40 protein-coding genes and 5 pseudogenes (1 of these 45 cut by a window edge) are annotated in these 46,684 nt (G+C 70.1%); 19 read left to right on the forward strand and 26 right to left on the reverse strand.

Annotated features, from left to right (window positions below):
• Positions 1-97, reverse strand: a pseudogene (locus QMK24_RS14535) (DUF1707 SHOCT-like domain-containing protein); it reaches 572 nt to the left of the window's first position.
• Positions 98-239: 142 nt separating this feature from the next.
• On the opposite strand from QMK24_RS14535, the gene QMK24_RS14540 reads away from it, so the two are divergent.
• Positions 240-1,907 (forward strand): fumarate hydratase, encoded by a 1,668-nt coding sequence (locus QMK24_RS14540; protein WP_283466228.1) that lies wholly within the window; start codon positions 240-242, stop codon positions 1,905-1,907.
• Positions 1,908-2,053: 146 nt separating this feature from the next.
• On the opposite strand, the gene QMK24_RS14545 is transcribed toward QMK24_RS14540, so the two are convergent.
• The gene (locus QMK24_RS14545) at positions 2,054-3,592 is read right to left on the reverse strand and encodes a ricin-type beta-trefoil lectin domain protein (RefSeq protein ID WP_283466230.1); all 1,539 of its coding nucleotides are present in this window, start codon (positions 3,590-3,592) and stop codon (positions 2,054-2,056) included.
• Between the two features lie 110 nt (positions 3,593-3,702).
• Here QMK24_RS14545 and QMK24_RS14550 point away from each other — a divergent pair, with 110 nt between their 5' ends.
• The 9 genes from QMK24_RS14550 (at position 3,703) to QMK24_RS14590 (ending at position 14,718) form a co-directional block, all read left to right on the forward strand.
• Positions 3,703-5,133 carry a class II fumarate hydratase gene (locus tag QMK24_RS14550; RefSeq protein WP_283466232.1) on the forward strand — a complete coding sequence of 477 codons (1,431 nt, stop codon included), beginning with the start codon at positions 3,703-3,705 and terminating at the stop codon, positions 5,131-5,133.
• Positions 5,134-5,156: 23 nt separating this feature from the next.
• Positions 5,157-5,834 carry a cytidylyl-2-hydroxypropylphosphonate hydrolase gene (fomD, locus tag QMK24_RS14555; RefSeq protein WP_283466234.1) on the forward strand — a complete coding sequence of 226 codons (678 nt, stop codon included), beginning with the start codon at positions 5,157-5,159 and terminating at the stop codon, positions 5,832-5,834.
• Positions 5,835-5,990: 156 nt separating this feature from the next.
• Entirely contained in the window at positions 5,991-6,659 is a 669-nt protein-coding gene (locus QMK24_RS14560) for a class I SAM-dependent DNA methyltransferase (RefSeq protein ID WP_283466235.1), read from the forward strand.
• Positions 6,660-6,774: 115 nt separating this feature from the next.
• Complete coding sequence (locus tag QMK24_RS14565; RefSeq protein WP_283466237.1) at positions 6,775-8,925, forward strand: SpoIIE family protein phosphatase; 2,151 nt, start codon at positions 6,775-6,777, stop codon at positions 8,923-8,925.
• A gap of 114 nt (positions 8,926-9,039) precedes the next feature.
• Positions 9,040-10,488, forward strand: a complete 1,449-nt coding sequence (locus QMK24_RS14570) for a catalase (RefSeq protein ID WP_283466239.1) — start codon at positions 9,040-9,042, stop codon at positions 10,486-10,488.
• Positions 10,489-10,558: 70 nt separating this feature from the next.
• Positions 10,559-10,795 carry a Uma2 family endonuclease gene (locus QMK24_RS14575; protein WP_283466293.1) on the forward strand — a complete coding sequence of 79 codons (237 nt, stop codon included), beginning with the start codon at positions 10,559-10,561 and terminating at the stop codon, positions 10,793-10,795.
• A gap of 253 nt (positions 10,796-11,048) precedes the next feature.
• Entirely contained in the window at positions 11,049-11,573 is a 525-nt protein-coding gene (locus tag QMK24_RS14580) for a PadR family transcriptional regulator (protein ID WP_283466241.1), read from the forward strand.
• A complete protein-coding gene (locus tag QMK24_RS14585; protein WP_283466243.1) occupies positions 11,570-12,271 on the forward strand; it encodes an ABC transporter ATP-binding protein in 702 nt (233 codons plus the stop codon). Before QMK24_RS14580 ends, QMK24_RS14585 begins: the two co-directional genes overlap by 4 nt.
• A complete protein-coding gene (locus QMK24_RS14590) occupies positions 12,268-14,718 on the forward strand; it encodes an FtsX-like permease family protein (protein ID WP_283466246.1) in 2,451 nt (816 codons plus the stop codon). Before QMK24_RS14585 ends, QMK24_RS14590 begins: the two co-directional genes overlap by 4 nt.
• A 43-nt stretch (positions 14,719-14,761) precedes the next feature.
• Here QMK24_RS14590 and QMK24_RS14595 read toward each other — a convergent pair.
• Positions 14,762-15,530: pseudogene (locus QMK24_RS14595) on the reverse strand (hydrogen peroxide-inducible genes activator); the annotation flags it as partial.
• A gap of 1 nt (position 15,531) precedes the next feature.
• Here QMK24_RS14595 and QMK24_RS14600 point away from each other — a divergent pair.
• Together QMK24_RS14600 and QMK24_RS14605 are read left to right on the forward strand one after the other, a co-directional pair.
• Positions 15,532-15,759, forward strand: a pseudogene (locus tag QMK24_RS14600) (peroxiredoxin); the annotation flags it as partial.
• Positions 15,760-15,765: 6 nt separating this feature from the next.
• Positions 15,766-16,161, forward strand: a pseudogene (locus tag QMK24_RS14605) (carboxymuconolactone decarboxylase family protein).
• A gap of 64 nt (positions 16,162-16,225) precedes the next feature.
• Here QMK24_RS14605 and QMK24_RS14610 read toward each other — a convergent pair.
• From QMK24_RS14610 to QMK24_RS14625, 4 genes are all read right to left on the reverse strand, one after another.
• Positions 16,226-17,641, reverse strand: a complete 1,416-nt coding sequence (locus tag QMK24_RS14610) for an AI-2E family transporter (protein WP_283466248.1) — start codon at positions 17,639-17,641, stop codon at positions 16,226-16,228.
• Positions 17,642-17,810: 169 nt separating this feature from the next.
• Positions 17,811-18,500: an aggregation-promoting factor C-terminal-like domain-containing protein gene (locus QMK24_RS14615; protein ID WP_283466250.1), complete on the reverse strand. Its 690-nt coding sequence runs from the start codon at positions 18,498-18,500 to the stop codon at positions 17,811-17,813.
• A gap of 403 nt (positions 18,501-18,903) precedes the next feature.
• Positions 18,904-20,223 carry an RNA 5'-3' helicase PhoH2 gene (gene phoH2 / locus QMK24_RS14620; RefSeq protein ID WP_283466252.1) on the reverse strand — a complete coding sequence of 440 codons (1,320 nt, stop codon included), beginning with the start codon at positions 20,221-20,223 and terminating at the stop codon, positions 18,904-18,906.
• 360 nt (positions 20,224-20,583) lie between these two features.
• On the reverse strand, positions 20,584-21,345 hold the full coding sequence (locus QMK24_RS14625; RefSeq protein WP_283466255.1) for an isoprenyl transferase: 762 nt from the start codon (positions 21,343-21,345) through the stop codon (positions 20,584-20,586).
• Positions 21,346-21,471: 126 nt separating this feature from the next.
• Between QMK24_RS14625 and mgrA the strand changes: the two genes are divergently transcribed.
• Positions 21,472-22,530: an L-glyceraldehyde 3-phosphate reductase gene (gene mgrA, locus QMK24_RS14630; protein ID WP_283466257.1), complete on the forward strand. Its 1,059-nt coding sequence runs from the start codon at positions 21,472-21,474 to the stop codon at positions 22,528-22,530.
• A gap of 78 nt (positions 22,531-22,608) precedes the next feature.
• On the opposite strand, the gene QMK24_RS14635 is transcribed toward mgrA, so the two are convergent.
• Positions 22,609-23,334, reverse strand: coding sequence for a prepilin peptidase (locus QMK24_RS14635; protein WP_283466259.1), 726 nt, complete (start codon positions 23,332-23,334; stop codon positions 22,609-22,611).
• A 110-nt stretch (positions 23,335-23,444) separates the two neighbouring features.
• Between QMK24_RS14635 and QMK24_RS14640 the strand changes: the two genes are divergently transcribed.
• Positions 23,445-23,831 carry a DUF192 domain-containing protein gene (locus QMK24_RS14640; RefSeq protein ID WP_283466260.1) on the forward strand — a complete coding sequence of 129 codons (387 nt, stop codon included), beginning with the start codon at positions 23,445-23,447 and terminating at the stop codon, positions 23,829-23,831.
• A gap of 28 nt (positions 23,832-23,859) precedes the next feature.
• Here the strand turns inward: QMK24_RS14640 and QMK24_RS14645 are convergent, their stop codons facing one another.
• From QMK24_RS14645 to QMK24_RS14700, 12 genes and pseudogenes are all read right to left on the reverse strand, one after another.
• Positions 23,860-24,096 (reverse strand): hypothetical protein, encoded by a 237-nt coding sequence (locus QMK24_RS14645; RefSeq protein WP_283466261.1) that lies wholly within the window; start codon positions 24,094-24,096, stop codon positions 23,860-23,862.
• A 157-nt stretch (positions 24,097-24,253) separates the two neighbouring features.
• A complete protein-coding gene (locus QMK24_RS14650) occupies positions 24,254-24,904 on the reverse strand; it encodes an OmpA family protein (protein WP_283466264.1) in 651 nt (216 codons plus the stop codon).
• A 6-nt stretch (positions 24,905-24,910) separates the two neighbouring features.
• Positions 24,911-25,495 carry a hypothetical protein gene (locus QMK24_RS14655; protein WP_283466266.1) on the reverse strand — a complete coding sequence of 195 codons (585 nt, stop codon included), beginning with the start codon at positions 25,493-25,495 and terminating at the stop codon, positions 24,911-24,913.
• A 32-nt stretch (positions 25,496-25,527) separates the two neighbouring features.
• Positions 25,528-26,079 (reverse strand): annotated as a pseudogene (locus QMK24_RS14660) (pilus assembly protein TadG-related protein); the annotation flags it as partial.
• A gap of 32 nt (positions 26,080-26,111) precedes the next feature.
• A complete protein-coding gene (locus tag QMK24_RS14665; protein WP_283466268.1) occupies positions 26,112-26,330 on the reverse strand; it encodes a hypothetical protein in 219 nt (72 codons plus the stop codon).
• A gap of 284 nt (positions 26,331-26,614) precedes the next feature.
• Entirely contained in the window at positions 26,615-27,508 is an 894-nt protein-coding gene (locus tag QMK24_RS14670; RefSeq protein ID WP_283466294.1) for a DUF5936 domain-containing protein, read from the reverse strand.
• A gap of 34 nt (positions 27,509-27,542) precedes the next feature.
• Complete coding sequence (locus QMK24_RS14675; RefSeq protein ID WP_283466270.1) at positions 27,543-28,481, reverse strand: type II secretion system F family protein; 939 nt, start codon at positions 28,479-28,481, stop codon at positions 27,543-27,545.
• On the reverse strand, positions 28,478-29,815 hold the full coding sequence (locus tag QMK24_RS14680) for a TadA family conjugal transfer-associated ATPase (RefSeq protein ID WP_283466272.1): 1,338 nt from the start codon (positions 29,813-29,815) through the stop codon (positions 28,478-28,480). The genes QMK24_RS14675 and QMK24_RS14680 overlap by 4 nt, the downstream gene beginning before the upstream one ends.
• A 37-nt stretch (positions 29,816-29,852) precedes the next feature.
• Complete coding sequence (locus tag QMK24_RS14685; RefSeq protein WP_283466274.1) at positions 29,853-30,278, reverse strand: TadE family protein; 426 nt, start codon at positions 30,276-30,278, stop codon at positions 29,853-29,855.
• Positions 30,275-31,849: a CpaE/TadZ family protein gene (locus QMK24_RS14690; RefSeq protein ID WP_283466276.1), complete on the reverse strand. Its 1,575-nt coding sequence runs from the start codon at positions 31,847-31,849 to the stop codon at positions 30,275-30,277. Before QMK24_RS14690 ends, QMK24_RS14685 begins: the two co-directional genes overlap by 4 nt.
• 175 nt (positions 31,850-32,024) lie before the next feature.
• Complete coding sequence (gene cpaB / locus QMK24_RS14695; RefSeq protein WP_283466278.1) at positions 32,025-32,741, reverse strand: Flp pilus assembly protein CpaB; 717 nt, start codon at positions 32,739-32,741, stop codon at positions 32,025-32,027.
• A gap of 12 nt (positions 32,742-32,753) precedes the next feature.
• Positions 32,754-33,701, reverse strand: coding sequence for a hypothetical protein (locus QMK24_RS14700; protein ID WP_283466279.1), 948 nt, complete (start codon positions 33,699-33,701; stop codon positions 32,754-32,756).
• A gap of 213 nt (positions 33,702-33,914) precedes the next feature.
• Here QMK24_RS14700 and QMK24_RS14705 point away from each other — a divergent pair, with 213 nt between their 5' ends.
• Entirely contained in the window at positions 33,915-35,489 is a 1,575-nt protein-coding gene (locus tag QMK24_RS14705; RefSeq protein ID WP_502962593.1) for a chitinase, read from the forward strand.
• A 100-nt stretch (positions 35,490-35,589) separates the two neighbouring features.
• Here the strand turns inward: QMK24_RS14705 and QMK24_RS14710 are convergent, their stop codons facing one another.
• Positions 35,590-38,274, reverse strand: coding sequence for a YfhO family protein (locus QMK24_RS14710; protein ID WP_283466280.1), 2,685 nt, complete (start codon positions 38,272-38,274; stop codon positions 35,590-35,592).
• Positions 38,275-38,389: 115 nt separating this feature from the next.
• On the reverse strand, positions 38,390-38,902 hold the full coding sequence (locus tag QMK24_RS14715) for a hypothetical protein (protein ID WP_283466281.1): 513 nt from the start codon (positions 38,900-38,902) through the stop codon (positions 38,390-38,392).
• Positions 38,903-38,991: 89 nt separating this feature from the next.
• On the opposite strand from QMK24_RS14715, the gene QMK24_RS14720 reads away from it, so the two are divergent.
• The 3 genes from QMK24_RS14720 to QMK24_RS14730 are packed head-to-tail and all read left to right on the forward strand — an operon-like array spanning position 38,992 to position 41,357.
• Positions 38,992-39,294 (forward strand): hypothetical protein, encoded by a 303-nt coding sequence (locus tag QMK24_RS14720; protein ID WP_283466282.1) that lies wholly within the window; start codon positions 38,992-38,994, stop codon positions 39,292-39,294.
• Between the two features lie 9 nt (positions 39,295-39,303).
• Positions 39,304-40,710 carry a hypothetical protein gene (locus tag QMK24_RS14725; RefSeq protein WP_283466283.1) on the forward strand — a complete coding sequence of 469 codons (1,407 nt, stop codon included), beginning with the start codon at positions 39,304-39,306 and terminating at the stop codon, positions 40,708-40,710.
• A gap of 5 nt (positions 40,711-40,715) precedes the next feature.
• The gene (locus QMK24_RS14730; RefSeq protein ID WP_283466284.1) at positions 40,716-41,357 is read left to right on the forward strand and encodes a hypothetical protein; all 642 of its coding nucleotides are present in this window, start codon (positions 40,716-40,718) and stop codon (positions 41,355-41,357) included.
• 72 nt (positions 41,358-41,429) lie between these two features.
• On the opposite strand, the gene QMK24_RS14735 is transcribed toward QMK24_RS14730, so the two are convergent.
• From QMK24_RS14735 to QMK24_RS14750, 4 genes are all read right to left on the reverse strand, one after another.
• Entirely contained in the window at positions 41,430-42,914 is a 1,485-nt protein-coding gene (locus QMK24_RS14735) for a GntP family permease (RefSeq protein ID WP_283466285.1), read from the reverse strand.
• 118 nt (positions 42,915-43,032) lie between these two features.
• Positions 43,033-43,458, reverse strand: a complete 426-nt coding sequence (locus QMK24_RS14740) for a RidA family protein (protein ID WP_283466286.1) — start codon at positions 43,456-43,458, stop codon at positions 43,033-43,035.
• Positions 43,455-44,216, reverse strand: coding sequence for an IclR family transcriptional regulator (locus tag QMK24_RS14745; protein WP_283466287.1), 762 nt, complete (start codon positions 44,214-44,216; stop codon positions 43,455-43,457). The genes QMK24_RS14740 and QMK24_RS14745 overlap by 4 nt, the downstream gene beginning before the upstream one ends.
• Positions 44,213-45,223: a sugar kinase gene (locus tag QMK24_RS14750; protein ID WP_283466289.1), complete on the reverse strand. Its 1,011-nt coding sequence runs from the start codon at positions 45,221-45,223 to the stop codon at positions 44,213-44,215. The genes QMK24_RS14745 and QMK24_RS14750 overlap by 4 nt, the downstream gene beginning before the upstream one ends.
• A gap of 180 nt (positions 45,224-45,403) precedes the next feature.
• On the opposite strand from QMK24_RS14750, the gene QMK24_RS14755 reads away from it, so the two are divergent.
• Positions 45,404-46,681, forward strand: a complete 1,278-nt coding sequence (locus tag QMK24_RS14755; protein ID WP_283466291.1) for an alanine racemase — start codon at positions 45,404-45,406, stop codon at positions 46,679-46,681.
• Positions 46,682-46,684 lie beyond the last annotated feature (3 nt).

Raw genomic sequence — 46,684 nt, forward strand, 5'->3', positions numbered from 1 at the left:
CCCGATCGGCGTCGGACGCGCGCAGCTCCGCTTCGGTGGTCGGCTTGTGCGTCGGCACCGGCTGCTGCGACTTCTTCTGGAGCTGCGATTCATCCACCCGCCTACCGTACACAAACGCGATAGATCGCGACTAGTGCGGGTGAGCCGTACCTCACAACAAACAGAGCGCCGTGGCGCTCTACGCTTGTCGGGATTCGTCGACGCAGCCGAATGACGCAGCCGAGTGAGGAAGCCCCCCCATGCCCGAGTTCTCCCATACGGACCTCCTCCCGCTCGGCGAGGACACGACGCCGTACCGGCTGATCACCTCCGAGGGCGTGAGCACCTTCGAGGCCGACGGCCGCACCTTCCTCAAGGTCGAGCCGGAAGCGCTGCGCACGCTCGCCGCCGAGGCGATGCACGACATCTCGCACTATCTGCGTCCGGCCCACCTCACGCAGCTGCGGCGGATCCTCGACGACCCCGAGGCGTCTCCGAACGACCGCTTCGTGGCGCTGGACCTGCTGAAGAACGCGAACATCGCGGCGGCCGGCGTGCTGCCGATGTGCCAGGACACCGGCACCGCCATCGTCATGGGCAAGCGCGGCCAGCACGTGCTCACCTCCGGCGGTGACGAGGAGGCGCTGTCGCACGGCATCTACGACGCCTACACCAAGCTCAACCTGCGCTACTCGCAGATGGCCCCGCTGACCATGTGGGAAGAGAAGAACACCGGCTCGAACCTCCCGGCCCAGATCGAGCTGTACGCGACCGACGGCGGCGCGTACAAGTTCCTGTTCATGGCCAAGGGCGGCGGCAGCGCCAACAAGTCGTTCCTCTACCAGGAGACGAAGGCGGTGCTCAACGAGGCCTCCATGATGACGTTCCTGGAGGAGAAGATCCGCTCGCTGGGCACCGCGGCCTGCCCGCCGTACCACCTGGCGATCGTGGTCGGCGGCACCAGTGCGGAGTTCGCGCTGAAGACCGCCAAGTACGCCTCGGCGCACTACCTCGACGAGCTGCCGGGCGAGGGTTCGCCGTCAGGGCACGGCTTCCGGGACCAGGGCCTGGAGGAGAAGGTCTTCGAACTGACGCAGAAGATCGGCATCGGCGCGCAGTTCGGCGGCAAGTACTTCTGCCACGACGTGCGCGTGGTGCGGCTGCCCCGGCACGGCGCGTCGCTGCCCGTCGCCATCGCGGTGTCCTGCTCGGCCGACCGGCAGGCCGTCGCGAAGATCACCGCCGAGGGCGTCTTCCTGGAGCAGCTGGAGACCGATCCTGCGCGCTTCCTCCCCGAGACCACGGACGAGCACCTGACTGCATCCGATAGCGGCTCCGCCGAGGGCAACGCCGTCCACATCGACCTGAACCGGCCGATGGACGAGATCCGCGCCGAGCTGTCCAAGTACCCGGTCAAGACCCGGCTGTCGCTGTCCGGCACGCTCGTCGTGGCCCGCGACATCGCGCACGCCAAGATCAAGGAGCGGCTGGACGCGGGCGAGTCCATGCCGCAGTACCTGCACGACCACCCCGTTTACTACGCGGGCCCGGCCAAGACCCCCGAGGGCTTCGCCTCCGGCTCGTTCGGCCCCACCACCGCGGGCCGGATGGACGCGTACGTCGAGCAGTTCCAGGCGGCCGGCGGCTCGTTCGTCATGCTCGCCAAGGGCAACCGCTCCAAGCAGGTGACCGACGCGTGCAAGGCGCACGGCGGCTTCTACCTCGGCTCGATCGGCGGCCCGGCCGCGCGGCTCGCCCAGGACTGCATCAAGAAGGTCGACGTCCTGGAGTACGCGGAGCTGGGCATGGAAGCGGTCTGGAAGATCGAGGTCGAGGACTTCCCCGCCTTCATCGTCGTCGACGACAAGGGCAATGACTTCTTCAGCGATCTGTCGGGCCCGGTCCTCTCGATCGGCCGCCGCGGCTGATCCGCCAACCCGGATCCGCGCGCACGGACGGGCCCCGCCGCTCCATCGGCGGGGCCCGTCCGGGTACCACGAGCCGTTACGCGAAACGCTCTGCCCGAAGCGCGTCACGCCGAACGCATCACGCAGCACGCAGCACGCGTCACGTCCTATGCGAAGCGCTGGCTCGCCGAGCCGTCGCAGGCCGCCAGCTTCAGCGGCGAACTCGCGGCGCTCTGGGTCACGCACAGGCCGGTGGCCGCCGCCGGGCGGATCGTGCCCGCCGTCAGGGTGAACCTCTGATTGGCACCACCGTGGCAGTCCCACAGGATGAGGCCGGTTCCGGCGCTGTAGTTCGCGGCCGGTACGTCCATGCACCGGTCCTGGGTGAGCTGGATGTGCAACGACTGATACTGGCTGTCATAGGTGAACGACTGGTTGCGGCCGCCGTGGCAGTCCCAGCCGAGCAGCGATGTGTTGTTGCGCGACGAGCCGCCGTTGGCGTCCAGGCACTGGCCGGTGGCCGCGTTCTTGAGTGGCTTGAACGCGTCGTCCCAGCCGCCCTGTCGGAGCACCGGAGTACCGGTGCTGGCCGGGTCGGCGCAACCGGCTTCCTGCCAGCCCGAGTTGTAGAGTTGGGTGAGGCAGGAGGCGAAGGCTGCGTGGCCGCGGACGTTGGGGTGGAAGGACTGGCGCACGGAGTTGGCGTCGGGCGGGAAGGGGTTGGTGACGTTCACGACCAGCCCGCGCGCCCAGGTGTTCTCAGTGCACGCCTCATGCCCGTGGAAGAGCCGGGAGTTGTCGAGGTAGACGGCGCCGGTGTCCTCGGCCGCCTTGCGCATGCCGAGTTCGAAGGCGGGCACCGCGGAGTTGCGGCCCCAGGCGAGGTCCTCGTCGTAGCCGGTGCAGCCACCCGGGATCTTGCCGGGGAAGTTGGGGTTGTCGTAGATGTCGGGGCTCATCGGGCTGGGGTAGCCCATCACTACGAGCTTGTAGTCGGCGTCGGCGTAGCCGGCGTCGCGCATGACCGTCCGCAGGTCCTGCACGGTCGACTCGACCTTGGGCACCAGCCCGTCGACGCGGGCCTGCCAGCCGGGCGCGTACTTGGACTGGCAGGTGCCCTGCAACAGGAACCAGCGCTCCACGCAGTCGGTGATGACCGGGCCGAACTGCAGGTCGTCATTTGCCCCGGCGACCAGCACCACCATCTTGATCTTCGTGTTGCGGGCCTTGACGGCGAGGCTGTCGCTCTGCACCAGCTCGTCCGGGTACTGCTTGCTGCCGCCGATCCTGATGTTTCCGGTGTAGGCGCCCGAGCAGGCGACGTTGTACGTCTCGTCGGCCGGGATGCCGGTGCGGTGGATGGCGGAGTCCGGGGAGCGGTGGCACCAGTTGTTCGGGCCGTCGGTACCCGCCTCGTAGGTGCCGACACCCTCGCCGGAGATCTCGCTGTCGCCGAGCGAGATCAGCCCGGTCTTGCGGTCGGCCATCGGCCGGACCGCGGAATCCCCGTACAGGGCGGTGGCCTCCGCCGCCCGGATCCCCTCCAGCTCGGCGGAGAGCGGCTTGACGCTGCTGCTCTGCACGGCGCTGCTCTGCGCGGCGGCGGAGGCCGTGGTGGCCAGGCCGGTTCCGCCCGCGAGGACGGTCGCCAAGACGGCCAGTGCCGCCCCGGCGGCACGACAGCGTCTCTTCCTCGACATGCGCATGCGTCGCTCCTTCCACAGGAATGAAATGGGCTTCGGCACTGTCCTACCGATGGGTGTTACTTGGAAGTAGTACGACAATGGGAATGTTGCCGAGGGAAGGGATTCCAGCCATGTCCGAGGACCGATCCCAGGACCGAGCCCAGAACCGAGCACAGGAACAGCCGTTCCGGATCGAGCACGATTCGATGGGCGAGGTACGGGTGCCGGCGGACGCGAAGTGGCGGGCCCAGACGCAGCGCGCGGTGGAGAACTTCCCGATCTCCGGCCAGCGGATCGAGCGCGCGCACATCGAGGCGCTGGCCCGGATCAAGGCCGCCGCCGCGAAGGTCAACGCCGGCCTCGGCGTCCTGGACAAGGACATCGCCGAGGCGATCCAGGAGGCGGCGGCCGAGGTCTCGGACGGCCGCTGGGACGGGCAGTTCCCCATCGACGTGTTCCAGACCGGCTCCGGAACGTCCTCCAACATGAACGCCAACGAAGTCATCGCGACCCTGGCCACCGAGCGGCTCGGCCGCGACGTTCACCCGAACGACCACGTCAACGCGTCCCAGTCGTCGAACGACGTCTTCCCGTCCTCCATTCACATCGCCGCCACGGCCGCAGTCACCGCCGACCTGATCCCGGCGCTCGACCACCTCGCGGCGGCCCTGGAGCGCAAGGCGGCCGAGTTCGCGGACGTCGTGAAGTCCGGCCGTACCCATCTGATGGACGCCACGCCCGTCACCCTCGGCCAGGAGTTCGGCGGTTACGCGGCCCAGATCCGGTACGGCGTCGAGCGGCTGCGGGCCGCGCTCCCCCGGCTGGCGGAACTGCCGCTCGGCGGCACCGCGGTCGGCACCGGCATCAACACCCCGCCCGGTTTCTCCGCCGCCGTCATCGCCGAGGTGGCGCGGGCCACCGGGCTGCCGCTGACCGAGGCGCGCGACCACTTCGAGGCGCAGGGCGCCCGGGACGGCATCGTGGAGACGTCCGGCCAGCTCAAGACGGTCGCGGTCGGGCTGACCAAGATCGCCAACGATCTGCGCTGGATGGCCTCGGGCCCGCGCACCGGCCTGGCCGAGATCAATCTGCCCGACCTCCAGCCGGGCTCGTCGATCATGCCGGGCAAGGTCAACCCGGTGATCCCGGAGGCGGTGCTGATGGTCGCGGCCCAGGTCACCGGCAACGACATGACGATCACGCTGGCCGGCGCCGCCGGGAACTTCGAGCTCAATGTGATGCTCCCGGTCATCGCCAGGAACGTCCTGGAGTCCGTCCGGCTGCTCGCCAACGTCTCCCGGCTGCTCGCCGACCGCACGGTCGACGGCATCACCGCCAACGTCGAGCGGGCCCGCGAGTACGCCGAGTCCTCGCCCTCGGTGGTCACCCCGCTGAACAAGTACATCGGGTACGAGGAGGCGGCCAAGGTCGCCAAGAAGGCCGTGGCGGAGCGCCGGCGGATCCGGGACGTGGTGATCGAACTGGGCTATGTCGAGCGGGGAAAACTGACCGAGGAGCAGCTGGACGAGGCCCTCGATGTGCTGCGCATGACCCATCCTTAAGGGCCGATCCGTAAGATCTGTTCATGACAGCCGACACCCTTCTTGACGGAAACGGGCCGAGTACCAGCGGCTACTGGTCGCCGGGTGAGCAAGTGTTGTGGCGTTATCGGGGCAACGGCACCGACGAGCTGCACATCTGCCGCCCAGTGACCGTCGTGCGCGATGACGCCGAGCTGCTCGCGGTCTGGATGGCGCCCGGCACCGCGTGCGTGAAGCCCGTGCTCGCCGATGGGTCGCCGATCCACCGTGAGCCGCTCGCCACCCGCTATCTCAAGCCGCGCACTACGCGCGTCGAACAGTGGTGGGGAGCGGGTGTGCTGAAAATCGCACACCCGGGCGAGCCGTGGTCGGTATGGCTGTTCTGGGACAAACGCTGGCATTTCAAGAACTGGTACGTGAACCTGGAGGAGCCGCGCCGACGCTGGTCCGGCGGTCTGGACTCCGAGGACCACTTCCTCGACATCGCGGTCCGCCCGGACCGCAGCTGGCACTGGCTGGACGAGGACGAATTCGCCCAGGCGCAGCTCGCGGGCCTGATGACGGCCGACCGGGCCGAGCGGGTACGGTCCGCCGGACGGCAGGCGGCCGGGGTGATCCGCTCCTGGGGACGTCCGTTCCGGGACGGGTGGGAGGACTGGCGCCCCGATCCGGGCTGGGCGGTGCCGTCACTTCCGGACGACTGGAACCGTCCGGCAAAGTGACCTCGTGAGCCCCTTGATGCTCCCCGGGTCGTCAAACGTAGGATCGTGCTCCGCAACACTGCGCAATTCCGAACCACGACCCAGAGTCTGACGCCAAGTCATCAAGCCCAGTCTCAACCCCAGACATCAGTCACGCATCCAAGGAGGCCCGAGGCAGTGGGAACCGGCGGCTACGAGGACATAAAGCTGGACCGCAGAGGCCAGGCCGAGGCGTTCGACGCGATAGGCGACCGGTACGACGAGGCGTTTCCCCACAAGGACGGCCAGCTCGCCGCGGGACAGTGGCTCGCCGAGTCGCTGCCCCCCGGATCGCGGGTGCTCGACCTGGGCTGCGGTACCGGCCTGCCCAGCACCCGGCAGCTCGCCGACGCCGGGCACCACGTCACCGGTGTCGACCTCTCCGCCGGCATGCTCGCCCTCGCCGCGCAGTACGTGCCGCAGGCCGTCTTCCGCCAGGGCGACATCGCCGACCTGCGCCCCGGCGGCTCGCTCGACCTCGGCTCCTTCGACGGAGTCGCGGCCTTCTTCTCCCTGCTGATGCTGCCGCGCACGGAGATTCCCTACGCATTGCGCGCCATCCATGATCTGCTGGAGCCCGCGGGTCTCCTCACCCTCTCGATGGTCGAAGCGGATGTGGATGACTTCGCAATCCCGTTCCTTGGTAACACCATCCGGGTATCCGGTTATCTACGGGATGATTTGCACCAGGTAGTGGCGGACGCGGGCTTCGAGGTCATCGAGGAGGAGTCGTACGCCTATGCACCGGCGAGCACCGATGTGCCGCCGGAGGAGCAGCTCTTCCTCTACTGCCGACGACGCGCCTGACACGGCCCAATCCCCGCCGCGGCCAGCGCGTGGCGCACAACCGGATGGAACGACTCGCGTGACCACGGATCGCACGCCCCCGCCCCCGGCGCGGCAACCGGGAATGGATGCCGCCATGCCGGCACCGCTGCCGGACCCGCGCGGCGGCTTCCGCCTGCCCCCGGGCTCCGAACGGCCCGCCGGCTCCGACCGGCAGGACCAGCCCGCCACCACCCCGCCCCAGGCGGTCTCCGACGACCACTCCGCACGGGACCGGGACCGGCAGGCGGCGAAGGCCGCGGGCACTCCCCGGCGCGACCCCACGGCCGACGCGACGTTCGCGAGCACTCCGCCGCGCGGCACCGCGGGCCCGGCCGGCTCCGCCATGGAGCCCGCCGGCCATCCCCGCCATGAGGAGCCGGCCGGCACCCGGATCCCCGCACCCGCCACGCCCGCCTCCTCCGCCGTCCCCGCCCCGTCCGCCTCCGAGGCCCCCGCCACCCGGTCGGCCCCCGAGGCCGAACGGCTGCGGTACGTCGGGGCGGCCACCCGGCGGATCGCCCGCGGCCTGGACCTCGACGAGATCCTGCTGGGCCTGTGCCGGTCCGCGGTGCCCGCGTTCGCCGACGCGATCCTGGTCTACCTGCGCGACCCGCTGCCGGTCGGCGACGAACGGCCGTCCGGGCCGCTCGTGCTCCGGCTGCGGCGCGCCGACGGCGGCCTGGACGAGCCCAGCGGGCAGTCCTACGTCGGCACCGTGCTGCCCCCGGTGCCCGCGGAGCCGGCCTACGGCGGCGCCGCCGAGAGCACCCTCGTACGGCTGGACGGACCGCTGGCCGAGGTGCTGCGCGGGGTACGCCCGGTCTTCGCGGAATCCCCGCAGTCGGCGGCGGCGCTGGAGGAGCTGCTCCGCTTCGGCGAGGGGCCCGCGGCCTCCGCCGGCGCGTCCCGGTCCGGATTACACCCCGAGCCGGCCACCGCCAGGAACGACGGAGGCCAGCACCATGTCGTCCTGCCGACCGGCCGCCGCGCGATCCTCGCTCCGCTGCGCGGCCGCCGCCGGGTCATAGGCGCCGCCGTGCTGCTGCGCCGCCCCGACCGGCCGCCCTTCGAGTCCGACGACCTGCTGGTCGCCGCCCAGCTCGCCACGCACACCGCGCTCGGCGTCGACAAGGCCGTGCTGTACGGCCGCGAGGCGTACATCGCGGACGCCCTGCAGCGCGAAATGCTGCCCGACTCCCTGCCGCAGCCCACCGGGGTGCGGCTGGCCAGCCGTTATCTGCCGGCCGCGGAATCGGCGCGGGTCGGCGGCGACTGGTACGACGCGATCCCGCTGCCCGGCAGCCGGGTCGCGCTCGTGGTCGGCGACGTCATGGGCCACTCCATGACCTCGGCGGCGATCATGGGCCAGCTGCGCACCACCGTGCAGACCCTCGCAGGACTCGATCTGGCTCCGCAGGAGGTGCTGTACCACCTGGACGAGCAGGCCCAGCGGCTCGGCAGCGACCGCATGGCCACCTGTGTGTACGCGGTCTACGACCCGATCGCGCACCGGCTGGTCGTGGCCAACGCCGGACATCCGCCACCGATCCTGCTGCACGCCAACGGCCTGGCCGAGGTGCTGCGGGTACCGCCGGGCGCGCCGATCGGCGTCGGCGGAGTGCCGTTCGAGGCGGTCGAGCTGCCGGCGCCCGCCGGCGCGACCCTCGTGCTGTACACCGACGGCCTCGTCGAGTCGCGCACCCGCGATGTGTGGGGCGGCATCGAGCTGCTCCGGGAACGGCTGCACGACGCCGCGACCGTCCTGTCGCCGCCGCCCCTGGAACCGCTCTGCGACGAGATCCTGGAGATCCTCGGCCCCGGCGACCGCGACGACGACATCGCGCTGCTCGCGGCCCGCTTCGACGGGATCTCGCCGAGCGACGTCGCCTACTGGTACCTGGAGCCGCAGCCGCAAACCGCCGGCCGGGCCCGTCGGCTCGCCCGTCAGGCACTGCGCCGCTGGGACCTGGAACACCTGATCGAACCGACCGAGCTGCTGGTCAGCGAGATCGTCACCAACGCCGTGCGGTACGCCGAGCGGCCGATCACCCTGCGGCTGCTCCGGACGGACGTACTGCGCTGCGAGGTCGGCGACGACGCGCCGCTGCTGCCGCAGATGCGGCACGCCCAGCCGCAGGACGAGGGCGGGCGCGGGCTGTATCTCGTGAGCCGGATGGCACAGCGGTGGGGGGCGACGCGGCTGAGCGCGGGCAAGGTGGTCTGGTTCGAGCTGGCGATCCCGTAGCGTCCGGGCGACCGCGCCGTTGCCCGGCGTGCCGAGCGAGTGGTTCAGTGCAAGGGTGGTCGGGGAAGCGACCACCCGGTACAGGACTCTCGACTCGAACGGGAGGCATACGCGATGAGCACCCCGTACACCACCAACAACGCCGGAATTCCGGTGGAGAGCGATGAACATTCGCTGACGGTGGGACCGGACGGACCGATCCTGCTGCAGGACCACTACCTGATCGAGAAGATGGCCCAGTTCAACCGCGAACGGGTCCCCGAGCGGGTGGTGCACGCCAAGGGCAGCGGAGCGTACGGCAGCTTCGAAGTCACGAACGACATCAGCCAGTTCACCAAGGCCGATCTCTTCCAGCCCGGCAAGCGGACCGAGATGCTGGCCCGCTTCTCCACCGTGGCGGGCGAGCAGGGCAGCCCGGACTCCTGGCGTGACCCGCGCGGCTTCGCGCTCAAGTTCTACACGGAACACGGCAACTACGACCTGGTCGGCAACAACACCCCGGTCTTCTTCGTCCGTGATCCGATCAAGTTCCAGGACTTCATCAGGTCGCAGAAGCGCCGCCCGGACAGCGGGCTGCGCGACCACGACATGCAGTGGGACTTCTGGACGCTGTCGCCGGAATCCGCGCACATGGTCACCTGGCTGATGGGCGACCGGGGCATCCCCAAGAACTTCCGGCACATGAACGGCTACGGCTCCCACACCTACCTGTGGGTCAACGGCGCCGGACAGAAGTTCTGGGTCAAGTACCACTTCAAGACCGACCAGGGCATCGACTTCCTCACCCAGGCCGATGCCGACGCGCTGGCCGGCCAGGACGGCGACGCCTTCCGGCGCGACCTGTTCGACTCGATCGTGCGCGGCGACCACCCGTCGTGGACGCTGCGGGTGCAGGTCATGCCGTTCGAGGACGCGGCGGACTACCGGTTCAACCCCTTCGACCTGACCAAGGTGTGGCCGCACGGCGACTACCCGCTGATCGAGGTCGGCCGGATGACGCTCAACAAGAACCCGGAAGACTTCTTCGTCCACATCGAGCAGGCCGCCTTCGAGCCGTCGAACCTGGTGCCGGGCATCGGCCCGTCCCCGGACAAGATGCTGCTCGGCCGGCTCTTCTCGTACCCGGACACCCACCGCTACCGGATCGGCCCGAACTACGCGCAGCTCCCGCCGAACCGGCCGCACTCGCGGGTCGACTCCTACGCCAAGGACGGCCCGATGCGGTACGAGCCGTCCCGCGCGGCCGCCCCCTACGCGCCGAACTCCTACGGGGGGCCGGCCGCCGACACCCAGCGGTTCGGCGAACCGGCGGGCTGGGCGACCGCGGGCGAGATGGTCCGCGAGACGTACGCGCTGCACCGCGAGGACGACGACTGGGGGCAGGCCGGCACACAGGTGCGGCAGGTCCTCGACGACGCCGCCCGGCAGCGGCTGGTCACGAACGTTTCCGGCCATCTGAAGGACGGAGTCAGCGCACCCGTACTGGAGCGCGCGCTGCAGTACTGGCGCAGCATCGACAAGGAGATCGGCGACCGTATCGCGGTCGCCGTCAACGGCGGCTGACCCCGCCGCCGCCCCTCCCCCCGCGAGACGCAGCCCCGGCGCACGTGTTACCCCCCTCCGTGCCCCGGGGCTGCATCGTGTCGATGGCGATGGGGCCAAATGTTCGATATGTCGCACGCGCAGATGGCCGGCCTACATGATCGTCAACCGCAAGAACCAGCGCATTCACGTCCTCACCGACCCGTTCGCCAACGAGTACCAGAACCACCGCGTCTACGCCCCCGGCGAGAGTTTCACCCTCCCGTCGTCGGTCGGCGCCGAGGTCGAACTCTCCGTCGACCACATCCTGGCCGCCGCCCGCCGCTGACCATCGCGGCGCGAGCTCGGCACGAGCGGTGCCCCCAGTCGACCTCCGCCATACTCCGGCGCCAGCGGGCGTGCGCTGGTCGCCGCCCGCCAGACCATCGTCGAAGGCGGGGTCGTCCTGTGCGGGGGCCGCGCCGCCCAGCCCGTCCTCCCGGACGCCGCCCGGCTCATCGCTCACAACCGGCTGACCTGCACCGATGGACCAGACACCACGTCTATACACACCACGTATACACCTCGTGTAGAGTGCTGGCATGTCAATCGGCCACACCCTGCTCGGACTCCTTGAGTCCGGCCCACGCCATGGTTACGACCTCAAGCGCGCCTTCGACGAACGCTTCGGCCACGACCGCCCGCTGCACTACGGGCAGGTCTATTCGACGATGGCGCGGCTGCTGAAGAACGGGCTCGTGGAGGTCGAGGGCATAGAGCCCGGCAGCGGCCCCGAGCGCAAGCGGTACGCGATCACCGACGCCGGGCTGACCGACGTCGAGGCGTGGCTCGCCCAGCCCGAGAAGCCCGAGCCGTATCTGCAGACGACCCTGTACACCAAGGTCGTACTGGCTCTGCTGACCGGCCGCAGCGCCGTCGGTCTGCTGGACACGCAGCGCGCCGAGCACCTGCGCCTGATGCGTGAGCTCACCCGCCGCAAGTCCGGCGGCGATCTCGCCGACCAGCTGATCTGCGATCACGCGCTCTTCCACCTGGAGGCGGATCTGCGGTGGCTGGAACTCACCGCCGCCCGGCTCGACCAGCTCGCGACGGAGGTACGCAAGTGACCGGCTCCACCCCTCTGCCCAGCCTGCCGCTCCTCTCCGCCGACGCGCTGCACAAGACCTACGGACCCACCCCTGCGCTGGACGGCGCGGACTTCACCATCCGCTCCGGCGAGGTCGTGGCCGTGATGGGCCCGTCCGGCTCCGGCAAGTCGACGCTGCTGCACTGTCTGGCGGGCATCGTGCGGCCCGACTCCGGCAAGGTCCTCTACCGCGGCGACGAGCTGTCCGCGATGTCCGACGCCGAGCGCAGCGCCCTGCGCCGCGGCGACTTCGGCTTCGTCTTCCAGTTCGGCCAGCTCGTCCCCGAGCTGACCTGCGTGGAGAACGTGGCCCTGCCACTGCGGCTGAACGGCACCAAGCGCAAGGTCGCGGAGCGCCAGGCCACCGAGTGGATGCAGCGGCTGGAGGTCGACGACCTCGGGCACAAGCGCCCCGGCGAGGTCTCCGGCGGCCAGGGCCAGCGAGTCGCGGTGGCCCGCGCGCTCGTCGGCGGCCCGCGGGTGATCTTCGCGGACGAACCGACCGGCGCGCTGGACTCGCTCAACGGTGAGCGCGTCATGCGACTGCTCACGGACGCCGCCCGCGACACCGGCGCGGCCGTGGTGCTCGTCACCCACGAAGCGCGGGTCGCCGCGTACTCCGACCGCGAGATCGTCGTGCGCGACGGCAAGTCCCGGGACATGGAGCGGGTCGCGTGAGCCAGGACCGCACACCACCGCCCTCCGATACGCCTCCCGATGAGGGCACCGACACGCAGACCGGCGCCAAACCGCGTACCGATCTCCGTACCTGGGCCCGCGACCTCGCGCTCGGCGCGCGCTTCACGCTCGCCGGCGGCAGGGAGGGCTGGACCCGCACCCTGCTGACCGCCGTCGGCGTCGGCTTCGGCGTGGCGGTTCTGCTGCTCGCCGCCGCCGTCCCGGCGATGATGGACGCCCGCTCGCAGCGCAGCACCGCGCGTGACGACATGTACTTCGGCGCCAAGCTTCCGCCCGCCGCCACCACGATGCTGATCCACTCGACCGACACCTCGTACCGCGGTGAGTCCGTCTACGGCCGGGTGCTGCGGCCCGACGGTGCCGAGCCGCCGATCCCGCCGGGTCTGTCCAAGATCCCCGCCCCGGGCGAGATGACGGTCTCCCCCGCCCTCGAAAGGCTGCTCGACTCCCCGGAGGGCAAGCTCCTCAAGGAGCGGCTGAACTTCCGCGTCACCGGCACCATCGCCAAGGACGGTCTGCTGGGGCCGGGCGAACTCGCCTACTACGCGGGCAGCGACACGATCACCGACGCGCACGCCACCCGCGTCGACCGGATCGGCGGCGGCCACCACATGTCGGCGGGTCTGGGCGCGGTCCTGACCCTCCTCGTCGTCATCGGCCTCATCGTGCTGCTGATGCCGGTGGCCATCCTCATCGCCACCGCCGTCCGCTTCGGCGGCGAAACCCGCGACCGGCGGCTCGCCGCGCTGCGCCTGGTCGGCGCCGACACACGGATGACGCGGCGGATCGCGGCCGGCGAGGCACTCGTCGGTTCGCTGGCCGGACTCGTCTTCGGCCTCGGGTTCTTCCTGGTGGGGCGGCACTTCACCGGGCAGATCACGCTCTACGACATGAGCGTCTTCTCCTCCGACGTCAGGCCCAGCACCGGACTCGCCCTCCTGATCGTGCTCGCCGTTCCGGCCGCGGCCGTCGCGGTCACCGTCTTCGCGCTGCGCGGCATCGCGATCGAACCGCTGGGCGTCGTCAGGAACGCGGGGCTGCGCAAGCGGCGCCTGTGGTGGCGGCTGCTCATCCCGGTCGCCGGCCTGGCGCTGCTGGCCCCGCTGTTCGGCGGTGTCCGGGGCAATGCGCAGCTCAACGAGTACCAGATCTCGGCAGGCGCGGTGCTGCTGCTCGTCGGTGTCACCGCCGCGCTGCCCTGGCTGGTCGAACTGGTCGTCAACCGCTTCGGCGGCGGCCCGGTCCCCTGGCAGCTCGCCACCCGCCGCCTGCAGCTCAACAGCGGCGCGTCCGCCCGCATGGTCAACGGCATCACCATCGCGGTGGCCGGGGCCATCGCCCTGCAGATGCTGTTCAGCGGAATCCAGGACGACTTCACCTCCAGCACCGGCAAGGACCCGAACCGGGCCCAGATGCAGGCCAACATGCAGGTCAAGGACGGCCCGCAGGCTACGGCGGCCATCACCGCGTACCGGACCACTCCGGGTGTGCGGTCGGCACTCGGACTCGTCCAGGCGTACGCCATCCCCGACGGCGCGGCGGCGAAGGCCAAGGCCGCCGGCACGCCCGACGCGGCGAACGACATCCCCTCCTTCCCGGTGATCGTCGGCGACTGCGCCGCGCTCAGCGAGATCGCCGCTGTGAGCGACTGCGCCGACGGCAGCGTCTACCGCGTCCTCCCGGACGCGCAGCAGGCGTCCTCCAGTCCTCCCGCCGTCGCCGGCCCCGGCACCCGGATCGACCTCAACGGCCCGCAGAACATGGGGATCACCGGACCGCCGAGGCTGTGGACCGTCCCGGCCGCAGTCCGCACGGTGAAGAGGCGCACCAGCCCGTCCGGCAACCAGGAGTGGGGCATCCTCGCCACCCCTGGCGCCCTGGATGTGGCACGGTTGCGGGAGCCGAACGCCGTCGTGCTGTTGAAGCTCGACGCACAGCGGGCGGACGCGGAGGACCACGTCCGCAACACCACCGCCAGGCTGGGCGACGCCGCACAGGTCATGAAACTCCAAGGCACCGAGACAGCACGGAAGTTCACCAGCATCAAGCGCGGTCTGCTCATCGGGGCGACGACGACGCTGCTGATGATCGGCATCAGTCTGCTCGTCTCCATGCTGGAGCAGCTGCGCGAGCGCAAGAAGCTGCTCGCGGTTCTGGTCGCCTTCGGCACCCGTCGCTCCACGCTCGGGCTGTCGGTGCTGTGGCAGACCGCACTTCCGGTCGCCCTCGGGCTGGCAGTGGCGGTCGTGGGCGGGCTCGGCCTCGGTTCCGTGCTGCTGAAGATGGTGGGTTCGCCGATCCGGGTCGACTGGGCAAGTGCCGCCACGATGACGGGTGTCGGCGCGGGTGTGGTGCTGCTGGTCACCCTGCTGAGCCTGCCGCCGCTGTGGCGCATGATGCGCCCGGACGGCCTGCGGACGGAGTAGCACCGACGGATCCGGCACCAGTCGTCGGCCGGGCATACCTCCCTCAAGCCCGGCCGGCGCCCGTGTCCTCGCCGTGGTCGTCCAACACCCGGACGGGCAGCGGTCGCAGCGCTTCGCGCAGTGCGGCGGCGAACGAGGTGAACTCCTCCGCGCGGGCGGCCCCGCCGCGCATCGCGAGCGCGATCCGCCGCGACGGCGCCGGATCCGCGAAGTACCCGGTCGACAGCTGGTCGTTGCGTCCCGTCTCGACCAGCACCGCGGTGCGCGGCAGCAGCGTGACACCCAGCCCGCCCGCGACCAGCTGCACGAACGTGGACAGCCCGGCGGCGGTGGTCGTCACCAGCGCTCCGTCCGGCCGTCCGGCCGTCCGGCCTCCCGGCCTCCCGGCAGATGTCGAGCGCCTGGTCGCGCAGACAGTGCCCCTCGTCGAGCAGCAGCAGGTCCATCTCCCGCAGCGCCGCACGCGGGATGGCCATCCGACCGGCCAGCCAGTGCCCTTGCGGCGCGACCAGCACGAAGTCCTCGTCGAACAGCGGCAGTTCGGTCACTCCCGGCATCCCGAGCGACACCGCGAGCAGCAGCAGGTCGAGCCGCCCGCCGGTCAGTCCCTCCAGCAGGGACGAGATCTGCTCCTCGTGCACCTGCAGATCCAGCGCCGGGTACCGGTCATGGACGAGCCGCAGGACCGTCGGCAGCAGATACGGCGCGACGGTGGGGATCACCCCGAGCCGCAGCACACCGGTGAACGGCGCGCGGGCCGCTTCGGCCTCCTCCAGCAGACCGCCGAGCGCGTCGAGCACGCTCCGTGTCCGCTCGGACCTCGGTATCCCCGGCGAGGACGGCTTCGCGCAGCGGGCCGTCTTCATCGTCGACCCCAACAACGAGATCCAGTTCACGATGGTGACCGCCGGTTCCGTGGGCCGTAACCCCAAGGAGGTCCTGCGGGTGCTCGACGCCCTGCAGACCGACGAGCTGTGCCCGTGCAACTGGAGCAAGGGCGAGACGACTCTCGACCCGGTCGCGCTTCTCGCGGGCGAGTGATCTGAGATGTCCCTCGACAACCTGAAGTCGGCGCTCCCCGACTACGCCAAGGACCTCAAGCTGAACCTCAGCTCGGTCATCGGCCACGCAGAAAACACAGCACTCCTGACGCAGCAGCAGCTGTGGGGCACCGTGCTCGCCGTCGCCATCGCATCGCGTTCGCCGCGTGTGCTGAGCGAGCTGGAGCCGGATCGGCAACCCGGGTGTGGAGAAGGTGGACTTCGAGCTGTGGTCGCTGGCGCTCTCGGCCGTCAACGGCTGCGGTCAGTGCCTGGACTCGCACGAGGCCGTGCTGCGCAAGGCGGTGTCTCGCGCGAGACGATCCAGGAGGCGTTCAAGATCGCCGCCGTCGTCCAGGCGGTCGGAACGACCCTCGACGCCGAGGCCGTCATCGCCGGCTGAGGGCTACACAACACGTACGACGGCCCCCAACCATCGGTCGGGGGCCGTCGTACGTGCAAGACCCTTAGGCCGGGCTCGCCGGGTCCGGAAGGCCCGCCGGGCTCACCGGGGCGAGATCCTCCACCGTGGCGCCGTGCGGGCCCGGCTCCGTGGCCATGGCGGCCTCACGGGCGTGGCTGCGCAGGTAGCCGACGACCGTGTTCGTCACGGCGACGAGCGGGACCGCGACGACGGCGCCGCCGATACCGGCGATGAGCGCTCCGGCCGCGACCGAGAGCACGACGGCCAGCGGGTGTACGCGGACGGCGCGGCCGAGGATGAAGGGCTGCAGGATATGGCCCTCGATCTGCTGGACCGCGAGCACCACGATCAGGACCATCAGAGCCGTGAAGGGCCCCTCGGTCACGAGCGCGACGACCATCGCCAGCGTGCCGGAGGCGACGGCACCGACCAGCGGGACGAACGCGGCCACGAAGATGACGACGGCCAGCGGCACCGCCATCGGCACGTTCAGGATGTAGATGCCCACGCCGATGAAGACGGCGTCGATGAGAGCCACTATCACCGTGCCCCGCACATACAGCGTCAGCGTCCGCCAGGCGCGGGGCCCGGCGCCCGCGAGGCCGTCGCGGGCGGCGGCGGGGAACAGCTTCAGCGTCCAGTTCCAGATGTTGCGGCCGTCGTAGAGCAGGAAGAGCGTGCTGAACATCGCCAGCAGTATGCCCGTGAGCAGCTCGACAATGACGGTGACGCCCTGCAGGCCGGCGTCGGTGACCGCCTTGGTGTTGGTACTGATCGTGTCGGTGAGGTTCTTCGCGATCTGGTTGATCTGGTCCTCGGTGACATGGAACGGGCTGTTGAGCAGCCAGCGCTTCATCTCGCCGACGCCGTCCTGGAGCTTGGTGGACAGGTCGTCGACGTTGTTCATCACCTGCCAGACCACGAACCAGCCGACCAGACCCATCAGCACGAAGCCGCCGATGAAGGTGATGCCGGTGGCGAGGCCGCGCGGCACCCCGGCGCGCCTGAGGCGGCCCACGACGGGCTGGAGCAGCGCGGTGATGAGCAGCGCGGCCACGAAGGCCAGGATCACCAGGTGGATGGCGTCGATCACCTTCATGAGCACCCAGACCATGCCGGCCAGCACCAGCAGCCGCCAGGCGACCTCGGCCCCGACGCGCATGCTCCACGGCACGACGCCCAGGGGATCGGGCAACTGCCCGGCCGGAGCCTGCGGCGGATGCCCGGGCGCTGCGACGGCCTTGGGCGCGGGACGCGGATCCCTCCGCGCCCCGGTCTCCGGGGCGTACTCCGGCCCGGGCTTCGGCCGTGGCTTCGGCTTCGGCCCGGTCGTCTCCGGCGGGGCGTCGGGCTGCTCGTCCTGCTCCGCCCGGACCTCCGCGCGCCGCTCATCGAGGCGGTCGGCGAGCTTGGCCAGCCCGGCGGCCACCACTGCGCCCCAATGGCGCTTTTCCGACATCGCGTTCCCCTGCCCCTTTGTTCCGGCACCGCACCGGTGAGGAGGACGACGTTACCCGTGCTCCGGGTTGCCTCCGAGGCCATCCCCCCTCCCGCTCCGGACCCCGCTCATGAGAATGCCCCCCGGCCGGCAAGGGTCGGGGGGCATTCACGCGAGCGTGACCGGCGGTCTAGTAATTCTGGTGGACCTGCCAGTAGGACCAGGCACCGCACGGACTGTGATAGCGGTCGTTCATGTAGTTCAGGCCCCACTTGATCTGCGTGGCCGGATTGGTCCGCCAGTCGTCGCCGACGGAAGCCATCTTCGAGCCGGGGTACGACTGCACGAGCCCATAGGCACCTGAAGAGGGGTTCGTCGCCGTGTAGTCCCAGCCGCTCTCGCGCTCCACGATGTTGGAGAAGCACTGGAACTGGTCGGCACCGACGATCTGCTCCGCCATCGCCTTGACTTCGGCGGTCGTGTACGAGCTCTTGGTGGCGAACGTCGCGCGCTCGTTGGAACGGCTCGCGGCGGCCTTCGTCTCCGCCTCTCGGTCGGCCTTCGCCTTGGCGGCCGCGTCGTCGGCGGCCTTCTTCTTGGCGGAGGCGTCCTTGGCTGCCTTCTGGCGCGCGGCGTCCTCAGCGGTCTTCTTGGCTGTCGCGTCGGCGGCGTCGGACTGTGCCTGCGCCTGCTGCGTCAGTGAAGCCTGCTGAACCTGCTGGCCAGCGGGTATGTCCGCGAGTACGGTCGTCGCGCCGACGGCTTCGACAGGCTGGTTGGAGCCCTGGTCAGCGCCTGCTGCGACGCCGACTACGGCGCCCACGGTGGTGACTGCGGTGGCCGAGGCCACAGCGAATCCCCGGACCGAGATCCGGCTCACACGGTTGTCCTTCCAGCATCGGCCGCGTGGTGACCTCGCGGACGAAATCGTGCCCCTGAACGCTGGCCTCCCCTTGTTCCGGACCGCGAACGGTCCGACTGGTCACGGGGGCACTGGCCCGGTGCGGATCCCTGACGGGATTCCGCGTGGTGCTCGGGCGGCCTACGGCGGCGGCGCTGTTCAGTTCTGGGGTTCCGCACCGCTGGGGGTGCGGGTGTGCCGTAAGCGGGGCCTGACAGCGTCACACCCTAGCCGGAAGGGAACGCCGTCAAGCAATTTATGGTTGCGTGGCAAACGTCACACGCCTCGTTGGTCCGAAAATACCGGCGCACTGCCCCCGACAACGCTAGGCTGCTGCGCCCCTTGGGGGCGCAGCAGCCTCAACTCACGCACCGTTACCGGGTTATACCCCGTTGTCCTCCAGCAACTCCGTCACCAATGCGGCGATTGGGGAGCGTTCGGACCGGTTGAGCGTGATGTGCGCGAACAGCGGATGTCCCTTGAGTTTCTCGACGACGGCCACCACGCCGTCGTACCGACCGACCCGCAAATTGTCACGTTGCGCCACATCATGGGTCAGAATGACCCGCGATCCGGAGCCGATTCGCGACAGAACGGTCAGCAGGACATTCCGTTCGAGCGACTGGGCCTCGTCCACGATCACGAACGCGTCGTGGAGCGACCGGCCCCGGATGTGCGTGAGCGGCAGCACTTCCAGCATGCCCCGCGCCACGACCTCCTCGATGACCTCCTTCGATGTCACCGCGGACAACGTGTCGAAGACCGCCTGAGCCCAGGGGCTCATCTTCTCCGACTCACTGCCCGGCAGATATCCCAGCTCCTGTCCGCCCACCGCGTACAGCGGCCGGAAGACCATCACCTTGCGGTGCTGCTGCCGCTCCAGCACGGCCTCCAGGCCCGCGCACAGGGCCAGCGCCGACTTACCGGTGCCTGCCCGGCCGCCCAGCGACACGATCCCGACCTCGGGATCGAGCAGCAGATCCAGCGCGACCCGCTGCTCCGCGCTGCGGCCGTGCAGCCCGAAGGCCTCCCGGTCGCCGTGCACCAGCCGCACCCGGCCGTCCTCGGTCACCCGGCCGAGCGCCTTGCCGCGCTCGGACTGGAGCACCAGACCGGTGTGCACGGGCAGGTCGCCCGCCTCGGGCAGGACGATGACTTCTTCCGCGTAGAGCCTGTCCACCTCCTCCGCGTCGACCAGCAGCTCCTCCATACCGGTCCAGCCCGACGTGATCGCCAGCTCGGCCCGGTACTCCTCGGCCGCGAGGCCGACGGAGGAGGCTTTCACCCGCAGGGGCAGGTCCTTGGAGACGACCGTGACGTCGTACCCCTCGGCCTGCAGATTGCGGGCGACCGCCAGAATGCGCGAATCGTTGTCGCCTAGCCGGAACCCGACGGGGAGCACCCCGGGGTCCGAGTGGTTCAACTCGACACGGAGCGTGCCGCCCAGCTCGCCGATCGGGATCGGGGCGTCGAGCCGCCCGTACTTGATCCGGAAGTCGTCGAGCAGCCGCAACGCCTGGCGGGCGAAGTAGCCGAGTTCTGGATGGGCCCGCTTGGCCTCCAACTCCGTGACCACCACCACCGGGAGCACGACTTCGTGCTCGTCGAAACGGGTGAGGGCGTTGGGGTCGGCAAGCAGGACGCTGGTGTCGAGGACGTAAGTGCGCCGGTCGTGCTCCCGGCGATTCTTGCTTTTCACCACGTGTGGACGAACCCCCTCGGGCAGAGGTCGGGGTGCGACAACGTCGCGCTGTACTGGGCCGGGACCGGGCACGTGGGCCCGTCCGGGGCCCTCCGTAAACGGCACGTCCGTGGGCAATGGGCCTCCCGGGCGGACGAACCTGGGTGCCGTCCGCTGTTGACCGGTGTATGCCCTCGAAAGCGGGTGCCTATGCGACTGCATATGACGGCTGTGCCATCAATCGCGCATCGGACCCGAAAAAAATGCGGCAGATGGCCGTAAGGGGCCAAGCGGAAGGCTACGGAGAAGCTACGCAGCAGCCGTGACGGGTTCCGGGAGGAGGGTGCCGGGAGGAGTGCCGGGACTGGTGCCGGGAGGGGACTACGAACCGTAGCGGCGGTGCCGAGCGGCGTAGTCACGCAGCGCGCGCAGGAAGTCGACCTTGCGGAAGGCCGGCCAGAAGACTTCGCAGAAGTAGTACTCGGAGTGCGCGCTCTGCCAGAGCATGAAGCCCGACAGCCGCTGCTCGCCGCTGGTGCGGATGACCAGGTCGGGGTCGGGCTGGCCGCGGGTGTAGAGGTGCTCCGCGATGTGCTCGACGTCCAGCAGCTCGGCGAGGTCCTCGATGGAGGTGCCGCGCCCCGCGTGCTCGTGCAGCAGCGATCGGACCGCGTCCGCGATCTCCTGGCGGCCGCCGTAGCCGACCGCGACGTTCACCAGAATGCCCTCGACGCCGTGGGTGGCCTGCTCGGCCTCCTTCAGCACCGACTGGGTGCGCGACGGCAGCATGTCCATCGTGCCGACATGGTGGACGCGCCAGCGGCCGGTCTCGGCCAGCCCGCTCACCGCGCCCTCGATGATGCCCAGCAGCGGGACGAGTTCCTCGGCGGGACGGTCCAGGTTGTCGGTCGACAGCAGCCAGAGCGTGACGACCTCGACACCGGTCTCCTCGCACCAGCCCAGCATCTCGGCGATCTTGTCGGCGCCGGCCCGGTGGCCCTGCTCCGTCGTACCGCCCGCGGCCTTCGCCCAGCGCCGGTTGCCGTCCAGGATCACGCCGATGTGCTTGGGTCCCTGAGCCAGATCGAGGCGGTGCTCCACTCGGCGGGCATACAGCCCATACACCAGGTCGCGCAGATTCATCGCGTACCAGCCCCTCCAGCGCTCGTCACCCGATCGCCACAGTACTGCGCGCGGCGGCACACACACGAACCGGGTGCCCGGCCTCCGGTTCGGATCCGCGACGAGAAGCCGTGATAGGCAGAGCTCATGAATAACCGTTCCCTCTACCGCGCCGCCGACGAGCGCTACGACTCCATGGAGTACCGCCGCACCGGCCGCAGCGGGCTCAAACTCCCCGCGATCTCGCTCGGCCTGTGGCACAACTTCGGCGACGACCGCACCCTCGATTCGCAGCGCGCGATCCTGCGCCGCGCCTTCGACCTGGGCGTCACCCACTTCGACCTCGCCAACAACTACGGGCCGCCCTACGGCGCCGCCGAGTCCAACTTCGGCACGATCCTGGCCCAGGACTTCCGCCCCTACCGCGACGAGCTGGTCATCTCCAGCAAGGCGGGCTGGGACATGTGGCCCGGCCCCTACGGCGACGCCGGCTCCCGCAAGTACCTGCTCTCCTCGCTCGACCAATCACTGTCCCGTATGGGCCTCGACTACGTCGACATCTTCTACTCCCACCGTTTCGACCCCGAGACGCCGCTCGAGGAGACGATGGGCGCCCTGGCCTCCGCCGTCCAGCAGGGCAAGGCGCTCTACGTCGGCATCTCCTCGTACAGCCCCGAGCGCACCCGCGAGGCCGCCCGCATCCTGCGGGAGCTGGGCGTTCCCGCGCTCATCCACCAGCCCTCGTACTCGATGATCAACCGCTGGATCGAGACGCCGTCATCTGACGGGGGCGTGCTCCTCGATGTCCTCGCCGACGAGGGAATGGGCTGCATCGGCTTCGTGCCACTCGCCCAGGGGCTGCTGACGGACAAGTACCTCGGCGGCATCCCCGAGGACTCCCGCGCCGCCCAGGGCAAGTCCCTCGACCCGGGCCTCGTCAACGAGGAGACCGTTCGCCGGCTCCGCGCGCTCAACGACATCGCGCAGCGCCGCGGCCAGTCCCTCGCGCAGCTCGCGCTGAGCTGGGTGCTGCGCGACGAGCGCGTCACCTCCGCGCTCATCGGCGCCTCCTCGGTCGCGCAGCTGGAGGCCAACGTAGCCGCCGTCGGCGCGCCGAAGCTCACGACGGAGGAGCTGACGGAGATCGACAAGTACGCGGTGGAGCCGGCGGGGGTCAACCTCTGGTCGGTCAGCAGCGAGGCGTAACGCTCACTGCTGAGGGACTCGCGCGGCGATTCCTTCGGAGGGGGGTTCGGAAGTCCGGCGGCGTGTTGCCGGCGGCTGCTAGGCCGCCGCCAGCAGCACCCCGCCGAGCGCGCCGACCAGCATGAACGGTCCGAACGGGATGGGCGTCTTACGGTTCGCCCGGCGGGTGACCAGCAGGACGAGCCCGGCGACGGCGCCGAGCACGAAGCCCGCGAACGTGCCCAGGAAGAGCGCCGGCCAGCCGTACCAGCCGAGCGCGAGGCCGAGCGTCGGGGCGAGTTTCACGTCGCCGAAGCCCATGCCGGCCGGGTTGATGAGGAACAGCAGGAAGTAGACCGCCCCCAGAACGGCCCCGCCCAGCAACGCCCGCGGCCAGGAGCCGTCGTGCCCCGGCAGCAGGGCGGCGGCGCCCAGCAGGACGGCCGTGCCGGCCATCGCCGGGAGCGTCAGGGCGTCGGGGAGCCGGAATACCGAGAGGTCGATGCGGGCCAGCAGCACGCCCAGCGGCACGAGCAGCAGCCACACCACCAGTTCAGGACGCGCTCCCACGAGCGCGGCGAGCGCGGCACAGGCCGTCGTGCACAGGAGCACGGTGCCGTACGCGATCCGGTTCCGGCCGGTCCCGCCGGCCCCGACGGCCCCACCGAGCCAGCCGCGCGGGCCCGCCGGATAGGCCAGCCCGTCGCCGTCGGCCACACGCACCGGCTCCGCGGACGCGACCGCGAGCCGGTACGCCGGGCGCGGCAGCACGAGGCCCGCCGCGATTCCCCAGACGGCGGCGACTGCGGTGAGATAGACAGACATCCGGTGTCCTCCCGTGCGGGACGGATTCGGCACGGCGCGGGAGGCGCGGCCCTGCGGGGGTCGGGGTTGTGGGTTTCCGGGGACCGACGCTACACGGAGGGGCGGGACGGATGGGCCGGTGGCAGGACGGCAGGGGCACGTTGCGGCTCGCCGCGGGGAGCGCGGCGGACGGAGGGAGGTCTTCGGACGCATCCCCCGTACCGCTGGAGATCGCCGCGTCCTACCGGGCCAGGACCCGGGGGCTGCTCGGGCGGGACGGGCTGACCGGAGCACTGCTGCTCACGCCCGCGACCAGCGTGCACACCGTACGGATGCGCTTCCCGATCGACGTCGCCTTCCTGGACCGCCGGCTACGGGTACTGGCTGTGCGCACCATGCCGCCCGGCCGCCTGGGGCGGCCCCGGCTGCGCGCCCGGCATGTACTGGAGGCCGAGGCGGGCTCCATGGAGCGCTGGGGACTGCGGCGCGGGACGCGGGTGGAGATCGACGTCGGCTGACGTCGAGGCCAGCGGATGTCGGCGGACGTCAGCCGACCTCGATGCTGTTCACGATCTGCCGCAGCTCGTCGAGCCAGCCGTCGACGTCGGCCCCGGTGATCCGGACGAGGACGGGGCGGCGTGGCTGTCCCTCGTCGTGACCTCCACGGCACGGTTCCTGCTGCCGTCCGCACGACGATCTCGACGCGATGCCCGGGGAACCGCAGCGCCGCACCCCTCCGCCCTCCGCCCCGGCCAGGACGCCGACCTGTCGCGTGGCCGCCACCCGGGGACGTCCACCGAGCGGCCGGTCGTCGACGAGAACCCGCTGAGGGCCACCCCGTCCAGGGCATAAAAAACGGGCCGGTTCGCAGGGGGGGGAGAGCGAACCGGCCCGAGGGGGGGAGTTACACCGTACCGCTTCTGAGCGCGTGCTCAGCACATCACGCGGCGGGCGGCGTGAACGTGATCTCCACCCGGCGATTCTGGCTGCGGCCGGTTTCGGTTGAATTGTCGGCAATGGGGTAGTCCTCGCCGTACCCACGCACCTGGAAACTGTGGGCCGAGCCACCGGCGGAGCCAAGCGCCTGCGCCAAAACTTTGTATACGGCGTCGGCGCGTTGCTTCGACAGCACGGCGCCGTGCTCGCTGCTGCCCAGGTTGTCCGTGAACCCGAAGACCCTGATGGGTGATGCAACGTTCTTCGCGTTGATGTCGCTCGCGATGGCCTTGATCCGGGTCGCCGCGAGCGGCGACAGCACCGCGCTGTCGATCGTGAAGAGCACCTCCGCCTGGAGCGCATACGTGATCGAGGAGTTGGACTCCTCATGCCGCTGCTCCGGCTGATCCGCACTCTTCGTCGACTGATCCGTGACCGCCACGATGTCCAGCACCTTCGCCGGAGCCAGCTTGGCCCCCTCCGGCAACTTCAGCCGCGGCGACGTCGGATCGATCTTCACCGGCGCCGTCGGCGTGGCCGTCGACGGCGACGCCGACGGCCCACCGTCCGCCCCCGCCTGCGCCAACGGCCCCGCGAACGTGAACGTGAGGGTGAGAACGGCCGCGGTGGCGGCAAGTCGCTTCGTACGGGGCATGTCCGGTCACCCCTCCGAGATCTGGATCTTTGCGGGCGGCATGGTGGGGAGCTGGAATTCCACCGAGGTGGTGCCGGCGGGTGGGGCGGGGAACTGGGCGAAGATGGGGCGGGTCTCCTTGGGCTGGATGCTCAGCAACTTCATCGTGCAGAGGCATTTACCGTCCGTGTCCCGAAGCACGTAATAGCGCTTCTTGCCCGCTTGATCGACCAGAACCGCACCGGCGACAGAGGCACCCGACTGGCTGACCGCGGTCTCCTGACCAACCCAGTTCGTCGCGTCGAAGACATCGGTGCCGTTGTTGGTGACCGCCCCCTGGATGGTGACGAAGCCACCTGAATCCCGTGCGGCGGAGTAGATGCTGACCTCGACGTTCTTCTCGCCCTTGATCTGCGCCAGAATCTGCGTCGGGCTGGCGGAAGCCGGCGCACTGCCGCCGGTGGATCCAGCGGCGTGAGAGCTGCTGGACTTGGACGCGCCGCCGTCCGGCTTCTTGTCGCCCCCGCCGCCGCATCCGGCCAACACGAGGACACTGCTGGCCACGAGCGCAACCCAGGCCCCGTAGCCCATCCTTCTCGGTTGGTTGTTCATCGTTCCCCGTTCCTTCTCTACTCGATCGGCCGTCAGCTGCTGAGGTGGACGGAGTAGAAGGTCGACAGATCCAGGCGGAAGTCGTTCGCCGTCGGATCAACCGTCACGACCTGACCGGCGCAGGTGAACTTGACCGCCTTGCGCTCCATCCCGCTCAGGGTGCAGCGCGACTCGACAACTGCCGTGGCCGATGCCTTGGCGTGCAGGTTCTCCGTGCCATCGACCACGGATGTTCCGACCGTCCCCTGGGTCTTCACCCCGACCGAGTAGCCGAGCGGATCGGCGACCGGATCGCAGACCTCCAAGTCGGCGCGATTGTCGTTGGCGTATCCGCGTGCCGCGTCGCAAGCGCCGGCCCCGCTCATGCCCGAGCCCTGCAGCAGATTGCCGAGCGCGGCGAGATCTCCGGCCTTCAGAGCCGCGAGGAATGCCTCTGCGGCCCCATCGCGAGTCGCCCGCGCAGCGGCCAGAGCCGCCGCATCGGCGGCGGTCTGGGCGCTGTTGCGTGTCACTGAAGCCTGGCCGACGGCGAAGAAGGCGAAGGCGAGGAAGAACAGTGCTGCCACCGCGACGATGTACAGACCGAGGGTCTGGCCGTCATCGCGGCGTGCGCGCTCTACTTGCCGCTGCCGGCGATGATCTTGTTGATCATGCTGGTGATGCCTTCTTTGACCTTCGTGCCGATGTCCGTCGTTCCCGCCAGGACCCCGATGATCACCGCGATCACGACCGCGATCCCGAGGTACTCGAACGCCGTCTGCCCCCGGTCGCTGTTCAGCTTCTCGCGCATCCAGATCTGCGTGACCACGAGCCGCTTCACTGCCCACCTGCTCATGTCTGATCGCCCCATCCTTTGTCACCTGACGAACGCCGACCGCGCCCGATGCGACGGCCGGTCTCTCGTTCCCACGCTCGCTACGACCGCCGACCCCGACCCCGACGTCACCCTTCACGGCGCACCGCCTCTCATCGGTCCGGCCCGTAGCGATCCGTTCTTAATTGCAGGTGCAAATATGGTTACGCCTGCAAAGGTACACCCGAACCCCGAGCAACCGCAGCCCTTTACGCGCCAATTGGCGCATCCAATATGGCGGTTCCGTACATGACACATGCCCGGAATCACCCATTCCCGAGGAGATTGCCGAAGTTGATCTGCGAGCCCATGATCGTGCCCGTGATCAGCAGAATCATCGTTGCGGGCACCAGCAGCATGGTGATCACGCCGGTGGCTCTCGGTACCGTCCGCGCCGCCCGTCGGCGGGCGTTCTGTGCCTCGCTCCGCCGCATGTCCTGGGCGATCTGCAGCAACGTCCGCGCGATGGGCGCGCCCAGTTCCTCGCCCTGTTGCAGCGTGCTCACGAACTGGCTCACCTGATCGCTCCGGTTGCGCTTCCTGAGCTGGTCGAAGGCGTCCCGGCGGCTGACGCCGACGTCCATCTGCCGCAGGGCGATGCGGATTTCGTCCGACCACGGGCCCTTGTAGACGGAATTGACGCGCTCCAGCGCCTGGCGGAAGCCGAGCCCCGCGCTCACCACCACCGCGAGCACGTCCAGGAAGTCGGGGAGGGTCCGCTCGATGTCGTCGCGGCGCTTGCGGACGGCGAGCCAGAGTCCCAGATCGGCCCAGCCCCACGCGTATCCGACGAGGATCAGTGCCAGGAACCAGTGACCGCTGGTGAGGAGGGTGAAGGCGGCGAGCCCGCCCAGCGCCCCGTACACCGCCCGCCGCGCCGCGTACCGCTCCACCGTCAGTCCGTGCGGATGGCCCGCGTGATCGATCCTCATGCGCATTCTGGCCACCCGGGCCGGGCCCATCCAGCGCATGACCGTCGGGGCCCAGCGCATGCCGAGTTGATCGACGGCGTTGCCGGTGCGGGTGGTGCGGGTGCGGCCGACTTCCAGGGCGAGCATCAGGTCGTCGGGGAGTTTGGCGTCGGAGCGCAGCAGGGCGACGGCGTAGACGATGCCGACCGCGCACAGGGCGACGGCGGCGGCCAGGGCGAGTCCGATCATCATCACGTGCGGTGGCCGCCCTTCATACGCCGGTTCATACGTCGATCCGGGACATGCGGCGGATCATCCAGAAGCCGACGACGTACAGACCCAGCGAGATGAGCACGCAGATACGGCCGAGGTTGGAACCGGTCATGGCGCTCAGCGAGCCCGGCATGATCTGGTTGAGCAGGAACAGCGAGCCGATGCCGATGACGGGTACGGCGTACGCGGTCACCGTGACCTGGGACATCTGGGTGCGGATCTCCCGTCGGGTCTCCTTCCGCTCCTCGAGCGTCACCGTCAGATTGCGCAGCGACTCGACGACGGAGCCGCCCGCGCGGCTGGACAGCACGAGCGTGGAGACCAGGACGATGAGCTCCCGGCTGGGAAGGCGTTCCTGCAGCTCGGCGAGGGAGTCCTCGACGGAGTGGCCCATCGCCATGGCGTCGGCGACCTTCTTGAGCTCCTCGCCCGCGGGGGCCTCCAGCTCGTCCGCCGCCATGCCGACGGCGGTGCGCAGCGCGAGTCCCGCCTGGGTGGCGTTGGCCAGCACCCGGGCGAGTTCCGGCAGTTGGGCGATGAAGCGTTCGGTGCGTATCCGGCGGCGCCACTCCAGGAAGGAGTAGGCGGACCAGAAGGCGATGAGCCCGGCGATCGGCCCGAAGAAGGGAGCGAGGACGACATGGGCCACGAGCCAGGCGCCACCGACGACGCCGACGGCCGCCGCGGTGAACTGGCCTGGGGTGAGGGCGGTGCCGGTGGCGGCGAGACGGCCGGCGAGGCGGCGGCCCCAGCGAGTGGCGCGAACTCGCCGGTCGAGCCCCGCGAAGGGGACATGGCGCCCGGTGCCCTCCCCCGGCTCGCCTGCGAGCCGTTCGACGAGGGCCGCGCGTTCGGCGCGGCCGCCGGACCAGGCGTGCAGTCCCCAGACGCCCAGCACCAGGGCGACCAGGGTGGCGCCGATGACGATCAGGGGCAGCCGGTCGCTCACTTGGCCTCCCGGATGTCGAGTTCCAGTTCGCTGGATCCGACCCCGTAGGCGGCCGGGATGTGTTCGCCCGCCAGGTAGAGGCGTTCCGCCAGCTCCCTGGGGAGGGGGTGGTGCTCGTACCAGCCGCGCACGATGCGGTCGGCGCCGAGCGGCTCGGCGCGGAAGCGGGTGGCGCTGGTGAGACGGAAGGTGTCGCGGCCACGGGAGGAGAGCATGGCTATTTCGATGATGCGGCGGGTGCCGTCGACGTGCCGGTTGAGCTGCACGAGGACGTCGACAGCGCTGTTGATCTGGTCGCGCAGCGCCTCGAACGGGATCTTGACCTCGCTCATGGAGGCCAGCGTCTGGAGGCGGAGCACCGCGTCCTCCGCCGAGTTGGCGTGAACGGTCGCGAGCGAGCCGTCGTGGCCGGTGGACATGGCCTGCAGCATGTCGAGGGTCTCGCCGCCGCGCACCTCGCCGACGATGATCCGGTCGGGGCGCATGCGCAGCGAGTTGCGTACGAGGTCACGGATGGTGATGCGGCCCTCGCCCTCGACGTTCGGAGGCCGGGTCTCCAGCCGGATGACGTGGTCCTGTTGGAGCTGCAGCTCGGCGGCGTCCTCGACGGTGATGATGCGCTCGCCGTCCGGGATCAGCCCTGACAGCGCGTTGAGGAGCGTCGTCTTGCCGGAGCCGGTGCCGCCGCTGACGATGATGTTGCACTTCGCGCGGACCAGCGAGGCGAGGAGCATCAGCATGTGCTCGTCGAGGGTGCCCAGGCCGATCAGCTCGTGGAGGGTGTAGGCGCGCGGGAAGCGGCGGATGGTGAGGGTGGGGCCGCTGAGCGAAAGCGGCGGAATGATGACATTGACGCGCTCACCGCTCGGCAGGCGCGCGTCGACCATCGGATTGGACTCGTCGACACGGCGGTTGACGGTCGAGACGATGCGCTCGATGGTCTGGAGCAGCTGCTCGGCGGACGAGAAGCGGGCGGCGACCTGTTCGACACGGCCGCCGCGCTCGACGTAGATCTTGTCCGGGCCGTTGACCATGATCTCGGTGACGGTCGGGTCTTCGAGGAGCGGTTCGAGGATGCCGAGGCCGAGGGCCTCGTCGACGACGCGGCGGATGATGCCCGCGCGCTCCTTCGTGGACAGCACCGGGCCCTCACGGCTGATGATGTGCCCGAGTACCCGCTCCAGACGGGCCCGGCGCTCGGCGGTCGCGAGCGCGGACATCTCGGCGAGGTCGATCTCCTGGAGCAGCTTGGTGCGGTAGACGGCCACCATGTGGCCCTCTTGGGTCTGGGGGGTCGCCTCCTCGGTGACGGTGAGGCGTGCGCGCAGGCTCATGGCGTCATGTCCTTCATCGATTCGTTCATCGATTCGTTCATCGATTCACAGCCTCTTTCGGCATGGTCGCGCTGCGCCGCACCGGGCCGAAGATGCTCACGCCGGGAATGACGGACGGGATGTTGATGGTGGCGGTCGCGGTGACGGAGTCACCGACGTCGGCGAGCGGGGGGATGGAGGTGCCGTCCCGCAGCCAGCTGCTCACCGCGTTGCGGCCCGCCTCCACCGCGTCCGGGTGCGGGGCACGCAGAGCGGCGGTGCGGGCGGCGGTACGGGCGGCCGTACCGGCCTGGTTGGCGGTGTAGGCGACGAAGCCGAGCTGGATTCCGGCCAGGGCGATGAACAGCAGGATCGGCAGGACGCCGAGGAACTCCAGGGAGGCGGAGCCGGTTTCGCGGCGCGTGCGGCCCGAGGTACGGCCCGAGGTGCGGCCCGAGGTACGGCCCGAGGTACGGATGGTCATCGCTTCACCCTTTCGTCCACCGTGGACGCGTGGCCCTCGACCGTCAACGGGAAGTCGATGGCGCCGGGGAAGAGGACGGGGACCTTGAGCTTGACGGTGACGGTCACCGTGCCGCCGCCCCTGTCGGGGGGATCGACGGTCGCGCTGCCGAGCCACGCGTCCGGCAGGTCCCGCTTCGCGGCCGCAACCGCATCCTGTCCGACAGCCGCCGCGCGCGCGGCCTCGTCCGCCGCGTGACCCGCCAGCGTGAACGTATAGCCCGCGAGCACCGCCTGCCAGACCAGGATCAGAGTGACGAGAATGACCGGCGTCATGCCGAGGGTCTCCAGGATGACCTGGCCCCGGTCGTCGCGCAGGCTGCCGCGCCTGCCGCGTTTGGCCTGCCGTGGAAGGGGGTGGCCGCCGACGGCGAGGCCGAGTTCGGCGGCGAGCGCCCACAGGCCCTGCTTGACCGTGGAGCGGTTGTCGAGGTCGTGGAGGCGGCCCGCGTCGATGACGGACTGGAGCTCCTTGAACGCGGCGGGAACGACGGAGGCCGCGACCTTGGTGCCGGTGATGCGGGCGACGAGGGAGGGCTGGATCTCGGTGCCGCGTGTGTAGCGGTTGACGACGGCCGTGGTGTCCTGCGGCTTGCGGATCTGCAGCCGGTCCCACATCCGGACCATGCGCTTGGCGGCGCGGACGGCGACGACGTCGGGGGTGGTGACCAGCACCGCCGTGTCGGCGGTCTCGACGGCCACGGCGTTCGCGGTGGTCAGCTGCGTACCGCAGTCGACGACGACCACCTCGTAGCGCTGCCGCAGCGCGTGCAGGACCAGCCGTACCGACCGGTCGGTGACGTCCTCACCGCGCTCGCCCTCGCCGGGGGCGAGCAGCAGGGCCGGACCGGACTCATGGACGTACATCGCGTCGTGCAGGACCCGGCTGGAGATCTCGCCGATGTCGGTGAGGTCGGCCATCGAGCGGCGGAACTGGACGTCCAGGTACGAGGCGATGTCGCCGCCCTGCAGATCCAGGTCGACCAGCGCTGTGGACCGTCCGGCGGCGTGCGCGGCCAGCGCGAGCTGGATCGCGGTGACGGTGGTGCCGACGCCGCCCTTGGCGCCGGCGACGGCGACGAGGGTGCCGCCGGCCACAGCGGGCAGCGCGCGCTGCGGGCTGAGGTGACGGCGGACGCCGCTCGCCCAGGCGGCGGCTGCCTCGACGCGCGCGCCCAACTCGTCGTACGCGAGCGGCAGCCCGATGACGCCGCGCGCGCCGGAGTCCATCGCGGCGGAGAGCACGGCCGGGCTCGGGTCGGCGGTGAGCAGGACGACGCCGACGGCCGGGAACCGGAGCGCGACCTCGCGGATCAGTTCCAGCGCGGGCATGGGGGTGATGCCGTCGTGCACGATGACGACCTCGGGCAGCTCCTCGATCCCCGCCTCGGCCGCGCGGGCGAGCGTATCGAGCAGGGTCGTCGAATCGGGCAGCGCTGGTCCCGGCTCGGCGCCGGGCAGCTGGTGCAGCAGCCCGGTCAGCGCGCGGGCGGCATCCGGGTCACCGGTGCCGGACAGGATCCTGACGATCACGGGCGGCCTCCCCGGTCGGCAACGGCCGTCATGACGGCGGCCTGGCGGGACATGGGTTCGTGGAATGCGGATCCATCACCTCTGGCGCGTCCAAGGCTTCCAAGGCTCCCAACGCCTACTGCGCGTCCTGCGCGCCCATCGCACCCGGCGGATTCCGCGCGGCTTCCGGTCGGCATCACTGCTTGCCTCCCGCATCGCCCGCCAGGGTGTAGGTGCGGTCGCCGGGTGCCGGGGCGCTGTCGTCGCCGGGGGCGATCAGTGCCAGCCGGACATGGCGGGCGAAGGATTCGGAGTAGGCGACCCGTTGGGCGTCGGCGGCGTCGAGGGCGAAGGTGATCGGGACGCCTTGGGCGGCCTGCCGCTGGGAGTCCTGGCTCTTGTCGAACGCCCTGATCTCCCCGACGTCGATGACCCTCGCCCCGGTGACGATGATCTTGGAGATATTGGGGTCGGTGTCCTTCTTGCCCGCGAAGGTGGCGAAGATATTGACCTTCGCCCCCGGGGTGATCTTGCCCGCTACACCCGTCTCCGCGTCGATCATGATGGCGATCTCCATCTGACCCGCCTGGAGCACCGGCCTGGCCGCGACCATGCCGGACTCCAGCAGGGAACCGCGTTTCAGCGGTATCGCGGCGACCATCCCCTGGACAGCGGCGAGGTCGCGCACAGCGGTCTCGGGAAGCCACTTCTCCGGGATCCTGACCTGCTCCAGCTGCCCCGAAGTCACCGCCTGGTAGGCCGGTACGTCCTTGGTCAGCTGGTAGGCGGTGACCTTCGGACCGACCTCGGAACGTGCGTTGCCGATGACCGTGACGACCCCCGCGAAGGCGGCCACCGCGCACAGCACGGAGACCACCAGGAGGACGACACCGCGTCGCTGACGTGAATTCATCGGCAGAGAGACCTATCGCTTATGGGGTTCGAGTTGGGGGCGGTCGGGGGTGGCCAGCTCGCGCGCCCGCTGATCCTGGTCCTGCGGACGCCGGTGCTGCGGCGACTGCTGCTGTCGCTGCCCGATTTCGTGCGGTCGCTGCTGTTGCTGCTGCTGTTGCTGCCCGAGCTGCTGCTGCGCGGCCGCCACCGGTCGCGTACGGTCGCCGAGCCGCGTCGAGCAGAAGAGGCACTGGTCGCCGATCACCTCCAGGCCGCACCAGGGACAGGTGTCCCGGCGCACCGAGGTGACCAGTTGGTAGAGGACGCCGATGTCCGCGATGTAGGCGGTGAACTCGACGAGGCGGCCGGTGCCCCACCAGCGCGCCGATTCGGGTGGCAGCGGGACCTCGCGAATGTGCTGAGTGCGCCAGGCGCTCGCGAGCGGGCCGGTGATCCAGCCGGGATCGACGCCGTGTCCGGCCACCGCGAGCTGGGTGAGGAAGGCCGGGCCGCCCGGGACGGCGTCGGGCCCGGCTTCGGACAACCCGGGATGCGGGTGGGCCATGACGACGAAGTGGCGGCCGGGGACGAGGGACTTGAAGTGCCTGCCGACCGTGACCGGCACCCGGTCCAGCTTGGTGACCGAGCCCAGCAGGGCGCCCGAGTACAGGTAGTAGGAGAGCAGCCGGGCGGCGCCCGCGAGCACACCGGGACCCAGATCGGTGCCGGCCAGCTGACGCAGCTGCTCGCAGAGCAGCGCGGTGGCGAGCGGCGGAAGGTCGACGGGGACGATCGCCAGCCGGTCCGCTTCGAGGGCGGCGCGCACGGTGTGCAGCCGGCGGCGGGCGGGGTCGCCGGGATCGGGGGAGGCGAGGGCGATGAGGTGCCCGAAGGAGTCGAGCGCGGCTGAGGTGCGCGCCACATGCTGCTCCAGCGGAAGCGCGAGTTCGTCCGCCGTGACCGTTATGACGCTCGACATCCGCAGCCCTCCTGTCCTGCGCCAGGACCGTTCACCCGCCGGATCGCGTGCGCCAGCCTATCGATGTGTAGCGGAACGGGTGCGGAAAGTCGCGGATCAGGATCGGTAAACGAATGGATGGACGACATGAATGACAGGTGACGTCCAGAGGTCTTGACAACCCTATTGGTCTGGACCAGTTTGGTCGCGTGCAGGGCGCGACGCCCAACCCTCATGCGCATTCCCCACCACCCCCCAACTCCTTGCCCCCAGGAGGCAGTCGTGGAACGTGCATCGCATGCTTATCGGAGACCGAAGGTCGCGCGTACGGCCCTCGCCACCATCGGAGCCGCCTCGCTCATAGGCGCGGGCGTCGCAGTGGCCAATATGGGCACCGCGCTCGCCGCCGACACCAACCTCGTCACCAACGCCGGCTTCGAGAGCGGACTGTCCGGCTGGACCTGCACAGCGGGCAGCGGTGCGGCCGTCTCCAGCCCGGTGCACGGCGGCTCCTCGGCTCTCAAGGGCACCCCGAGCAGCTCCGACAACGCCAAGTGTTCGCAGACCGTCAGCGTCAAGCCCAACTCCGCGTACTCGCTGAGCTCCTGGGTACAGGGTTCGTACGTCTACCTCGGCGCGAGCGGCACCGGCACCTCGGACGTCTCGACGTGGACCCCCTCCGCCACCTCCTACCAGCAGCTCAGCACCAATTTCACGACGGGCGCGAGCACCACCTCCGTCACCGTCTACCTCAACGGCTGGTACGCACAGCCCGCTTACCTCGCTGACGACGTCGTCCTCACCGGCCCCGGCGGCACTCCGACCACGCCGCCGACGACCCCTCCGACCACCCCGCCGACGACGCCCCCCACGACGCCGCCGACGACTCCTCCCACCACCCCGCCGACCAGCCCGCCCCCGGGCGGCAGCCTGCCGAAGCACGCGATCACCGGCTACTGGCAGAACTTCAACAACGGCGCGACGATCCAGACCATCGCCCAGGTGCAGAACCAGTACGACATCATCGCCGTCTCGTTCGCCGACGCCACCGGGACGCCCGGCGGGGTCACGTTCAACCTCGACCCGGCGCTGAACTACTCAGTCGCCCAGTTCAAGGCGGACATCGCGGCGAAGCAGGCGGCCGGCAAGCGGGTCGTCATCTCCATCGGCGGCCAGAACGGCACCGTCTCGATCAACGACTCGGCCTCCGCCACCAACTTCGCCAACAGTGTCTACTCGCTCATGCAGACGTACGGATTCAGCGGCGTCGACATCGACCTGGAGAACGGTCTCAACTCCACCTACATGTCGCAGGCGCTGCGCAGCCTGAGCAGCAAGGCGGGATCGGGGCTCATCATCACGATGGCGCCGCAGACCATCGACATGCTCTCCCCGTCGAGCGACTACTTCGCCACTGCGCTCAAGATCAAGGACATCCTGACCGTCGTCAACACCCAGTACTACAACAGCGGTTCGATGAACGGCTGTGACGGCGGCGTCTACTCGCAGGGCTCCGTCGACTTCATCACCTCGCAGGCCTGCACGGTCATCCAGGGCGGGCTCGACCCGTCCCAGGTCGGCCTCGGCTTCCCGGCCTCGACCAGCGGCGCCGGTTCCGGCTATGTCGACCCGTCGGTCGTCAACAACGCGGTCGACTGCCTGACCAAGGGCACGGGCTGCGGCACCTTCAAGCCGACCGCCAAGTGGCCGACACTGCGGGGCGCGATGGCCTGGTCGACCAACTGGGACGCCAAGAACGGCAACCAGTGGTCCAACTCGGTCGGCGCCCACGTGCACGCACTGCCGTAACCCGGTAACCGCAACACTGCACAGCCGCGATGAACTCACCGCGCCCCCCGGGACGGCTCAAGGCCTCCCGGCGGGCGCGGTGTCATGCCACCGCAAGGGGTCATGCAGTCGTGCTGCCCGCCCGAGTACCCGCGCGCCTGCGCGACCACCACCGGTACCCGGCCAGGACGAACAGCCCCAGCGCCGACGCACCGCCCACCGCGGACCCCGCCTTCAGACCCGGCGGCGTGAAGTCGCAGCTGATCGTGCGCGCGGTGCCGTCCAGCGGTACCGACAGCAGGCCCAGGTGGTTGCCGGCCGGCCTGGCGGCGCCGCCGCCCGCAGAACAGCTCCACCCCTCGATCGCCGGAGCGCCGATCACGGCCACCCCCGTGCTGCCGGGCGGCAGTTCGGCGCTCAGGTGGCTGCCGGACACCGACACCCGGGTCGCGCCGGCGGCCTTCAGCTCGGCGATCCGGGCGTTGAGCGCGGCCCGGTCGAGACAGCCGATCGGCTCCTTGGGGATCGCCCCGGCCATCAGCGATATCAGGTTCACCCGTATCGCACCCGAGGCCGGAACCGTTCCCATCGGCTGCACGGTCGCGCGGTTCTGCGGCGGGCGGGCGTCGAACCGGACGCCGTCCGACACCCCGCGCAGCCCTCCCTGGCCGCCGAAGTCCGGCACCGAGAGAAAGACCTCGCTGCCGGCCGGGCAGCGCGCGTTCAGCACCTGCGTGGGCCCGTACTTCCCCTCCTCGCGCGGCCTGACCCCGTACTGCCCCTGCTCCGTCAGCCGCGTCGGGGTGCCATTGGCATCGAGCACTTCGACGCGCGGAACGGTGTAGACGTGGGCGCCGAGCAGCGCCTCCTGGTTGCGGAACGTGTTGTCGCCGTAGGTCTGCGGCACACCGGACGGGCCGACGGCCGGGCGGACGGTCACCAGCGGGGGAACGTCCAGCCGGGACACCGACACCGTCGTGGTGTAAGGGCCGAGCAGGGGGTGCCGGAACGGGTCCTGGTTGGAGTGCAGCCGCGCGCCGACCGAGAAGATCGCGTCCGTGACCGGGCCGTCGATGCTGCGCGGCGACCGGCCGCGCGAGGAGTAGCCGCCGCCGAGCGCGGTCAGCGTGCTCGCCCACACCTCCGAGGTGAGGCTGCTGTAGTACTGCGCGCCCTGCCCACCGACGACCAGCGGGTCGTTGCCGACCGTCTGCCAGATGCCGGGATCCGTACGGTAGGCGGGCCAGTTCTCGACGCGGGCGACCGCCGCGCTCTGCACGTCCTGCCGCTGGCTCCACGGCCCGTAGTCGTCGAGCCGCCCCAGCCGCGCCTTGTCGAACCACGCCTCGGAGACCGCCGACTCCCCCACCTGCGCGCCCACCAGCAGCGCGGCGGCCAGCACCGGCGCCCAGCGGGCCGTACGCCGCCGCGCCTCCACCGACCGCAGCAGCATCAGACTGCCCAGCACCCCCGCCAGCGAGAGCGCCAGCAGCGGCACCGTCCAGGACTGCGCGGTGACGCTGAAACTCCCGGCGGCGGCCACCACCGCGAGCAGCCCGACCCCGCCCAGCAGCGGCCGTGGGCGCGGCACGCCCTGCGCGAGGGACAGCCAGCCGGCGATGACCAGCACCCCGCACAGCACGAACGTCTGCCGGTAGGAACTGCCGTTGGGCGTGGCGAAGGCGTGCCAGGCCAGGTGGGTGGGCTTCCACTGCATGGACAGAAGTACCAGGACCACCAGCGCGCTCCAGCCGACCCGTTCACGCCGGACGACCGCCGTGTTGAACGGCAGGGTCAGTGCGAGCAGCAGCGCGGCCGTGCCGACCCAGACGGCCGGAGTCTCGAAGGTGTATGTGCCGGGCAGCAGCCGCGCCAGCACGTCGGGCAGCGCGGCGGGCGCGAACTGGTTGACGCGGCCCGGGTGCGCGAGCTTCGTCGCCTTGAACACCACGAGGATCAGCGGTGTCGCCAGCCCGATGCCGAGCAGCGTCGCCAGGACGGACCGCCCCAGCACGGCGAGCTTGCGCCGGGTCTCCTCCCGGCTGAGCAGCAGCCGCAGCAGGAGCACCAGTGCGGCGCCGATCGTCGCCATGTAGGCCGTGTAGAAGTTCGCGGTCCAGGCGAGGGCGACGACCAGCGGGCCGAGCACCGGGCGGCGGTTCGTCAGCGCCCACTCGCCGACCAGGCACAGCAGCGGGAACGCGATGAGACCGTCCAGCCACATGAGGTTGTACGACGCCTCGGCCATCGACCAGCCGCACAGCGCGTACGAGGCGCCGAGCGCCCCGGCCGTCCACCAGCGGCCCTTGCGGAGCGTGAGCAGCAGGAACGCCATCGCGGCGCCGGCCGATGCCATCTTCAGGACGGTGATCACATACACCGCGACGTCGATCTCGTCCCGGGGGAAGAGCCCGACCAGCAGCGCGAAGGGGCTGCTCAGATAGGTGCCGAGGTCGGGGAGGAAGCTGGAGCCGTAGCCGGACTGCCAGTTGACCAGCAGATCGCCGTCGGCCCTGCCGTGCAGCAGGTCCCACAGGTGCACGTGGAACGGTACGAACTGGTTGCCCAGGTCGCTGACGCTCCGGCTGTGCCCCCCGAACGGGAACGTGGTCGCGACGGCGTCGCCGACGCAGAACGCCAGAGCGGTGATCAGCGCGGCCAGACCGGTGGCGCGGCGCCGGATGTGCGGCGGCACGGCAGCGGCGGCGGTCTCCCGTGCGGTCACGCCGGTCCCCGTGCTCGTGGTTCTCATATCGCTGGTGGCGCTGTCACCGGCCCTTTTCAGGGCGGCTTCCTTCGTCGGCATGGCTTCCTCCGAAGGGGACGCTAACCCGCCGGAAGGCCCGATGTACCGCTTGACCCGAAGTGCCCGTTCACCCGACGCCTCCGCTTCACCGGGCGTTTCCGTTCCGTTGCCGAAGTCATCCGGAAGGACGGTGTGTGGGGTCCGCATCGTCGGGCTCCGACCACCGGAAAGTCCCCATCACGGCGTCGAACAGCTCCACCATCACATCGGCCAGTTGATGATCAGCTGTCGCTGTCGGCGTCGAGAAGGCCGCAGCCAGACAGCGCCCCGGGGCATCCGGCACGGGCAGCACGTAGTCCACCCGTCGGCTCTCCCCCGCGACGTACTCCCGCCGCTCCTTCCTGCCCTCCAGCGCCAGCTCCGACATCACGAAGGACGCCGGGACCGGGGCGGCTGCGCCGCGCGGCCGTACGGGGAGGTAGAGGTCGAGCCCGGCGCCGTCCCGGCGCGCCCGGACGGCCAGCTCCTGCAGCCGGCCCTCCAACCGGACCCGCACCTGGGCGACCCGGTCCCCGCGCGACCCGTCGAAGGCCTCGCGCACGATCACCCGGATCGCGTCCTCGGTCCCCTCCCGTAACGGAATCCGCCCCCAGCCGGGCGGCAGCACCAGCCGATACCCGCAGACCATCGTGGTTCCTCCTCCATTTTGTGCATGACTGTGACCTATGCCCGGTCTGATCGTTCCACAGGAACACAACCCCTCAGGAGTACGGACACATGTCCAACACATGCACCAGCGCTGCCGACTTGAAGGTCGACGGCCGCCTCCTCGACGCCTCGGAGCGCTCCCTCGGCTCCATCCGCACCGCCCTCCAGCGCTGCCCCGCCACCCAGGACGCCCTCGCCCATGCCGTCGGCGCCACGCGCATGTCCGACGTCATGCACACCTTCGCCGACAACTGGAAGGACAACCGCAAGGAGACCCTCTGGAACCTCGGCCAGGTCCTCAACCTCGTCCGCGACACCAAGGAGGCATTCGCCTCCATCGACCGTGACCTCGCCGCCCGAGCGAAGGGCTGAGCCGCACCCATGTCGTCCGCCCGACCCCGCGACTGGCATCCCCTGAGCACCGAGGACCGCCACACGGACCCCACCCCCGGCTCCCCCGCCGACATCCGCACCGGCCGCAGATCGATGACCGACACCGCCGTCGAGATCCGCGCCCAGATCAACCGGCTCCGCGCCCTGTCCGACGGCACCGGCCTCAAAGGCGACTACGCCGACGCCCTCCAGGACGGCGCCGACCGCCTCCGCGACAAGCTCACCAAGGTCGCCGAGCGCTACGAGGCCGTCGCCGTCAAGGTCTCCGCCTGGGCGGATGCCGTCGAGGACGCCCAGCACCAAACGGTGGAAGCCCACCGTGCCGCCACCAGCGCCCACGACGTCATCACGCGCCTCGAAGCCCTCCCCGAAGCCGACCTCACCCCCACCCAAAAGAGCGACCTCGACCACGCCCGCGCCTCACTCGTCCGTGCCCAAGCCGCGTTCGACGGGACCGTCGGCGACTACGAGTCCGACGCCAGACGCCTCTCCGGCGCCATCGAGGACCTTCTCGACGACTCCCTCGAGGATTCTTGCTGGAGCTGGACCTCCAACCTCCTCGAACGCAATGCCGCCTGGATCAATGAGGCTCTGGAAATCATCGGCTGGATCGCCACCGCCGTCGCCATCGCCGCCGTCCTGATCGCCTGCGCCCCTACGGCTCCTGCCTGGCTGGCTCTCGCCGCCACGTGGGCTCTCGCCGGAGCCGAAGCCGCCACGTACGGCACCGCCGTGATCCACACCGCCTTGGCCACCACCGGCAACGGCACCTGGGCCGACGTCGGCCTCGACGTGATCGCCATCCTCACTCTCCGCATGGGCAAGGCGGCCGAACAGGGTGTCTCGGCGGGGGTGGACGCCACGCGGGTGGCTTCGCGCCAGGCAGCCAAGGACGCCGTAGCGGAGGCGAGGGCGGCGCAGGGCGAAGCCCGGCAGAAGATCGCGAGCGAGCTACGGAATCGGAGTATTCCGAAGCCACGACGGCAGTTCCTGGAGGGCCAGTTGAAGCAGATGAATAAGGAGGCGCGGGCTGTGGCCCGTTACCCGTCCCAGCACGTTCCGGAAGTATCAAATTCCGAAATCTGGCGCGCAGGTGGTTCCCGCAGCACTGCCGTCGCCGAGAAAATGGGCGCACATGAGGCTGCCAAGCACTCCGAAAATTCAACCGTGCAGGCTGCGGCGCATCAGCTCAACCGTAGCGCTGTCAAAAACTCCGCCGCCTTCACGGTCGGCACGGTCGCCGATCTGGCGGACAAGGGAGCTGGCAGCAGCGATGTCTTTGAAGGAAAGCCGAGCCTGGCACCGTACAACGACGCCAAAGACTCCTTTCGGTTTCAATCCAGCTGGCTAGATCCAGATGTGGCGCCACCAGTCACGGCAGGAGCAAGCAATTGAGCTGGGTGGATATCTACTATCCGCTGGACCAATGGGTCGATATCACTCCGCGCCTCTCGTGGGTAGACACGGAATGGGGTAGTCAGGCCACGTGGGCTCGGTCAACAGCCGACACAATGCTCGCGCTTCGCGGCCAACCACATCGCTGGCTAACAATCCGGCGCCTGGCGAAGGCACTCACACTCGCCTATGACGGATACTCCAAGCATCCGATTGGCGAACGAAGCTATCTGCTATTCGGTGCTCTGAACCGAGAGCCCTTCCATATCAGCGTCGCCTACGCTCCCGCCGAAGGCGCCCGTATGGCGGCCCTTCGCCGTCTCACCCGTTCCGATGACCCCGAGTTGATGCGTCCGCCCCAGGTGGATGAATTCCACGCGGGCCATCTCGGGCCCGGGTTACGCGCCCTGGGTCACGTCGTTCTCGACGACAACGCCATCGTGGCCAACCTCTGGTACGCGTTCCGCGATGAGACCCACCAGGTCGACGTCGTCGTCTTCGCGTCGACCGGCGACCTCGTGCGGCTGAACCACATCACGCCCGACATCGATGCCCTGGTGCACGGCATCAAAGTGCGGGCGGATGACGAGGAGGGGTGGTGGGCCGGAGTGGCCGATGACATTCCGGCCGGTGCGGCGGACGACTGACGCATAACGACGACTGACGCGTAACGCGGGTAACGCGGGTGGCTGTTCCCCCGGGGGAACAGCCACCCATCACTAGATGACCAGACTGAGCGTCGCGGCGACCACGAAGCCCGTGACCGACAGGACGGATTCGAGGACGGTCCAGGACTTGAGGGTGTCGCGTTCGGAGATGCCGAAGTACTTGGAGACCATCCAGAAGCCGCCGTCGTTCACGTGGGAGGCGAAGATGGAGCCGGCGGAGATCACCATGATGACCAGGGCGAGGTGGGCCTGGGAGAAGTCGCCGGCGGAGAGCATGGGGGCGACGATTCCGGCGGTGGTGACGATGGCGACGGTGGCGGAGCCCTGGGCCACGCGGAGGACCACCGAGATCAGCCAGGCCAGGACGATGATCGGCAGGCCGGCGCTGTCGAAGGCGTCGGCGAGCGCCTGAGCGACCCCGCTGCCCTTGAGGACGGCGCCGAAGACGCCGCCCGCGCCGACGACCAGCAGGATGTTGCCGACCGGCTTGAGCGAGGCCGTGGAGACGGTTTCCAGGGACTTGCGGGACCAGCCGCGGCGGATGCCGAGCAGGTAGTAGGCGAGGAAGAGCGCGATCATCAGGGCCACGAAGGGGTGGCCGAAGAACTCGATGACGGAGCGGCCGGTGCTCGGGTCCAGGGCGACGGAGGAGAACGTCGCGCAGAGGATGAGGACCAGCGGGGTGCCGATGATGGCGAGGACGGTGCCGAGCGAGACGGGTGTCTCGACGGGGGTGACGCCCGCGGCATGCTGCTCGGCGGCGACGGCGGCCCTGGCCTCGTCGGCGGCCTCGACCATGTCCTGCGGGACGGGGACGAAGATGCGTTTGCCGATCCAGGCGGCGTAGACCCAGGCGGCGATGACGGACGGGAGGCCGACGGCGGCGCCCATCAGGATGACCCAGCCGAGCTGGACGTGCAGCAGTCCCGCGGCGGCGACCGGGCCCGGGTGCGGGGGCAGGAAGGCGTGGGTCATGGAGAGGCCGGCGAGCAGCGGCATCGAGTAGAGGACGACCGACTTGCCGCCGCGCTTGGCGGCGGCGTAGACGATCGGCGCGAGGACGAAGATGCCGACGTCGAAGAAGACCGGGATGCCGAAGATGAGGCCGGTGAGTCCCATGGCGAGCGGGGCGCGCTTCTCGCCGAAGGCGCCGAGCAGGCGGGCGGAGAGGGCCTCGGCGCCACCGGATATCTCGAGGATCGCGCCGAGCATCGTGCCGAGCGCGATGATGATCGCGATGTGGCCGAGGGTGCCGCCCATGCCGGTCTCGATGAGCGACGTGGCGCTGGACTTCTGGACCGTGCCGAAGAGTTCGGTGACGGAGAGCCCCGCGGCGAGGCCGACGGCTATGGAGACGCCGAGCAGCGCGACGAACGGCTGCACCCGCGCTTTGATGATGAGGACGAGCAGCAGGCCGATGCCGAGGGCCGCGACGGTCAGCAGTCCCGGGGTGCCGGGAATCAGCACGAGGAGGCCGCCGGTGTGCGGCGTGGGCGGTGGGGCGTCGGCCGCGAGCGAGGAGAGCGTTGAGAACACGTGGGGACTCCGTATTCGGGATCTGGGCGTGGGGGACCGCGGCACGGCGCCCGTGGTGCGGGCGCCGCGCCGTGCGGCGGCGGAAGAGGAGGTGTGGTGCGGTGGGGCAAGGAGATCGTCAGCCGAGGACGGCCAGTGCGTCGATCTCGATGAGCAGGCCGGCGGGGAGGCCTACGTAGACGGTGGTGCGGGCCGACGGGGCTTCCTTGAGGCCGGCGAAGTACTCGTTGTAGAGCGTGTTGAACTCGGCGAAGTGCGCGGTGTCGGTGAGGTAGACGCGGGTCATGATGACGTCCTCCCAGGAGGAGCCGCCCTCTTCGAGGATCGCCTTGACGTTGTCGAACGTCTGGAGGGTCTGGTCGCGGAGTGCCGGTCCCGCGGGGGTGGGAGCCTGGCCGTCGACGGCGGGCAGGAAGCCGACCTGGCCGGCGACCTGGAGGAGGTTGCCCTTGCGCACGCCGTGCGAGAACTTGGCCGGCGGGGTGGTGTGGGTCGCCGGGGTGATCGCGGTCTTCTGGAGGTTGTCCGGGAGGTGGTCGCTCATGGGGTGTCCTTCGAAACGGTGTTTCCTGAGTACTCCCGGCTGATGGCCTCCGCGGTACGGAGGATCAGCGGGCGCAGTTTGAGCAGTTCGCCGGCGGTGACGACGACGTTCGGCGCGGAGACGGACATCGCCGCGGCGGTCCTGCCGTCCGCGCCCCTGATGGGGGCGCCGACGCAGTTGATGGATTCCTCGTGGCCGCCGAGGTCGGTGGCCCAGCCCTGGTCGCGGACCCGCAGCAGCTCGGTGAGGAAGGCGGCGGCGTCGGGTGTCGACTTCGCCGTGTACTTGGGGTATTCGAGGCGCTCGGCGATAGAGCGGCGTTCGGCCTCGGGGAGGTCCGCGAGGAGCAGTTTGGCGACGGCGGCGACGGTGATCGCGACAGGCTTGCCGATCCGCGAGTACATCCGTACCGGGTAGCGGCTCTCGACCTTGTCGATGTAGACGACCTCACCCTCCTCGTAGACGGCGAGGTGGATGGTGTGGCCGATCCGCTCGTTGAGCGCGACAAGGTGCGGGTGGGCGATCTCCCGTACGTCCAGGGTCTCCATGGCCTGCTGCGCGAGGGCGAAGAGCCGGGCGCCGAGCCGGTAGCGCTGGTCCTCCTGGCGGTAGACCATGCCGTGTTCGTGGAGGGTGCGCAGCAGCCGGAGTGCGGTGGACTTGTGGACGTCGAGGCGGGTGGCGACCTGTTCGAGGTTGGCCGGGCCCTCCGCGAGCAGCGGCAGGATGCGCAGTGCGCGGTCGACTGTTTGGCTCATGTGTCCTTCTCCGTCCAGGTACCCGTCCATCCGGGGCCCAGCCGCAGTGTCTCCCACGCGTCCGCGTCGAGGGCGACGAGGGCGTCGGCGTGGGCGCGTGCCGGCGGTGCGCCGAGGTCGCCGGGGACGGTGAGGGTGGCGGCGGCCATGACGTGCCCGTGCCGGAGCCGGTCGGCGAGGGGCAGGCCGCGGAGGGTGGCGGAGAGGAAGCCGGCGGCGAAGGCGTCTCCCGCTCCGACGGGTTCGACGACGTCGACCCGGAGGGCGGGGACGAAGGCCGCGGTGTCGCCCGTGAAGGCGGTGGCTCCCGCGCTGCCCTGCTTGACGACGAGGACGGCGGGTTCGGGGAGCGCGGCGCGGACGGCGGCGGCGTCGGGCAGCCCCCAGGCGTCCTGGGCCTCGTCCTCGCCGACGAAGACGATGTCGCAGCCGCGGGCCAGCTCGGCGAGCAGCCAGGGGTCGTCGCCGGTGGCCCACAGGACCGGGCGGAAGTTCACGTCGTAGGAGACGAGGGGCCGGCCCGGCTCGCGGCCGACGAGGGTGCGCATCAGGGCGCGGCAGTCGGGGGACAGCGCGGCGGTGATGCCGGACAGGTGCAGGACGCGTCCCGACCAGACGTCGCGGCGGTGGACGTTCTCCGGGGACATGGCGGCGGCCGCGGAGCCGGCGCGGTAGTAGAGCACGGCGGTACGGTCCGCCAGCTGCTCCTTGAAGTAGATGCCGGTGGGGCGGACGGCGTCGCGCTGGACGGCGGTGACGTCCACGCCGGTCGCGGCGACGGCGCCGACGAGGTGGTCGCCGAAGCCGTCGGCGCCGACCCGGCTGATCCAGCGCGCGGTGTGGCCGGAGCGGGCGAGGGCGCAGGCGACATTGGACTCGGCGCCGCCGATGCCGCGGTGGAAGGCGGGTACGTCGGCGAGGCGGCCGGGCCGCGAGGGCAGGAAGGTGACCATGGATTCGCCGAGGCACGCTACGTCGAACTGCGGCTCGCTCGGTGATGCGGTCACGGTCGCTCTCGCTCCTGTAGGTCTGGTGTTCCTGATCCGGTGTTCCTGATCCGGCGTGCCTGATAGGACACCGTTGACCCGGTGCTTGCCGGGATGTTAGACAACTCGAAGCAAGACATGCAATGAGCGTTGCATATGCTGCAACGATGGATTTCGCGAAGTGATTCTCCAGGAGGTTCCATGGACGTTGCGAGGACGACCGAGCGGCTGCACGAGGAGCGGGTCGGCCACCGCTTCAAGGGGCTGCCGCCGGATGCGGCGGAGCTGACCGTCGGCGAGCTGGCGGCGGAACGCCGGTCGCTCTTCGACGGCGGCTTCACCACCCCGGTGCTCGCCCTGTCCGCCGAGGCCCTGGAGCACAACCTCGCGCTCATGGAGCGCTACTCCGAGAAGTACGGACTCGCCTTCGCCCCGCACGGCAAGACGTCCATGGCGCCGCAGCTCTTCGCCCGCCAACTCGCGTGCGGCGCCTGGGGCATCACGGCCGCTGTCCCCACACAGGTCCGCGTGTACCGCGCCTTCGGCGTTCAACGCATCTTCCTCGCGAACGAGTTGGTCGACGCCGCCGCGCTGCGCTGGCTCGCGGGCGAACTGGCCGCCGACCCGGACTTCCGCTTCGCCTGTTACGTCGACTCCGTGCGCGGCGTGGAACTGATGGACGCGGCACTCGCGGACGCCACGCGAGCCGTCGATGTCGTCGTCGAGCTGGGCGAGGAGGGCGGACGTACGGGCGTGCGCGGCGCGGCCGCCGCCACGGAGGTCGCCGACGCGGTCGCCGCCGCCCGGCACCTGCGGCTCGTCGGCGTCGCCGGCTATGAGGGCGAGATCCCCGTCAAGACCCCGGACACCGTCCGCGACTGGCTCAGCCGTCTCGTCGCCCTCGCTCGGGACTTCGACGCCGCCGGGCTCTTCGCGGACGCCGACGAGATCATCCTCAGCGCGGGCGGCAGCGGCTGGTTCGACACGGTCGCCGAGGTCTTCCAGCCGCTCACGGCCACCAGCTTCTCGAAGCCGCTGCTCAAACTGCTGCGTTCCGGCGCCTACATCACCCATGACGACGGCCACTACCGCGAGATCACCCCCTTCCACGACCGCATCCCCCAGGAGGGCGCCCTCGAGCCCGCCTTCCGCCTCTGGGCCCAGGTCATCTCCAAGCCGGAAGCCGATCTCGCCTTCCTCAACGCCGGCAAGCGGGACGCCCCTTACGATCTCGGTCTGCCGGAACCCCACGTCGTGCGCGGCACGGACGGATCGCTGCGGCCGGCCACCGGGCTGACGGTGTCGGCCCTCTCCGACCAGCACACCTTCATCGCCATCGCTCCCGGAACCGGGCTGGAGGTCGGGGAGTGGGTCGGCCTCGGCCTCTCCCACCCCTGCACCACCTTCGACAAGTGGCAGCTCATCCCGCTCGTCGCGGCGGACGGCACGGTCACGGACTACATCCGCACCTTCTTCTGACCC

It is taken from the genome of Streptomyces sp. PH10-H1, assembly GCF_030063355.1.
In the GTDB taxonomy this organism is placed as follows: domain Bacteria; phylum Actinomycetota; class Actinomycetes; order Streptomycetales; family Streptomycetaceae; genus Actinacidiphila.

Coding starts and splice junctions, on each gene's coding strand:
- QMK24_RS14705 (WP_502962593.1), top strand. CDS start 33,915: ATGCGCATTCCCCACCACCCCCCAACTCCTTGCCCCCAGGAGGCAGTC.
- fomD (WP_283466234.1), top strand. CDS start 5,157: ATGACAGCCGACACCCTTCTTGACGGAAACGGGCCGAGTACCAGCGGC.
- QMK24_RS14655 (WP_283466266.1), bottom strand. CDS start 25,495: ATGAACAACCAACCGAGAAGGATGGGCTACGGGGCCTGGGTTGCGCTC.
- QMK24_RS14545 (WP_283466230.1), bottom strand. CDS start 3,592: ATGCGCATGTCGAGGAAGAGACGCTGTCGTGCCGCCGGGGCGGCACTG.
- QMK24_RS14715 (WP_283466281.1), bottom strand. CDS start 38,902: ATGGTCTGCGGGTATCGGCTGGTGCTGCCGCCCGGCTGGGGGCGGATT.
- QMK24_RS14635 (WP_283466259.1), bottom strand. CDS start 23,334: ATGTCTGTCTATCTCACCGCAGTCGCCGCCGTCTGGGGAATCGCGGCG.
- QMK24_RS14710 (WP_283466280.1), bottom strand. CDS start 38,274: ATGCCGACGAAGGAAGCCGCCCTGAAAAGGGCCGGTGACAGCGCCACC.
- QMK24_RS14680 (WP_283466272.1), bottom strand. CDS start 29,815: ATGAGCCTGCGCGCACGCCTCACCGTCACCGAGGAGGCGACCCCCCAG.
- QMK24_RS14665 (WP_283466268.1), bottom strand. CDS start 26,330: ATGAGCAGGTGGGCAGTGAAGCGGCTCGTGGTCACGCAGATCTGGATG.
- QMK24_RS14650 (WP_283466264.1), bottom strand. CDS start 24,904: ATGCCCCGTACGAAGCGACTTGCCGCCACCGCGGCCGTTCTCACCCTC.
- QMK24_RS14540 (WP_283466228.1), top strand. CDS start 240: ATGCCCGAGTTCTCCCATACGGACCTCCTCCCGCTCGGCGAGGACACG.
- QMK24_RS14610 (WP_283466248.1), bottom strand. CDS start 17,641: ATGTCGGAAAAGCGCCATTGGGGCGCAGTGGTGGCCGCCGGGCTGGCC.
- mgrA (WP_283466257.1), top strand. CDS start 21,472: ATGAATAACCGTTCCCTCTACCGCGCCGCCGACGAGCGCTACGACTCC.
- QMK24_RS14640 (WP_283466260.1), top strand. CDS start 23,445: ATGGGCCGGTGGCAGGACGGCAGGGGCACGTTGCGGCTCGCCGCGGGG.
- QMK24_RS14550 (WP_283466232.1), top strand. CDS start 3,703: ATGTCCGAGGACCGATCCCAGGACCGAGCCCAGAACCGAGCACAGGAA.
- QMK24_RS14580 (WP_283466241.1), top strand. CDS start 11,049: ATGTCAATCGGCCACACCCTGCTCGGACTCCTTGAGTCCGGCCCACGC.
- QMK24_RS14725 (WP_283466283.1), top strand. CDS start 39,304: ATGTCGTCCGCCCGACCCCGCGACTGGCATCCCCTGAGCACCGAGGAC.
- QMK24_RS14570 (WP_283466239.1), top strand. CDS start 9,040: ATGAGCACCCCGTACACCACCAACAACGCCGGAATTCCGGTGGAGAGC.
- cpaB (WP_283466278.1), bottom strand. CDS start 32,741: ATGAATTCACGTCAGCGACGCGGTGTCGTCCTCCTGGTGGTCTCCGTG.
- QMK24_RS14685 (WP_283466274.1), bottom strand. CDS start 30,278: ATGACCATCCGTACCTCGGGCCGTACCTCGGGCCGCACCTCGGGCCGT.
- QMK24_RS14670 (WP_283466294.1), bottom strand. CDS start 27,508: ATGATCGGACTCGCCCTGGCCGCCGCCGTCGCCCTGTGCGCGGTCGGC.
- QMK24_RS14625 (WP_283466255.1), bottom strand. CDS start 21,345: ATGAATCTGCGCGACCTGGTGTATGGGCTGTATGCCCGCCGAGTGGAG.
- QMK24_RS14740 (WP_283466286.1), bottom strand. CDS start 43,458: ATGAGCGACCACCTCCCGGACAACCTCCAGAAGACCGCGATCACCCCG.
- QMK24_RS14700 (WP_283466279.1), bottom strand. CDS start 33,701: ATGTCGAGCGTCATAACGGTCACGGCGGACGAACTCGCGCTTCCGCTG.
- QMK24_RS14565 (WP_283466237.1), top strand. CDS start 6,775: ATGCCGGCACCGCTGCCGGACCCGCGCGGCGGCTTCCGCCTGCCCCCG.
- QMK24_RS14720 (WP_283466282.1), top strand. CDS start 38,992: ATGTCCAACACATGCACCAGCGCTGCCGACTTGAAGGTCGACGGCCGC.
- QMK24_RS14745 (WP_283466287.1), bottom strand. CDS start 44,216: ATGAGCCAAACAGTCGACCGCGCACTGCGCATCCTGCCGCTGCTCGCG.
- QMK24_RS14755 (WP_283466291.1), top strand. CDS start 45,404: ATGGACGTTGCGAGGACGACCGAGCGGCTGCACGAGGAGCGGGTCGGC.